Below are 57,671 nucleotides of genomic sequence, written 5' to 3'. Positions count from 1 at the left end.
TTTGCTTATCGCAAAGAATGAAAAGTATGCACGTATTATGTTTGATGCGATTGATAATGAAGCAGATCGAAATCTAAGAGATAATATTGATATACAAAAGTATCGTTTGGAATTCAATCGATTGTTTGGTGACGAAAAATCTAAGAAATTGATTTATAAAAATTTCTATGAAAATTATCGCCAACTTGTATCCGCAAGAAGTTTGTCTAAAATACAAACATTCGCAAATTTATTTCAAATTCAAAATGCGATGGATCATCACAAGAAAATTGAAAGTGATAATAATCAACTTGAAAGAGAAGTTCTAATAGATGAATTAAGTGGACTATTTAATCGTCGATATTTGGATGTGGTAAAAACACAATGCCAATATCTTGGCGCTGAACAAGATTTCGCAATCATCTTAATTGATATCGATTACTTTAAAGAATACAACGATAATTATGGTCATATAGAAGGTGATGAAGTAATACGTCAAGTTGCTAAATCACTCCTCAAGTATTCAACTAATGAAATAGTCGCATGTCGATATGGTGGTGATGAATTCTATGTTGTATGTTATGAGACGACAAAAGAAAAAGTTGAAAAGTATATTATAGATATCATGACTGATTTGATGTCGAAGAATATTTTGCATCAATATTCAAAATGCTCTGACCGAGTAACAATATCAATTGGTTATTATTTGGATAAGTTAAATAAGGATACTAATCTTCTTGAGTACATAGGCTATGCAGACCGCAGTATCTATATATCAAAGAGAAATGGTAGAAACACCTTCACGAAGTATGAAAAAGGAGGTGATCTTTAGTCATGGCAAAAACAACACAAGAAAAAATTGAATATATGATTAAAGATGTCAAAAGTAATCTTTTTACTGATTTGTATTTAATGAAAGAAAAATCAGAAGAATTATTAAAAATAGCGAATCAGCCAAATGATCATTATGGACAAGCTTATGCATTCTTATTCTTATCTTATTATTACATCTTCTCTGATTATGAAGAGTTATGTATTTATACGATGAAGAAAGCAAAAGATTTATCCAATAGTCCAGATTTAATTGCGGATTATCATTTCATACGTGGTTTGTATTATTATTCGGTTTGTAATAACTATGATGCATTAAAAGAATTTTTTGAATGCATGGAATATTATAGAACAAGTAATCAATATGTGAGTTTAGTTTATGCACATGTTTATTCAGCACGTATTGTATCAGATCTACAAGAATATAAAATGGAACACTCGATGTTAGAAGCAGCTGTTGAGGCAGCACTACAATGTGAAGAGCCATATCGTTCAAAATTATTAGTATTGTGTTATGTTGAAATCGCAAACAACGCATGCCAACGTGATAGAGATGAAGATGTTGATAACGCAATACGTGAAGCTGAAGCACTTCAAGGAAAAGATAATGCTTTATCGTTATCTGCGATAAAAATACACTATTTAGTGAAACAAAATCAATACAAAGAAGCAGGTATTCAAGGTAAACAATTTATTCAAAAATTCTTAATGAGTAATGAAGATAAATCATTCCAATTCACAAGTATTGAAAGAGTAACACGAGATATGATTGCGTCTGATAATTATGATGTCGCAAGAACTTGTATTAAAGTAATCGAAGGTATATTTGAAAAAATACACTTAAAGAATAAAGTTGCAATCACAACGATGAAAATTGCCTTTATTGAAAAATTCAATGTTGATCAATATTTGGATGTTTATGAAGAATACTATGAACAAGTAATCAAAGGAATTCAAGTTGATGATAAAATTCAATCAGAGAATATTAAGAATGAAATCTTATTATCTGAATTGAATGAAACGCATGAAAATATATTAAGAGAGAATGAAAAACTAAGATTGAGAGTTAACTTAGATGAATTAACACAGATTTACAATCGAACTTTTCATAATAAGTTGCTTACCAAATTAATTAATGATGAGCGAATCCAATCCGTTGGATATATTATGTTTGATGTGGATTACTTCAAACATTACAATGATAATTATGGACATTTATATGGTGATAAAGTATTAAGAGAAATAGGAGATACCTTAAATAAATTCTCTACTGAAAACATTATTAGTTGTCGGTATGGTGGTGATGAGTTTAATTGTTTCTGTATAAATCAAACAAAAGAAGAGATTGAAACATTTATTCAAAACGTAATTCAAGATATCAAGGCTAAAAATATGAAACATGCATATAGTCCAATTAGTAATCGTGTGACCTTATCAATCGGATATGATTTGCAAGTATTAAATGATAAACAAGTATTAGACCAAATCATACTAAACGCTGATAAAGCTTTATATGAGGTCAAAAATCAAGGTAGAAATGGTTGGAAACAATACATAGAGTAAGAACTTATTCTTTACTTAATGCGACTAACTCTATATAATATCGGTACAGGCAACGAATAGAAGAGTAACTTATTCTTGAAATAAAGAGAGTATGTGTTTGGTGGAAACATACATGATTGGATGAGTGAACATGGTCTAGGAGCTGTTCATTTGATAAGTAAAATGAAACGTATCTTCGCGTTAAGAGGTTGAGTGTATGCTGAAAAGCATAAATTAAGGTGGTACCGCGTGAATCACGTCCTTATTCGATAAGGGCGTTTTTATTTTATTAGGAGGAAAGTAAGATGGAAAACAAAGGAAAGTATTATATAACGACAGCGATTGCATATACTTCAGGTAAACCTCATATTGGAAATGTATATGAGATTGTTTTAGCTGATGCAATAGCTCGTTACAAACGTTTGGTGGGATTTGATGTTCGTTTCCAAACAGGAACAGATGAGCATGGACAAAAAATTGAAGATAAGGCAAAAGCAGCCAACAAAACTCCACAAGAATTTGTGGATGGAGTAGCAGATATAATTCGTGAACAATTTGATGGAATGAATGTGTCTTATGATAAATTCATGAGAACAACAGATCCATATCATGAAAAACAAGTGCAAAAAATATTCAAGAAACTCTATGAAAAAGGAGATATTTATAAGTCTGAATATGAAGGACTATATTGTAAAGAATGTGAATCTTTCTTTACTGAGTCTCAATTGGTAGATGGAAAATGTCCGGATTGTGGTAGAGCCGTTGAACCTGCTAAGGAAGAAGCATATTTCTTTAGAATGAGCAATTATGCAGATCGCTTAATGAAACATATTGAAGAAAATCCACATTTCATTCAACCGGAATCAAGAAAGAATGAAATGGTAAATAACTTTATTAAGCCGGGACTTCAAGACTTATGTGTTTCTCGTACATCATTTAAATGGGGAATTCCAGTCGACTTTGATCCTAAGCATGTTGTTTATGTTTGGATTGATGCACTCACAAACTATATTACTGGATTGGGATTTGATTTAGAGGGTAATCATGATCCACTATTTAATCATTACTGGCCAGCAGATGTCCATTTAATTGGTAAAGATATATTACGTTTCCATACAATTTATTGGCCAATCATGTTGATGGCATTGGATATTGAACTTCCAAAACAAGTCTTTGGTCACCCATGGCTACTTGTAGGAGAAGGTAAGATGAGTAAATCTAAAGGTAATGTCATTTACGCAGATGATTTATGTCGTTACTTTGGTGTTGATGCGGTTCGCTATATCATGTTACATGAAATGCCATTTGCACAAGATGGTACAGTAACTTACGAACTCATGATTGAACGCATTAATTCAGATCTTGCGAATATCTTTGGTAATTTAGTGAACAGAACTATATCCATGACAAATAAATACTTTGGTGGTTTAGTTGAAAATACAAACTGCAAAGGTGAATTTGATGATGAGTTAATTCAAATCGCAAAAGATGCAGTTATTAAAGTAGATAAGAAGATGGATGAATTAAAGGTTGCGGATGCAATTGATGAAATCATTACACTATTAAGAAGAAGTAATAAATACATTGATGAAACAACACCATGGGCATTGGGAAAAGATGAAGCGCAACATGAACGTTTAAAAACAGTACTATATAATTTATTAGAAAGTATTCGTTATGCTGCAATCTTATTAAAACCATTCTTACCAGAAACTGCAGAAAAAGTACTTGATCAATTGAATACACAAAAACGTGATTACGATTCAATTCAAGAATTTGGATTATTGGAAAGTGGTATTCATGTAACGGATAAACCAGAAATCTTATTTGCACGTCTAGATGAAAAAGAAACACTTGAAAAGATTGAAGCTGAAACTGTGAAACCACAAGTGAAAGTATCTAAATTACCAGAAATCACGATTGATGATTTCGCTAAAATTGAAATGGTAGTTGGGCAAGTAATTTCATGTGAAAAACATCCAAAGGCAGATAAACTTCTAGTATCTCAAATTGATATTGGTGGAGAAGTTAGACAAATTGTATCGGGAATTGCACTAAGTTATACACCTGAAACAATGGTAGGGAAAAAAGTAGTAGTTATTATTAACTTAAAACCTGCCAACTTACGTGGTGTAGAGTCACAAGGTATGATACTTGCGGGTGCTACAGATAAACAAATAGAGGTATTAAATATTCAAGATTTACCAATTGGAACACAAGTTAAATAAAGCCTGAGAAATCAGGCTTTTGTCTTTTCTAGAATTAGAATGCAATCGTTTGCTAAAAATAAATTGTATTCCATTTATATAATTTAAAAAGTTATTGTAACCAAATCAATACGAAAACGATTAAGCAATTGCGGATGCTATTTAAATTGGAAATATTGTAAGAAACTCAAATGGTGATTTAGTTGCCTATGAATTAAGAACTTCGGCGGTAGCAAATCCAGATAAAACAGATACTTCAAATTAATTAGTAAGTTCATCTGAAATATAAATGTTTTAGTTTTTTCTTTACATGTTTTTGTTGGGTGTTAGAATAAACAAAAGGGGACAACAATATGAAAAAATTAGAAACAAAAAGATTGATATTGCGTCCATGGAATTATTCGGACTTGGAGGATTTCTATGAGTACGCTTCAATGGAAAATGTGGGAATAAATGCAGGATGGTTGAGACATGAGTCAATTGAAGTCAGTAAAAAAATATTAGATATTTTTATTAAGGGTCATGAGGAGTATGCGATTGTATTAAAAGAAAACAATAAAGCAATCGGCTCAATAGGAATTAAATCTCAAATATTAGAAGAGTTTGTAGAACTAGATCAAAGAACAATTGGATATTGTTTAAATTCAGATTACTGGGGACAAGGTATCATGAGTGAAGCAGTGAATCGCATCCATGAATATTTGTTTGAAGATGTTGGAGTTGATTTAGTTTGGATTGAACATTTCAAAGAAAATGAGCGTTCACAACGAGTTATACTAAAAACAGGATATACGTATATAAAGGATGCGGTTTATGATGCTGTACAACTACAAAAACAAATTGATTGTAAACGATATATTTTATTAAAAGAAGATTACCAAAAGAATAAAGGGATTAAGAAAGAATTTCCAATACTTGAATTTGATGAAAACCAAGACGCATTTATTAATCCAAGTATTTTAAAACAAAGCTATTCAAAGTTTCCACCCAGGCTTGTTGTTTGTTTTTTTCATGATGTTATTGATCGACTTGTAGGTGAGGGAAAACTTGAAAGTTTTGAAGTTATTGAAGGTGAAAACAAAGTCTATGTCTATAAATTTGTAGATGATGATTGCTTGGTTGTAAAGGGTTATGTTGGTGGTGCAGGATGTGGTGGATCAGTGGAAGAGTGTATTGCTTTGGGCTCATCTCAAATCACATTTTGTGGGGGCGCAGGGTCGCTACACCCAGATATTACAGTAGGTAAAATTGTATTGATTGATTCTGCCATAAGGGATGAAGGATTCTCATATCATTATCTAAAACCAAGTAGAGAAGTTTATGCTGAACCAAGTTTATTGAAATTTACACAAAGTTACTTAGACGAATGCAATGTGAATTTTGTTACAGGTAAAGTATGGACAACAGATGCATTTTATCGTGAAACAAAAGAAAAAATTAAACTTAGAACTTCGGAAAATTGTTTGATGGTTGAAATGGAACAAGCTGGATTATTGGCATTAACTCAATTCAGAAATGTAAACTATGTGGCACTAATTTATGGTGGAGATGATCTTACAAAAACAGAGTGGGATAATCGAGATTGGAAATCAAGAAATGATGTAAGAGAAAATTTGTTGTATCTATGTAAGGATCTATCAAAAGAAATGGATATCAACTTTAAGAGGTAACCCAATGGCAATGTGGAATTTATGGCATGGATGTCACAAGAAAAGTGAGGGTTGTTTGAATTGCTACATGTTTCGTGGTGATTTTAAACGTGGAAACAATCCCGAAGATATCCACAAAACAAATTCTTTCTATGCACCCATTGCGAGAAATCGTAAGGGTGAGTATAAGATAAAGAAAGGCTCGATGATATGGACATGTTTCACCTCAGATTTCTTCTTAGAGGAAGCGGATGTATGGCGTGATGAGGCGTGGCAAATGATAAAAGAAAGAAGTGATTGCCAGTTCTTCTTCATTACAAAACGTCCAGAAAGAATTCAAGATCATCTACCTGTGGATTGGTTAGATGGGTATGATAATGTATGGATAGGTGTTACATGTGAGACGCAACGAATGGCAGATGAAAGATTACCTATCTTCAAAGCATTACCTATAAAGAAAAAGAATATCATTTGTGAACCAATGTTGGAAAAAGTAGATTTCAGTCAATATTTGGATGATGATATTTATCAACTAGTCTGTGGTGGGGAATCAGGAAGTAAAGCAAGACCATGTCATTATGATTGGATATTAGATTTAAAAAGACAATGCGAAGAAGCAGGTGTCAATTTCTGGTTTAAGCAAACAGGATATCGGTTTGTAAAAGACGGAAAGATGTATTTAATACCACGAAAACTACAACATCAACAAGCAAGAAAAGCGAATTTATAAGCCAACAGAGATGTTGGTTTTTCTTTTTATTTAAATATGACAAGAGTTGTCAGGATATGTGTATAATAATAGTAATAGAGGTAAGAATATGTCGGCAGAAAGATTGTTTAAAATACTAAATCGTTTGATTGATAAAAATACATGTACTGCACAAGAACTAGCTGAAGAGTTGGAAGTTTCGGTGCGTACAATTTATCGAGATATTGATACATTAACCTTATCGGGTATTCCTCTCATCACAACTCAAGGTAAGGGTGGTGGAATTATGTTGTTGGATAATCATATCTTAAATAAGACGATGTTAACATCGTTTGAACAGGATCAAATTATTACAGCACTTCAAGGGATGCAGGGTGCATCAACACATTCAAATGAATTAATACTAAAATTAAAGAATTTATTTCGTAAAGAAACAAGTGATTGGATTGAAGTAAATTTAAACGAATGGGGTATGACAGATAATTTCTTTGAAATATTCAAAGAAGCTATACTTTCTAAGCACATTGTGGAAATATCTTATTGGGGTACAAGTGGAGAAAATACGAAGCGTAAAATTAAGCCTGCAAAATTAGTATTTAAAGGTCGTGGGTGGTATGTTCAGGGTTATTGTTTATCGAAGAATGACTATCGTACATTTAAATTTATACGTATAGAAGATGTGAAGGTACTGGATGAGGTGTTTACTGAACAACTCAATCCACCAAGTATTGAAAATGTAGATTGTTCGAATAATAAGAAGGTTGTTTTGTGTTTTGACTACAAGGTAAAGAATCGTGTTGTTGAAGAATTTGATACACATCAAATACAATATTTGGAGAAAGAAATCATTGTAGAAACTTATTTGCCTGTAGATATGTGGTTGAAAGAGTATGTTCTATCTTTTGGTTCATCTATACAGGTGATTGAACCAGTTCAATTAAAAAATGAAGTTCAAGAAGAAATTAAAAAAATGATGAATTGTATGAATAACTGACAAAAGATGTCAAGTTTAAAGGTGGATAATAGAAGTATGAAAAGGAGATTTAGAAAATGAAAATATGTCAAAGCTGTGGTATGCCACTAAATGAAGATTTGTTTGGGAAGAATAGTGATGGTACAAATAATGAGGATTATTGTTTGTATTGTTACGAAGATGGAAGATTTACGGTTGATTGCACAATGGAAGAAATGATTGATTTCTGTGTTCCACACATGGAAGGAATGAATGAGGAAGAGGCAAGAAAGATGTTGAATGAAATGCTGCCTCAATTAAAGAGATGGCAAAAAGCGTAGATTATAAAAAATTAGAAAAAGAATATTATATTCCATCGACAACGCCTAGTATTATTACAATTCCAAAGATGAAATTTATTATGATTGATGGTGAGGGTAATCCCAATACATCACAAAGTTATAAGGATGCATTAGAAGTTCTTTATGGTTTATCCTATGCAATTAAAATGAGTAAAATGAGCGGGAATCAACCGGATGGATACTTTGATTATGTAGTACCTCCACTTGAAGGTTATTGGAGTATAGATGATGGGCAGTTTAATGGTATCAATGGTTTAAAAAAGGATAAATTTACTTGGACATCTTTTATTCGTCAGCCTGAATTTGTGAACCAAGACGTGTTTGAACAAGCCAAAGTGCAACTGAAAAAGAAAAAACCCAACCTGGATTTATCAAAGTGTTACTTTGGTGAAGTAGAAGAAGGTTTGTGTGCGCAAGTTATGCATATAGGTTCATATGACAATGAGCCCGAAACAATTCGTAAACTCGTTGAGTATGTTCAACAAGAGGGTTATGAGGAAGATTTCACGACACGAAGACACCATGAAATTTATTTGGGTGACCCAAGAAAAACGAAACCCGAGAAGTTGAAAACAGTAATACGTCATCCAGTTAAGAAGGTGTAGACAATGCGTATTGAACAGATTGATTTTGAACAGGTAATATCGGTTGTAGGGAATAAGAAAGCGAAAGTTTTTAAAGAATTAACGGATATCATCAACGATAAATATGATTTAGAAATTAGTTGGTATGATGGTGGTAAGAAATGGATTTATGAGTGCAAGTACAAAAAAGGTAGTAAAACAATTTGTTCATTTCTATTACGAGAAGCTACATTGGGATTCATGATCATCTTTGGAAAAGATGAAAGAGAAAAGGTTGAAACAATAAGACCAAATCTTTCAAAAGAAGTTTTGAAGGTATATGATGATACACCCATTTACCATGATGGAAAATGGGTGATGTTTGAATTAGATGATAGTTCGATGAATGATCAATTTTTACAATTACTTACAATAAAGAGAAAGCCAAAATGTTAGCTTTCTCTTTTTACATTATTGAATTGGGTAACAGATTTCTGTCACAAATTCTTCAGGGTTTTGTGTTTGACTATAACCAACATGATAAATTGAAAAGTCAGGACCAATGATTTCGTAATTGTGTTCTGAAATCCAGTTTGCAATATGGATACATACCTCGGTAATGTGCTCATAACCACCAGTGAATGTTATGGATGCAACTTTAACGGGTGGGATATTTTTGAACTTAATATTTTCTGTATCGTTGTATTCACCAACGACATCCATTCTGATTTCTACATCTACGTCTGTTTCTTTGTATCCATCATCAAAGAACACAGCCATTCCTTTTGAATCAGTTGGATATTGGATATCCATATTTAGTGAATGTAATTCTTCCATTAAACCTTTCCACAATAATCCTTCGTGTTGGTATGTAGGGATGATTCCTCTTTTACACATCATATTACGTGCGGGTAAATCTTTAACTTCAACTTTGTAACTCATCAACATTTCCTCCTGTTTGATTTTGTTTATTGTCTTGGTTAAAGAATCAATTTTTTCAATTAATGATGATTGTTCATCTTTCATTTCTTCTAATTGAGATTGTAGGTATTGAACAATGTCATTTCCATCAAGATATGTAGATAGAATGCGTCTTATTTTGGCAGTAGAAAAACCAAGGTAACTTAGATAATGAATGTGTAACGCTACCCGTAGTTGTGTTGATTCATAGTAACGGTATCCATTCTCTTTTACCACGCATGGTTTTAATAAATCTTGTTCATCATAAAAACGTAACATTCTTATACTGATTCTAGATAGTTTTGAAAAGTCTGATATCTTTAACATGGGAGGACCTCCTCTTGAGCTCATCTATAGTGTAAAGTATATCATCATGTTAGAGTCAACTATGTATTTAAATAAATAAAATTTGCCATGTAATTTGATATTTATCGGTAACCCATGCGCATTTTCTAAGTGAAATGGAATCAGTTGTGATAGGTTCAGGACCCATTAAAACATTTCCTTCTTTTGAGAGTGCAATAAACAATTGGTCAAATTCTTCTTCCGTATCTAATTCCAAGTAAAAAGAAGTTTGCCAAGATGGATCGGGGCAGTATTGTTTTTCCATGTCCATTGCCATAAAGGGCGTATTGCATAAAGTGAAACTAGCGTTTAGTACATCACCTTCAACACCACGATCATCTTTAGTGATATAAGTGATGGATTCGATTGATGAATTAGGAAATGTTTCTAGGTAAAACTGAAGAGCTTCTTTTGTTTGTCCACAAAAGGTAATAAAAGGAATAATTGAATTTGGCATATAACCTGATTTCTAATGAGATATTCTCATAATTCCATCATAAAATGAAAATAAAAAGAAAGCGAATAAAACGCTTTCTAATATTGGATTTGGTTGAGTATTTTTTCAGCATGTTCCTTACCTAAGCAATTCTCGATAATGCATGATGCAAATTCAATGGCAGCACCAAGACCTTTACCGGTGATGATATTTCCGTCTTGTACTACTTTTGTATCACTTATAAGGGCACCAGTACATTTGTCTTGAAATGTAGGGAAACAAGTAGCGTTTTTATTTTCTAATAATCCCAAGGAACCAAGAACACTAGGAGCAGCACAAATAGCGCAAAGTAGTTTGCCTTGTTTATTGTGATGAAGTAGAACTCTCTTAAGTCGTTCATCTTCTAGCAAGTGCGTAGTACCAGGCATACCTCCAGGTAAAATTAAAATATCATATTCGTTGAAATTACAATCAACAAAAGATTTATCTGCGATAATTGTCACTTGATGAGAACTCTTGACTTCTAATTCTTCATGCATGGAAATAATATCAATTTCTAGATTCGCTCTTCTTAATAGATCAACAACAATCAATGCTTCACATTCTTCGAAGCCATTTGCACAAAAAATTGCACTTTTCATTCTTCATTCCTCCTTGATTCAAAACAGCGTTGTATTTTAGTTCTTTTGTTAGGGACATAAGGAATATTGGCAGAGTTAAGTATACTTAAGAATTCATCAAAAGTATCTATTGATGGATCCTTTAACTCATATTCAACCTCATAATCGATTTGACCATTGTATTCATTATAATCAATACATAATTCGGCGTGCTCTAATTCAACCAAATGACGTCGCGTAAATAACGAACCCATAGGGAGTACATTCTCTATGTTGTATTTTCTTAATACATCCTGAATGATAGGTAATTCTATATCGTTTGTCGGGACATCAAATTCAATTTCTTCATGTCCTTTATCTTGTTTAACCTTAAGTGTAAAAATACATCGATCATGGATTGTACGTATTCGACAACCCATACCTCTAAGTTTAAGGGAGGGAGTCGTATCATAATAGGTATTGTTTTGCGATAATACTAAATGATGGGGATAGAGTTTAAGCAGTGTGTTAAACTGTTCATTTGTGATGAGTACTTTATATTCAATCTCTAATTTTGAGTGCATTTTATCACTTCCTTCTATGATATAATATCACATATAAGGAAGTGAGTTTATGAAGACTTTTGTAATCGTGAATCGACCAGATGAACAATCTGAGAATCTTGCCCAATATCTTAAAGAAGAATTAAGTAAGAAGTTAGAATGGAATGAAGATAAACCAGAGCTTTGTTTTACAATTGGTGGCGATGGAACTTTTATATATGCAGTACAAAAGTATTGTGATCAGTTGAGTGATGTAAGTTTTATTGGAATTCATAGTGGGACACTTGGATTCTTTACTGACTATTTAAATACAGAAATTGATGATTTGATTACAGATGTATTTAATAAAGAAGGTACAATTGTAGAATCACAATTATTAGAAGTGACAATAGATCAAAATGAAAAAGTATATGCATTAAATGAAATGCGTGTTGAAAATAGTAGTCGTACCCAAATATTAGATATTTATATCAATGATGAAAAATTAGAAACATATCGAGGTACAGGAATTTGTGTATGTACGCAGTTGGGCTCTACAGCATACAATCGCTCTGTACAAGGAGCAATTATACAAGAGGGATTACCTGTAATCCAAATCGCAGAAATTGCAGGTATCCATCATCGTGAATTTCAATCTTTAGGCTCACCCATTGTATTAAAAGAAGATAGTATTGTTCGTTTAGTTTCAGATAATTATGATGGTGCTTTGTTGTGTACTGATTCAAATAGTCGCAAGCTCGATGGTAAAGCAGAAGTTGTTTGTCAATTGAGTAAACGTAGTGTGAGGATGATGAGATATCGTCGTGTTTCATATTTAGAAAGATTGAAGTCATTGTTCTAATGAAGGGTATACAAGCGATAGAACAATATATTCCTCAAGATCATGAAGAGGAAAAAGCGAAGAATATAATACTTACTATGGCAAAACAACACAAGAATATATTTACGCGTGAATGCTTGGAAGGTCATATGACAAGTACGGGTTTTGTGGTCAATGAAAGTCATGATAAGGTACTGATGGCATTTCATAATATTTATCAATCCTACTCATGGACAGGTGGACACAATGATGGTGATGAGGATTGGTATCATGTAGCGGAAAAAGAAGTGTTAGAAGAAACGGGATTATCTTCTGTTAAATGTATTTCTCCCATTATATCGCTAGATGATTTGCCTGTTAATGCCCATATTAAAAGAGGATTACCTGTACAAGCGCATCGCCATTACAATGTAACTTATGTATTTGAAGCGAGTGAAGATGCACCTATTTGCATTAAAGAAGATGAGAATAGTGCATTAAAATGGATTCCTTTTGATGAAATAGAGCAGTGGGTAAGTGAAAAAGAAATGATTCAAGTATATAAGAAAATAATTGAAAGAGTGAAAAAACTATCACTTTCCCTACATTGAATCGATAGGGCAAAAATGATATGATAGACAGCGAGGTGGGCACATGAAGAGATGGCATACATTTTATGAAGTATTACAATTACCATTGAAAATGCTTTTTCTTGCGATTCTATTTTTAGGGATAGGCAATTTAATAACAAACTCAGTATTTAGTCCTTACTGGAGTATAGATAATCAATATGTAATATTATTTGCAGAAGCAATATCAAAAATAGGAAATTTTCTAGTTATTTATTTTCCATTTATCTTCTTTCTTCGTTTGGTTTCAAGAAAGAGTAATGGGATTACAACAATCCTTATTGGATTGATGGGGTACTTTACCTTTATTATCTTTACGATTTTCTTTGCAAGTTCAACATTACCTACAAATGCTTTCTCGTCGTTGTTTGGGATATCACTTCCATCATCACAATTAATAGCATTTGCGGGAAAAATACAATATCCAGTACAAACAGGTATGGTGGGAGTTATCATCATTACAATTAGTACACGTCTTGCGTATAAACAATCAAGGAATAAATCGTCATATGGTTTATTTGCCTTTGTTGATCGTGATATGTGGGCAATGGTAATAAACTTTATTTATGCAGTACTAGCGGCATTTGCGGTTTGTTTTGTATGGCAATATCTATTTCAAGGTATTGATCAAATGTCGAAGTTTATTGCTAGTGATATTTCAAACCCAATTAATATCTTCGTTTATGGGGTTTCGGATCGTTTGTTCTCTGTTTTCGGATTAGGTTCCTTTATAAGAGCACCATTCTGGTATGGTAGCTTAGGTGGTTCTTGGATTAATCTTGTGGGAGAAAGTATTGCGGGTGATGTGAGCATTTGGACAACAATGATTTCACAAAATCTTGTACCTGCTACAGCGGGACGCTTCATTACGCCTTATTATGTATTAAACTTGTTTGCGATTCCAGGTATGATTTGGGCATTCTATACAGTCTATACAGATAAGATTGAAAAGCGAAGAATTCGCTTATTCTTCGTACTTGCGACTTTATTATCTTTGTTTGCAGGTACTCTATTACCATTAGAAATACTACTAATTCTATTGTGTCCATTACTATTCATTTTCCATATTACTTATACAGGAATGTTGTTTGGGTTATTCCAAGCGTTGAAAGTAGCATTGGGCTTTAGTTTTACAGGTAATACCGCAATAGGGTTGCCAGGTAATATATTAGAATTCATGAATTTTGTAAGAAATCCAAATTACAATCATGCAGTTATCACAATTGCGATTGTAGGTGTTGTTAGTTTAATTGTATATTTCTTAGTTACAAAAATGTACTTCAAATACTTAGCGGTTGATTTATTCAACAGTGGTACAAGTCGTCGCGTTGTGGATAAAACAATTGAAGCAATGGGTGGAACAAGTAATATTAAGATGTTACAAGCATCAGTCAATCGTATAACAATCCAAGTTTTTGACCCAAGTATATTAAAATTATCGATTCTAGCTGATTTAGGGGCAACAAGAATAGTAGAAACTAGGGCAGGATATTCTATCGATTATGGTGCGGGTTCTACCATGATAAAACGAGGAATTGAAAAGCAATTAAGAGCTGTTCAAAAAGGCACATAAACCATCAGAAATGATGGTTTTTTTCCAAAATGTTGCATAAATTGTATCTTCAATGTAAACTAATAAAATGCAAAGAAAGGTCTATGAAACCATGAAAGATAAAAAAGGTGTGTTACCAATCGTTATAATTATACTAAGATACATGGGAACACTTGCATGTTTGGGAGTGGGTATCTTTATTAGTTTGGGGAATACAAATTCAATGGTAGGAGCAACAATGGCATTTATGTGTGCTATTATGATATGCCCATTACTAGATCTAGTATTAGAGAAAATGAATCTACATTACGATACATCATTTAAGGCATTAGTGGTTATCTTAAGTGTGATTGTGGATATTGTTTCATCAAAGAGTCAATATTGGTTATGGATTAACTTAGGGGTATCCCTTGTGTTAATTATTAGTTTTGGTTTTCTTTCAAATATTAGAAAACCGGATAAAAAAGAGAAGCCTCAGCGTATACCTTCGAAACGTAAAGTAGTAGAAGAAGATGAAGATGTTGATGAAGAGGAAGTAATTGCACCTAGTTATCATATGCCTGCAAACCACTATGAATATGAAGCAGAACCAAAACCAGTATTTAAACCAATCGAAGTGGATAAGAAACAACCAGAGAAGTCATTGTTAGAAAAATTCACAATTTTTGAAGAGGAAGAACCAGTTTCAAAACCTAAAAGAATTGAATCAATTGATACACCTGAAAAATGTTATGAATATATGTTGAATCATGGTTATGGACAAGGATTTGATGAAAAAATCATTAAAGAAAATGCTGAATTAATCTTAGCTGTATTAGCTCCAACAGAGAAAATCTTGTTTACATTCATGGGAAATCATCAATATATATCGGAGTTTGATCACAAAGGTGCCTATGCGTATGCCCTAACTAACCGCCGTTTAATCTTTGCGAAAAAAGGTATGAATGGGCAAAACATACAAGCAATGCCTTTAAGTAAAATGGAAAGTGTAACATTGAAAAAAGGATTAGTAGATAGTGTGATGACAGTTAAATCTAACAAGGTATCGATTTCAGTGGGAATGGATAATGATAGTTGTCGTAAAATAGCAGCAAGAATTCACCGCTTTATCGCAGAAATAGAACGTTTAAGAGCGGAACAAATGTCAAAAAAATAATCAAAAGTTGATTTTTGACAACCCCTCCCATTGTGGTATAATAATGGAGCGCGCAAAGGAGAAATAAATATGAAGAAATTCATTTTTATACTCTGTTTGTTGGTCTGTTTCCTTGGGTTAACTGGTTTTAAATCCGAAGAATTTACAATTGAGAATTTAGATCAATACAACAAAGAGTTTAAAACAGAAGAAATAGAAGTTTGTTCAACATCTTCAACAAAAACATATATGCCTTACACAGCTATAACAGCTACAGGGTCAAAACAATATAAATACATTCAAGAACATATGACAGTCGACGCAACAACAGGCATGTTATATGACGAAGATGGATTTATCGGTGCAGCTTTAGGATACAGTTTTTGTGAAATCGGTTCTCGATATTACTTCACACTAGATTCTGGAATTGTACTTCCAATTGTTAAAGTAGACGCAAAAGCATCTCAAGATGCTCCTAATGGTTGTTCACACGCTGCAGATGCAAGTGTTATCGAATTTGTTATTGATGCTGGTATCGCTACTGAATATTTCGGTGCAGGTCCTACAGGGCTTGTGAAACAAGGAAACTTCAATAACGATTCTCGTTTCAAAGGAAGCATTGAAAAAATAGAAAAAGTACTAAGTGATAAAATTGAAGAAGGTGTCTACTATGAAGAAGCAGTAGATACACAAGAAAGTGAAAAACACTTGATTGGTCAAGCTGATAAAGAACTTCAACTTGTCGGAGGTATTGCACAAAAATAGGACGAAAGTCCTATTTTTTTTTGGTTTTATTGGCGATTAAAACAATATCTAACCGGATTATAACCAAAAATTAGTAAAATTAACATTATTTATTTTAAGATATATACTTGGTTTTCGGGCCATTCTTATAGGGGGATTTCAAAGGATGAAAAAAATTAAGACACTGTTATTCAGTGGCTCTAAAAAAACACTTATATCACTAGGACTGTCATTACTATTTGGATTTTTTATTGTCTTGTTGATTGGAATGGATGTTTTTGATTCAACCGAAGCGAATGTAGTTATGGTCATTCTGATTGTTATTTGGATTTACTGGGCATTAATGTCTTTGATACTCGCTATTATTGGATTGATAAAATATATCACTGCCAAAGGAAGATTTAATAAATGGGCTAAAGCAGATGAATTATATGTTGAGGACGAAGAATTTGAAATGATACATAAGAATCTCTATGTATCAAAAAACTATATTTTATCCACAACACTTGCGATTCCTTTTGTATTACATAGAGCATGGATTGATGAATGTGTAGATAAAGAAATATTCAGAGGGAATATTTTAACTCCAGTTATAGAAATAAAAGCAAAAAATAAAACTTTCTTAATTCAATACACAATGAAGAAACAAGAAAATCGTGAGAATGCGATGAAAAAATTCAAAGAAATGTTGAATTTAGAATCAGAAGTAATTGAAAAACCAGTTGAAACAACACAAGATAATCCAACAGTAAGTCTTACTGAAAAACAAGGTAAATTGAATCTAATTACGTTTGGAATGATTGTGGTTGTTATGGTTCTCTTGTTTGGTTTTGGTTACAACTATGTAAGTGAAAGGGTGAACTATACAAGAAGTTCAAATTCACCAACAGCTACTACACAACAAACGTATCGTAATGTTGATTTCCAAGAAAATGGAGAAATTCAACTTACATATGATATAGAAAATGAAGAAACTACACTCTATTTCTTTAATGAATCACCCTATGTATTTAAAGCTAAATTAACAATCACTACAGATAGTTCAATGGAAAATATTGAAACTTATTGGATAAGACCTCAAGGCTATGACTCTATTACCTTAAAAAATAAAGGTGAGCCGGATCAATATCAATTTAATGTTGAATTATATCGTGAGTTATTATATCCAACATCAGTTGTATATAAAATGTATGCATCTTCATTAACAGAGGATTATGCCTATGATGTTGTCTTTGAGAATAATTGTACTTTAGAAGACGTAAGAGAAGTTGCGATTGATGAAGGAATTTACTCTGATATGGAAAATGTTCCTGAACTTATCTTGTTCTTCCATGATTTAGATATGGAGACATTTGAAAATGAATCACCACCTGAAGATTTAAGCTCATTACGTTATGTTGTTGAAATCGATACAATTACACAAGAAGCAGTGATTTATGAAGCAAATAAAGAGGAAAGAACAGAAGTAGAAAGATTCAATTATGAGGAGGCATATTATGAGAGATAGTTTATATATAGAAGCATATTCGTTACAAAAACACATGGTAAAAAGTTTTATATGGATGGCAATTGGTTTGATTATCACTGCAGCTGTAGCTTTTGTTATGTATGACACAGGGGCATATTTCCGTATTATGTATAGTTTGAGTCAATCTGGATTATCACTACTACTGTTATTACCAATGTTTGTGCAATTGGGCGTAGCTATTTATTTATCATCAAGATTATATAAGATGTCAACAGTCACATCGAAAGTATTATTTATATCCTATTCAGTTATTACTGGAATTACATTTTCGACACTACCATTAATTTATGGTATGGATCAAATCTTTACAGCATTTGCATTTTCATCAGTTCTATTTATTTGTTTAGCAATTATTGGAAATACAATAAAACTCGACTTAACAAAATACTCAGCATTAATTGTAGGTGCATTATTTACATTAATCATTACATCAGTGATTGGTATATTCTTAAGAATTCCATCATTAGATATGTTCATATGCTATGCGGGAATCTTATTATTCTTATTTATTACTGCTTATGATATTCAAAAGATGAAGAGAAATTATGAAATAGCTCGACAAGATGAAACGATGTTAGAAAAGTTAGCGATTTATGGAGCATTTGATTTATATTTAGACTTTATTAATATCTTTCTATATGTTCTTCGTTTACTTGGTAAAAGAAGATAAAGATATTTATAAAATAAAAGGAGAAAGAAAATGAAAAAATGTATGCTTAGTTTAATTGCGTTGTTCCTAATTGCTGGATGTAGTTCAACGCCAACACAAACACCAACTCCAGTTGCAACAGAAGAAGCAACACCAACACCAACAGCTGAAACAGCAGAAGTAACTGATTATGTGATTGGTACTTGGACAGACAACTTATACGAAAGTGAAACTATTGGTATTCGTTTTACTTTACAAGATGGATGGATTAGTCAAAGTGAAGAATATCAACAAGCAATATTAGATGCAGGGTCAGAAGCATTAGGACAAGAAGCAACACAAGAAACAATCCTAGAATTCTTAGTAACTACAAAAGATAATGGGGTAAATATTCAAGGAGTTTCAAATTATGTAGGACCTATTGTGAAATCACTTACACCAGAATTATTAATTGAAACAATGAAATCACAATTAACTGCAGTTGAAGAATTCAGTTATGAAGTACTAGAAGAAGGAACTGCAACAGTAGGGGGTAGTGAATTCAATTATTTATACTTACTTGAAACAAACTACAATCTTCACCAAAAAGTATACTTCAAAGTTGTTGGAGAATATTTAACAAGTATCACTGTAAGTTCAGATGAAGCAAATGTTGAAAAAGCAGAAGAATTTGTAAATAGTATTGAAGCTTATTAATAAATAAGTTTTTGGCACGGGAGCCTTGGGAGAATAGAATGAAGAAATTATTTGTAGCATTAATGGCGTTAGTTGTGTTAACGGGATGTGGTGCAAAACCTGTAACAAAGGTATTTGAACTAACAGAAGAAGAGCCAGGATATACATATTCATACAAACATACTTATACAGCAGAAGATGATTTTATTGTAAAAGGTGTAATTGAAACAACAATGACGATTGAAGAACCACTTGATGGTGAGATTGAAACATTTATTGAATACTTGCAAGTTGAAGAGGCATGTCCTTATGGTGTATTAGATGACGAAGGTAAACAAACTTTATATTGCAGTAAATATATTGATTTCGCTTGGAAACAAGAAGGTAATTCACTAACGACAATTGAAACAATCGACTTCAAAGGCGCAGACAAAAATAAAGAAGATATCTACGATGCTGCAGCTGGTGGAGAATATAACGAAGATGAATATTATTCAATGGAGTTATTCACAAGTGATTTACTTGCAGAAGGATTTACAGAAGTAAAATAATTTAAATAAGCAAGATGAAAGAAGGACATGTGGAGATGCCCTTCTTTTAAATCACAGATCTTAAATATATAGAAAGAGGATAGTATGAAAAAAATATTAGTTATTTGTTTAGTCATGTTAATGCTTGTGGGGTGTAGTAATGGCGGAGGTGGCAAACCGACAGTAATGAATCAAAAGTCAGACAAAGAAGCTTATGAGAATCTAATGGAAATGACAGTACTTGCGGATTCCATGAACAAGGATGGAGAAAAAGAGACTGAAAGTTTCCTATTCTACGTACCTAAATCAAAATATGCGGATGTATACAATAACAGTGCATTCTCTTCAGAAAATGGATTGTCCATTGATGTAAGTATCAATGATTACATGTATGAAGAAGGTGAATATGCGGATAACGTAATTGGCTATGTTCAAGAAGGATTAATGGAAAATTCAGGATTATTAAAAGTTGTGCGTGAATCAGAAATCGTAGTTGATGAAACAAGAGATAATGCATCTTATAATTCGTTAATTATTCAAGAAAGTTATGATAATCAAGGTGAAGTAGTATATAACTATGTAGCTGCGAAAGAAATAAGCCCGAAACAAAGAGTCTTAATACAAGTTACTATTTATGCATCTGAATACAATAAACTTACAGAAGCAATGATGAAAGAACTTAATGAATATTATGGTATTGAAATTGGATTCAATTTAGAGGAAGCAACCGAAGCATTAAAACAATTTAACTTAAATCCACCTACAACGAAGAAATATGATGCATATGATTTTTCTTTCGAAATTCCATTTAATTATGGATTGGATTATGAGTTATCTGATTACACAGAAGACGATTACATTTTTGGCCCTGATGGAGATGGATCATATTATGATTCCAACTTAGAAGTAATGGTAATTACTGATGAGGCACCTCAATATACTGCGGATGAATTAATTATTACAATAACTGAATTATTTACTGAATATGAAGGCGGATTAACGGAAGTATCAGTATCTGATTTTACATCAGAAGGTAAATCAAATATTCGTTGTAGAATCTATGGTGATGGTGAATATTTAGATGGTTATATAGTAAGTATGGAGAATTATTTGATTTATGTATCTGCCGTTACGGACAAGGAAGAACTTGATGCACAACAATTGGAAATCATTCAAAATGTAATTCATTCATTAGAACTTTCATACTAAAAGAAATGAAGATAACTACAAAAGTGAGTTTGTGAAATAATTACTTATGTGGTTCACCTTGACAATTAAAGGTACAGTCGATAAACTAAACATATAAAACTTAAATCTTGCCTGTTACTGATGGAATGTGAGCACACAATGTAACGGGATAACAAGTCATGTCGACCATCTGGGCAATTCATTTCTTTTGAGTTGCCTTTTGTTTTATACTATTGCATAGGAGGGTAATATTATGGAAAATGCATATCGCGGATTTAAAGGTAATCAATGGCAAGAAAGTATTGATGTAAGAGATTTTATACTTTCGAATTATACAGAATATACAGGAGATGATCAATTCCTTGTAGATGCAACAGATAACACGAATCAATTAATGGAACATGTGAATGATCTATTGAAAAAAGAACATGAAAATGAGGGTGTTTTAAGTGTGGATACAGAAGTTATTACTTCGTTGACAAACTATGCACCAGGATACATTAATAAAGAATTAGAATTGATTGTTGGGTTACAAACGGATGAACCATTAAAACGTGGTGTTAATCCTTTTGGTGGTATTCGTATGGCTAGAAGCGCAGTAGAGGCTTATGGCTACAAATTATCAGACACAATAGAAGAACAGTTCAAATATAAAACAACTCATAATGATGGGGTGTTTAGAGCATATACAGATGAAATGAGAGCAGCACGTAAAGTAGGATTAATTACAGGACTTCCAGATGCTTATGGTAGAGGAAGAATCATTGGTGATTATCGTCGTGTTGCATTATATGGTATTGACCGCTTAATTGAAGAAAAGAAAAAAGATAAGATTTTACTTGGACAACAAGGGCTTGGACAAGATGAAATTCGTCAATTGGAAGAATTATACCAACAAATTACTTTCTTAGGTAAATTAAAAGAAATGGCTGCAATGCATGGGTTTGATATTTCTAAACCAGCAGAAAACGCTAAAGAAGCAATCCAATGGACTTACTTTGGTTATTTAGGTGCAATTAAAGAACAAAATGGTGCTGCAATGTCTTTAGGTAGAGTTAGTACATTCTTTGATATCTATTTTGAACGAGATATACAAGAAGGAATTTTAACTGAAACTGAAGCACAAGAATTGATGGATCAATTTGTGATTAAATTACGTTTAGCTCGTCATTTAAGAACACCAGATTACAATGAATTATTTGGTGGCGATCCAATGTGGATTACTGAAGTATTAGGTGGTATGTCATTAAATGGTAAGAGTCTTGTAACTAAATCAAGTTTTAGAATGTTACATACTTTAATTAATTTAGGATCGGCACCAGAACCAAACTTAACAATTTTATGGTCACAACAATTACCAGAAGGTTTTAAAAACTTCTGTAGTAAAATATCGATTCTTACAGATTCAATTCAATATGAAAATGATGATGTTATGCGACCAATTTATGGTGATGATTATGCAATTGCATGTTGTGTATCAGCAATGAAGATTGGTAAGCAAATGCAATTCTTTGGTGCAAGATGTAACTTACCTAAGCTTCTTCTATTAGCGCTTAATGGTGGCGTAGAAGAGAAGAAGGGTGTTGAACTTGGTCCGAAGATGGATAGCATTGTTAATGGACAACCACTTAATTATGATGAAGTAGTTAAACGTTTAGATACATATATGACATGGCTTGCAGGGTTGTATGTAAATACAATGAATATTATTCATTATATGCATGATAAATATGCATATGAAAAAACACAAATGGCATTACATGATACAGAAGTAGAACGTTTTATGGCATTTGGAGTTGCAGGTATTTCTGTAATTGCAGATTCATTAAGTGCAATTAAGTATGCAAAAGTAACACCGATATTGGGTGAAAATGGAATCATTGAAGATTTTAATATTGAAGGTGATTTCCCTAAATATGGTAACGATGATGATCGCGTAGATTTCATCGCAAAAGAATTAGTAGAAAAATTCATTGGAGAACTAAGAAAGCATAAAACATATCGTAATGCGATTCATACACTATCAGTTCTTACAATTACATCAAATGTAGTATATGGTAAGAAAACAGGAGCTACACCTGACGGTAGAAATGCAGGAGATGCATTTGCGCCAGGGGCTAACCCAATGCATAATCGCGAAACAAACGGTGCTGTAGCTGCATTGAACAGTGTTGCGAAGATTCCATATGAAGCATGTCGTGATGGTATCTCAAATACATTCTCTATTGTTCCAAATTCTTTAGGTACAAATGAAGATGAAAGAATTCACAACTTAGTAAATTTACTTGATGGTTACTTTGTACAAAATGCACATCATTTAAATGTTAATGTATTAAACAAGGAACAATTAATTGATGCTTATGAAAATCCGGGTAAATATCCAAATTTAACAATTCGTGTTTCTGGATATGCGGTTAATTTCCATCGATTATCTCGTGAACAACAAAAAGAAGTTATCCAACGTACATTCCACACAACATTATGATTGGCAAAATAAATTCATTCCATTCATTTTCAACAAGTGATGGGCCAGGTATCCGTGCCGTATTGTTTATGCAAGGTTGTCCATTACGCTGTAAGTGTTGTCATAATCCTGAAACATGGGAATATGATAAAGGAATTGAAATGAGTGTAGAAGAAGTTGTAGAAAAAATAAAAAAAGGCATCACTTATTATAAGAATGGTGGAGTTACTTGTAGTGGTGGTGAAGCCATCATGCAAGCACCTTTTGTGACTAATCTATTTAAGGCTTGTCACAAATTGGGATTACATACTACTTTGGATACAAGCGGATGTTTATTGAACGAGGATGTTAAAGCGTTATTAAAAGAAACAGACTTAGTCTTGTTGGATATAAAAATGACAAGTGAGGACAAGTATGATGCATTTAGTAAAGGATCACTAAAGAAAACATTAAATTTTCTAGATTACCTTGAGGAAATGCATTGTAAGACTTGGATACGTCATGTAGTTATACCAACCATCAATGATACTCAAGAAGAAACTTTACAGTTAAAAAAATTACTTCAAAAATATACCTGTATTGAAAAAGTTGATTTTCTTCCCTATCGATCGCTTTGTGATTCAAAGTATGATGAGTTGGGTATAGAATATCCATACAAACATATTCAGGATGCAACAGATAAAGATATTGAAAGAATCAACAAATGGTATGACCAATAACCACTACAAACTTGTAGTGGTTTTCTTTTTATCTTGGGCTATAATAAGGTAGTGAATGGGTGGTGGAGGAAAAATATGGATATAAAAAAAGAGATAATTCATTGTATAGAAATCGAAGATAAAAAAAATCCTTTTACTGATGAAACCATTTCAGACAAGTTAGATTTATCTCGTGAGGTTATCACAAGAGTAAGAAAAGAACTTAAAATACCAGATTCAAGAGATAGAAGAAAAAACGAGCTAATTCGTGTTATTAATGATTTATTAGAAAAAAATGATCATATTTCAGACCGTGCATTAACTAAACAATTGAATGATGCACAATTTATTGTAGGGAAATATGTTGTATCAAAAATTAGGACTGAATTACAAAATAAGTATCCAAAGATGAATGAAAACCAAAATGCTTTTCATCATATAATTGGTGAAAAGGGATCGCTAAAGAATATTATTCAGCAAGCTATAGCGGCTGTCAGTTATCCACCTAATGGATTACATTGCTGCTTAATGGGTGGATTTGGTAGTGGTAGAAGTGTTTTGGTTTATGCTATGGCGGAGTATGCAAAGATATTGAACCAAGATAAAATTGTACCTGTATATGAGATAGATTGTATTGATTATTTAGAAAGACCATTAATTCTATTAGAGAATTTATTTGGAAAAGAAAACACAGCGGGATATATTGAGCAAGAAGAACTGGCTTTTATTTATGTAAAGAACATAGAGTTTTTTCCTCCGCAAGGATTAGAAGTATTATATCGTTATTTGGATAAAAGACAGTTTACTCGCTTAAATGATAATGCAACAATTCGAACAAGTAGGGCACTGATTATAAGTAGTATTCATATGAAGGCAACATCAACAGTAAGCAAAGAAATACTTCGCCATTTTGCGATGAAAATAGAAATGCCTAAATACATTAATCGTACTTTAACAGAAAGAATTGAGTATATAAAACAAGCTTTTATGTCAGAAAGTCAACAAATGAATTTAGATATAACAGTAAGAAGAAATGTATTGATCTCATTAGCAAGTACAGATTATGCTGAGAATATGAGACAACTATTTGCTGAAGTAAAGACAGCCTGTGCAAAAGCATTTGTTGAAAGTAAAGTTAACGAAAAGAAAGAATTAATTATTGAATCACGTTTCTTGAGTGATACTTTTGCAAACCTAAGAACGCAACAAGAAAAAGATGTGAATACATGGATAAGAGGGGATTTAGTTTTTATTGCTAAAGAAGAAAAGATATTCTCCCGAACAAAATTAAATGATAGTTGGGATAATTACAGTAAGTTAGAAAAAAGATTTACTGAATTAAAACAAGCAGGATTACCTAATGAAGAAGTAGAGAAAAAATTATCAGAAGAAATAGAACTAAGTTTACTTCAGCAAATACGGGATGTACAAAAAAATAAATTATCAAGAGAAGAAATTTCGATTATAGCAGGTGAGGATATTCTTAATCTTTCACAATCAATTTATGAAAGAGCAAGATTAGATCTGCCTTTCTTAAATGAGGCAATTGTCTTTCCATTAGCGGTACATTTAAAAATGTTGAAAGATAGACAAGCGACGAAACAACATTTATCAAGTGAACTAAAACAAATTAAGGATAGTTGTCCAAAAGAGTTTTTTGTGGCAAGAAACATCTTAGATAATTTATCTTCTAAAGTAAATATTCCGCATTTGAATGAAGAAGCAGGGTATCTTGCGATATATTTTCAAAAGTTTCAAAGCAATTATAATGTAGACTCAAAGCGAATTGCAGTTCTTGTAGTTTCACATGGTCATGTAGCGAGCGCAATGGCAGAAGCTGCTAATGTAATACTAGGTGAAAATCATGCGTATGGCTTAGATTTGGAGTATGAAGATACACCCAAAATGATGTGTGACAAAGTTATTTCAAAAGTTAAACAAATAGATGAGGGTAAAGGTACGATCATCCTTGCAGATATGGGGTCGTTATTACAAGTTCGAGCTAAAGTTGAAGAAGCATTAGGAATTCATGTTGGAGTATTGGGTAGAGCTGATACACTACTGGTGATAGAGTGTATGAGAAAAACACTTTGGACACAAGATAGTTTAGAAGAGATCTTAACTTCAATTGATGAAAAAGAAACGATGAATATTTATGAAAATCAAAATTCTCCTAAATCTAAAAAACCAGCAATACTAACTTGTTGTATTACGGGTGAAGGAGCTGCAATTCATTTGGAAAATTATATTAGACATCAATTTGAAACAGTGTTTAAGAAATTAGAATGGTTACACATTGGTTATATTGATGAGCAGGGTATTCAAAATAAAATTACCGCATTATCAAAAGAATATGAGATTATTGCGTGTGTTGGTACAATAAATCCAAATGTAATTGATCTACCTTTCTTTTCAGCAGAAGAAATACATCAACGAGAAGGATTGGAAAAACTTAAAAATTTAGTCATATCCAATACGAATTTCTATAATCCTTTAGAAGATGTATTGCATGAGGATTGTGTATATATTGAACATAATCGAGTAACAAAGGAAGAAATATTAGATAAGATCGTTACTAAACTAGCAAATGATGGTTATGTTACAGAATCATTTTTACTTAGTGTTTATAAAAGAGAGTCTTATTTACCAACGTATCTAAAAGGAAACATGGCAATTCCTCATGGAGAGACGCAATTTGTCACAAAACCAGTCATTCATATCACAAAATTGGACAAACCAATTTATTGGGATGGAGAGAATAAAGTTGATTTCATCTTCACAATAGCGATTGATGAAAACCATAGAACTGCCTTTGAAGAACTATATCAACACATAAAAGAACCTGAATTCATGGATATTTTAAAAACATGCAAAACAGAAAAAGAGATATTTAAAAAGTTTTTTGGATAATACAGTATTAGACAAAGAAAAGTCCCCCTTCGACATATACTAATAGCGAAGGGGGACTTTTCTATGACAGTGTTAACAAACTTCCCTAAGGTTACAGTAATTTTAAGAGGTTACAATTATGAAAGTGTACGTGCAGTTGTAAGGGCAATGCGGGGCACAAAATTACAATCTGTTGAAATTACAATGAACTCAGAAGGTGCTATAGATATTATTAAAAAAATTGTTAGTGAATTTGGGGATGAAATACAAGTAGGGGCAGGAACAGTATTAACTTTAGAACAGGCTAAAGCATGTATAGATGCTAATGTAAAATTTATCTTGTCACCAACAATGTTAAGCAGAGAAATATTAGATTATTGTACAAAACACAAGGTGGTTAGTGTACCAGGTGCATTATCCCCAACTGAAATCAAACAATCACTTGAAGATGGTGCAAACATAGTTAAAATATTTCCAGCGGCACGTTTGGGAGCAAAATATATCCAAGATATTAGTGCACCACTTGGTAAAATGCCTCTTATGGTTGTAGGAGGAATCAATGCAGAGAATGTTGAAGAATACTTTAAAGCCGGTGCTAGTTATGCAGGTATTGGATCAGGTATATTTGACAAACAAGATATCATTACCTGTAATGAAGAAGCATTGAAAAAACAAATTGAATACTTCGAAACAAAAATAAACTGGGGAGAATAAACGAATGACAAATTATGATGAATCTCAGATCATCGTCATCGATGGTGAGTTAACAAAAGAAGAAGCATTGGAGAAGATGGCAATGTTACTAGAAGAAAAAAAGTATGTTAAGAATACATATTTAAATGCAATTCTAGAGCGTGAAGAAACATACCCAACAGGTATTGATACTGAAGGAATTAATGTGGCGATACCTCATTGCGATATTGCGAATGTTAACGAAGCGGCACTATGTGTTGGGGTATTAAAACATCCAATAGAATTTGCAAAGATGGATGATCCAGATACAAATATCAAAGTTTCAATGATTATAATGATGGCTCTTACAGAGCCACATGGACATATTGAAATGCTTCGAAAAATTATTGCTTTGATTCAAGATCAAGAAGTGTTATCAGAGATTATCAAAACTGATAGTCCCAAGACAATCTATGACTTGACTAAAGATAAATTACTTTAAGTAAAAGAAGGAGAAGAAGATGAAAAGAATTTTAATTGCATGCGGGAATGGGGTAGCAACATCAACGGTAGTGGCTAGCAAAATCAAAGACAAATGTGCTGAAGAAGGAATCGATGTTTCAGTAGTACAATGTAAGCTTTTAGAAGTGGAGTCTAAAGCGTCTGAGTTTGATTTATTAGTTACAACAGGTAAATACTCTAATGATGATATTACGATTCCAGTAGTAGGTGCTATCGCACTATTAACAGGAATTAATGAGGAAGAAACATTAGACAACATCGTTAGTTATTTAAAATAAACAGAAAAGGGAGATAGAAAAAAATGAATGCAATATTAGATATAATTTATGCAGGGTTTCAGACAATACTAAACGCTGGTTCATTAGTAATGTTGCCGATTATTATTACATTAATTGGACTTGTGTTTGGTGTAAAGTTTTCAAAAGCATTTAAATCAGGGATAACAATCGCAATTGGTTTTGCAGGTATTAACTTAGTTGTAAACTTATTAAAAAGCAACATTGGACCTGCTGCACAAGCAATGGTTCAAAACTTTGGAATTAATTTAGATATCATTGATGTAGGATGGGGTGCTATAGCATCAGTAACTTGGGCATCGCCTATTATTGCGATTCTAGTATTCGAAATTCTATTTATCAATGTTGTAATGTTAACTCTTAAATTAACAGATACAATGGATGTTGATATTTGGAATTATCATCATATGGCAATTGTAGGTATCATGGTTTACTTTGCAACAAACAGTGTATTCCTTGCTATGGGAGCTTGTGCTGTGATGGCAGTTATCACATTTAAATTCTCAGATTGGACTCAACCGCTAGTAGAGAAATATTTTGGAATTCCAGATGTGTCATTACCAACTGTATCAGCAGTCTCATCAGTTATTATTGCAGCTCCAATGAACTGGTTAATTGATAGAATTCCAGTTATAAATAAAATTGATTTCTCAGTTTCAAGCGCAAAAAAATATTTAGGTTTCTTTGGTGAACCAATGATGCTAGGTATTATCCTAGGCGTTGGTATTGGATTATTAGCAAAATATGATCTTGCTCAATCATTTAACTTAGGTGTTAACATGGCAGCGGTAATGGTGTTAATTCCAAAGATGACTTCACTATTTATGGAAGGGTTAATGCCAATTTCAGAAGCAGCAAAAAAATTCTGTCAAAAGAGATTCAAAGGAAGAAAATTATTTATTGGTCTTGATGCAGCAGTAGTTGTAGGTAATGAAAACGTTATTACAACTTCATTAATCTTAACTCCACTTGTTATTGCATTAGCGGTAATTCTTCCTGGAAACCGTGTATTGCCATTTGCAGACTTAGCCGTATTAACATTCCGTGTTGCGCTAGTAGTTGCTATCTGTAAAGGGAATTTATTTAGAAGCATTATTATTGGATTAGTTACAATGGCAGCGGTTCTATTAGCTGGAACAATAACATCTCCAGTATTAACAGCATTAGCAACATCAGTTGGATTACAATTTGATGGTGGTATAGCGTCATTTGCGGCAACAGCACTAACAGAAAGTTTCTTGGTATTCGAAGCCTTTACTCGAAATCCAATGATTTCAGTACCAGTACTTCTAGTTGTATTCGGTAGTGTATGGTTCTTTATGAGTAAGAAAAAGAAAGCAGTACAAACAGAAGAAAACTAAAGAGGGTGAAAATCCTCTTTAACTTTATTCAAAGGAGAAATAGATGAAAAGAGCAATCGATAAATTAGAACCATTTCAAAAAGCAATCTCAAAAGCACACTTAGCATCTGCTGGAGTATCTATTGATGCATTGAATGAGAAACCATTAATAGCTATTGCGAATAGTTGGAATGAGATTTGTCCAGGACATGAGCCGTTAAGAAAACTAGCAGAAGAAGTTAAAAAAGGTATTCTTGAGGCAGGTGGAGAACCTATTGAATTTAATACAATTGCAATGTGTGATGGCATAGCTCAAGGACATTCTGGAATGAGATATTGTTTACCACACCGTGAGATTATTAGTGATTCATGTGAAGCGATGATTGTAGGTGAAGGAGTATTTGATGGCGTTGTATATTTAGCATCGTGCGATAAGATTGTTCCAGCAATGTTGAATGCAGCAGCAAGAATTAATTTACCGAGTATAATTGTGACCTCTGGTCCATGTTATGCAGAAATTAAACCTAATGAGTCGAAGGAATTAAGACAAAAATTTCTTCGTGGAGAGATTAGTGAGAGAGATGTTATTGAAGGCACACTAAAATATTATACTGGTCCAGGTATTTGTCCATTCTTAGGTACAGCAAATACAATGGGTTGTTTATGTGAAGCATTAGGAATGATGTTGCCACAAGGTGCTTTAATACCGAGTTCAACAAGTATGAGACGTTTTAGTGCGAGAGATAGTGGAGTAGCATTAATGCATCTTGTGAAGAATGACATTACCCCTTCCCAAATCATGACACAAGATGCATTAGACAATGCAGTTACAGTGTTAAGCGCAATAGGAGGATCATTGAATGCTTTGATCCATTTACCAGCACTAGCACATGAATTAGGACTTAAACTTGAGTGGAGTGATTTTGCGAATACTACAAGTGAAGTTCCAGTTATTTGTAATATTGTTCCTAATGGTAATTTGACCTGTGTGGATTTATATAAAGCAGGAGGAATTCCTGCGGTTATGAAATCAATCGAGAAGTTTTTAAATGTAGATTGTTTAACTGTAACAGGTAAGACAGTTAAGGAAGAATTGAATAAGAAAATTGACATCGATCGAAACGTAATTAGAACCATCGATGATGAAAAATCGGTTGCAAACGGAATTCAAGTTTTATATGGTAACTTAGCACCTGAAGGTGCATTAGTAAAAACTAGTGCTGTTCCAGTTGAATTACACCAGTTTGAAGGTATTGCGAGGGTATTTAATTCAGAAGAAGAATGTTTTGAAGCATTCAATAAAAAGTTAATACAACCAGGAGATGCACTAATTGTTCGATACGAAGGACCTAAAGGTGGACCAGGTATGAAGGAGCTACATAGGATTACAGAAGTTATGAAAGCTATTCCAAATACAGCTATTATTACCGATGGTAGATTTTCAGGAGCATCCGGAGGATTGAGTATAGGATATCTTTGTCCTGAAGCAGCAGAAGATGGTCCGATATCAATCGTTGAAGATGGGGACAAAATTCATGTTGATTTAGCGAATAATAAAATTTATGTTGATTTAACAGATGAAGAGATTCAAAATAGAATAAAGATGAAAAAGCCATTTAGCCATCAACAAGAAAAGGGTTTACTTGGACGATATGCAAAATTGGTAAATTCTGCAAAAGAGGGAGCAATACTTAAATAGCATGTTGAAGATGATTGTATCAGATTTAGATGGAACTTTTCTAACAGAAGATAAAAAGATATCTCAAGAAAATTATGAGTTACTAGAAAAGTGTCATCAATATAATATTTTATTCATACCTGCATCAGGAAGACTATTATCTGGAATGAATCAAGAAATCGTCGATCATCCAAGTGTTTTATATGCAATTTGTGGTAATGGTTCTTCTATCTATAGTATTAAGGATAGAAAAGAATTATTCTTTTGTGGACTTTCAAATAACTTGGTTATTGATTTATATAACAAACTAAAACATTTTGACATTACATTTGATATCTTTTCGAACAATGAAGTATATACACAAAAAAGCGTAATGGAGCGGTTGCATGAGTTTAACTTAGATAAAGGAATATATCATTATGTGATATCAAGTAGAAAAATTGTAGAGAATGATATGATTCAATTTATACGCTCATGTTCGCAAATTGATCGCTTGAATATCTTCTATAAAGATGATGATACAAAACGTAAGGTAATTGATATTACAAAGCAGTTCTCAGAACTAACTACATCATCATCACTGAAAACTAACATAGAAGTCATGAACAAAAAAGCATCAAAAGGTAATGCGTTAAAATGGCTGTGTGATAGACTCGATGTAAATTGTGAAGAAGTAGTTGCATTTGGAGATGCGAATAATGATGTAACGCTACTACAAAACGCAGGAATTAAAGTAGCTATGGGAAATGCATGTATCGAACTGAAATTAATTGCAGATACAATCACCACTTCAAATGAAGAGTCGGGTGTAGCAAATTATTGCTTCAAACATTTTGAAGAATTGAGTAAATAATTAATAATTTGAAAGAGAGATGTATAACGGTGTACATCTCTTTTGTATTCTTTAGAGTGAGATGATTAATAACAGAGTATAAAGTTACCATTAATTCATTTTCGAGTTATACTAAAATTATTAGAGGAGTTTAGTTTATATGAAAAAAATAGAAGGAAAATTAGTAAGACAATATATTGGGGTTGGATCATTAGGGTTTACAGCATTTCTCTATATTATATCTGGTGTGTCATTTTTAATTTGGAAAACAGAAATACCTAAAGTTGTACGCCTCATTATCTTTGGATATTCCATGGTTATGGGTGTTACAGGACTTTTAGGATGTTTAAATAACTTTAGTTTTTCAAAAGCTATAAGAGGTTTTATGCCCATTGTATTTGGGTTTACATTTCTTGCGTTTATCAATCAATTTTCAACACTATATGCATTATTTTTAGGGGTTTATATTTTAATTATTGCGATAGTGAAAACAATTGACTATGTTATTCAAAGGTCAAATAAAACACCTGGTAGAAGTATGGTCTTGCTTAGTGCAGTTGTGATTTACTTATTTGCATTACCACTATTATTTGCTCCAGGTATGAATCAGAGAAGAGCGTTTTTAATTACTGGAATATTCTGTATATTTTACGGGTTCTCTTTGTTAGGGGATTTTATTGTAGAAGTAGCACCAATTAAACAAACAAATCGATTCAAAAAACGAATTCGAGTAAATTTACCAGTATTCATGACAATGTTGATGCCTAAAAAAGCAATTAGTTATATTAATAAATTAGTTGCGATTGATGATGATGGAATAATTGAAGAAGATAGCTTTAAAGTAGATAAAATACCAGATATTGAAATCTTTGTGCATGTTACGGAAAAAGGATTTGGAACAATAGGGCATGCAGATTTGTACTTTGAAGGTAAAATATATTGTTATGGAAATTATGATTTTCAATCTTCAAAACTTTTTGGATCCATCGGTGATGGAGTCTTGTTTGTAACCAACAATCGTGATGAATATATTAAATTCTGTGCTAAGGCTACCGGAGATTCAATCTTTGCGTTTGGATTAAGTTTAACGGATAAACAAAAACAAGCGATTAGAGATCGCTTGGGTGAATTATTTACACATGTTTATCCTTGGGAAAGTTTGTATCAAAAATATGAAGAAGGTAAATATCAAAGTGAAACAGTTCCTAATGATTATGCGAGCGAATTGTATAAAGCAACACATGCATCAATGTATAAATTTAAGGATACAAGTTTCAAAACATATTTTGTCTTAACAACAAATTGTGTAAAACTATCTGACTATGTAATTCGTGCAACAGGAATTGCAGCTGCAAATCCAAATGGAATTATGTCACCAGGATCATATTATGACTATCTCAATGAACAATATCGTTTGAAGAATTCGATTGTTATATCGAAACAAACTTATCATCACAGTGTTACTATTGAACATGAAAAAAGTTGACGTTAGTCAACTTTTATTAATCATTATTACCACGACGACCGACAATTAATAATAGACGTAAAAATTGCATAACAGTTACTGATAATGCAGCGACATATGTTAGTGCAGCGGCGTTTAGTACTTTCTTAGAACCTTCAAGTTCGTCACTATCAAGAATACCACTTTGATCAAGCGCTAAGATGGCGCGACTACTAGCGTTGTATTCAGTTGGTAGTGTGACTAGTTGGAATACGACGCATAGACCAAATAAGGCAACACCAAAATAGGCAACATTAATCCATATTTGACCACTAGATGATAAGAAGATACCAAGAAGGATCAAAGGGAATGACAATCGAGAACCAATGTTTGTAACATTGACAATAGCAGCTCTAAATTTAATGGGTGCATAGTTTTGTGCGTATTGAATTGCGTGACCTGCTTCATGGCAGGCAACACCAATTGCAGCAGTTGAAGTATTGCCATATACAGAATCAGATAAACGGATAACATTTTGACGTGGATCATAATGATCAGTTAAGTGACCTTGTACATGTACAATTTGAACTCCGGTTAAACCATTTTCATCAAGGATTTTACGGCAAGCATCTTCTGCGGTAATTCCCTTTCTTGAATATTGGTTTGAAAAGCGTTTATAGGTGCTATTTACTCGTGAACTTGCCCATAATGAGAAAATAACAGCAGGGGTAACTAATAAAATATAATACCAATCGATATAGAAAAACATAATCATATCCTCCTCAACAAGTTTATCATATTTGTGAGAGACTATTGTATCAAATGATTATGTGAACATTATGGTATTCGTTGAGAAACACCAGGGTACGTGGTAGAATAAAAATGAGGTGAAAACCATGAATAAAAAAAGAGTGATTTTAGTAAGTGGGATGTCGGGTGCAGGTAAAACCAGTGCAACCAACATTCTAGAAGATATGGGATATCATTGCATTGATCAATTCCCAGTTCAAATTTTAACGAATCTTGTTGATGTTATAGAATCAAGTACAGATCCTCGTTTTTACTTTACTGCACTTGCAACTTCTGCGATGGATTTTCCAGAGTTTTTAAGAGCGTTTAAAGGAGCAGATATGGATGTAAGAGTACTCTTCTTAGATGCATCAGATGATGTGCTTCTACATCGATATAAATCAACACGAAGAACACATCCATTATTAATTAGTAATACAGTAAATACGCTAGAAGAAGCAATCAATGTGGAACGTCAAATGTTTATGAATTCAAAAGATAGTACATTTGTAACTATTGATACAACTTTCACAGATTTTAAGGTATTAAAGAGTAAGATTGAGAGTTACTTTAACTTAAGAGAAGGTCCAACATTTTCAATTAGTTTTGTTTCTTTTGGATACAAGAATGGTGTACCTATGGATGCAGATTTAATGTTGGATGTACGGTTTTTACCAAATCCATATTGGGTGCAAGAGTTAAGACCGTATTCTGGTGATGATAAAGCAGTCTATGATTATGTCATGGATAATGATCAAACAAAAGAATTCATTAAGCGTTTGGTATCATTTTTAGATTACGCATTTACAGAATATGTTAAAGAAGGTAAGAATCACTTTACGGTTGCGATTGGATGTACAGGTGGACAACACCGGTCTGTAGCAATTACAAATTATCTTTTTGATTTATACCATACTAAATACAATTGTTATAAAGATCACCGAGATAAAAAGGACTTTACTAATGAAAAATAAAAAAGTTGTGGTTATTGGTGGGGGTCATGGACAATCAACAATACTAAGAGGTATCAAACACATTGAGAACATCGATATTACTGCAATTGTAACAGTTGCGGACGATGGAGGATCAACAGGGCGTTTACGTCAATTTTTCAATATGCCTGCGATGGGAGATATACGAGGTGTATTAATCTCTTTAGCGGAAAGTGAATCATTACTTGGAACACTAATGGATTATCGTTTTGTATCTAGTGAATTAGAAGTGAATCCTGAACAAGATGTTTTAGGACATAACTTAGGTAATCTGATTTTAGTTGCATTAACACAATCATGCGGAAGTTTTGTGGAGAGTGTTGAAATTTTATCTAAAGTTTTAAATGTACGAGGTGATATTATTCCATCGACATCTCAAGTCATTACACTCTTTGCGATGATGGAAGATGGTACGATTGTGCGAGGAGAAACCAATATTCCTAAAATTAATAACCGTATTAAACGTGTGTTCTACCAAGATGATGTGCGTGCAAGTGAGAAAGCAATTGAAGCAATTCAAAATGCAGATCTCATTATTTATGGTATTGGTTCGGTTTATACAAGCATATTACCTAATATTATTATTCCAGAGATTAAAGATGCGCTTCAACAAGCCAAAGGACAAAAAATATATATTTGTAACGCAATGACACAACCGGGTGAAACGACAAACTATGATGTTGAAGATCATGTGGATGCGTTGATTGACCATGGAGCACCTGTAGAAAAAGTTGTGGTTGCGAATGATGTAATTCCAGAGTTTATTACTAAACGATATGAAGAAGAAAATAGTACACCGGTACGAATTGTAAGAGAAAGACATAGCTATAAAATTGTTGAGGAAAGTTTACTTGATTTTTCTAACAATTTAGTACGACATGATAGTATGAAAATAAAATCAGTCGTAGAAAGCTTATTGAAGGATGTGGAAGATACATGTCATTTACAACAGAAGTAAAACAAGAGATTGCATTAAATGAATTAAAAGATTGTTGCAAGAAAGCAGAATTATCTGCCTTAATACAACTGTGTTCAACATTATCAATATCAAATAAAGGATTAACTTTATTAATCAAAACAGAAAATGCAACAACTGCAAAAAGAACATGGAAAATGCTAAAAGAATGTTATGGTGTTGAAACAGATTTATCAGTAATGAAAAAAATGAATCTAAAGAAAAACAATATTTATTACATACGTGTATTAAACAAAGCAAAAGAAATATTAGAAGATTTAGGCTTATATTCAACAAGAGGATTACTATCTCGTCCTTTACAAAGCATTGTAACGAAAGAATGTTGTGCTAGAGCATATTTAGCTGGAGCTTTTATGGCTATGGGAAGTGTCAATGCACCACAACGATCAAGTTATCATTTGGAGATTGGTACGAGTAGTAGTGAGCATGCGGAATTTGTAGTGAAGGTTATGAATCGTTTTGAATTACCTGCAAAATCAATAACAAGAAGAAATCAAGTCGTTGTTTATATCAAAGCTGCAGATAAAATTGCCGACTTCTTACGACTTATTGGTGCTTTTGAATCCCTTATGAAATTTGAAGATATACGTATTCATCGAGATTTCAAAAATAGTTTAACGCGCTTAGACAATTGTGAAGTAGCAAATGAAGTTAAGAGTCAAAATGCTGCCAAGAAACAACTTGAAGATATAGAAGTTATTGAAAAGGCAGGTAAACTCGAGATGTTAGATGAGCGATTAGTTGAGATAGTGCAATTAAGAAAAGAGAATCCTGAATTAAGTCTAAATGAACTCAGTAAAGAGTATGAACGACAAAAAGGTGTCGTCATGAGCAAGTCAGGAATGAAACATCGTTTTACCAAAATCCAAGAACTTGCAGATAAAATTAAAATGCAAACTAGTGTACATTCTTAATTTGTACATTATAATGGAATGGAGGAAAATGATATGAGATTAATATATTTTTTACTAACAGTATTTACATTCGTAGTTTTATTTCAAATATTTTGGCCACTGATTTTAGTATTTGGTCTATTTATTGTGGGTATATTTGTGTACCTAAATCACAAGGCAAAACAGGCATTTAAAAATAGTGATGATACGACTTATTATGAATCGCAACAAGAACAACAAACAACATTTCAAAATCCACGTCAACAAGAGGATGACTCAAATATAGAAAAACCAATTAACACGGGGAATGTCATTGACGTAGAATACACGGAAAGAAGTCAGGATGATGACAGAAATTGAGATAGAAATGTATCATGATTTTTTGCCAGTCTCCTCTGAACAATGGAAAACCATTCAAGAGCATCTGGCGATAAATCATTACGAAGAGAGTAACCACAACTTAGTGAATATGATTTTATGGTTAGAATGGTATCCACTGTTTTGTGTTGAACATGCACACTATATGTTGTTGTTAGGGATTCACGAAGGTGAATTATTTCTTTATATGCCTTTATGTAAAGAAACATATTTTGATGAAGCAATTATCAAAGCGAAATCCATATTTGATCATTATGGAGTAAAGTTTGTCTTAAGTTGCTTCACTAAAGAGGCAATGGATAAAGTACTTAAAATTTATCCTGAGTACTGTGCTTGCCCTGCTAGAGAGAGTTATGATTATGTTTATCGTGTTGAAAAGTTGATGAGTTTTAGCGGTAAGAAATTACAGAAGAAAAGAAATCACTTAAACGCATTTTATAAAGATTATGAAAATCGTTTTGTCTATGAAACAATGAATCAAGAGAATGCGAAAGAGTGCAAAGCTTTCTTAGAAAATTGGAAAGCAGAAGATGGAGATGCATTTTTACAATCAGACCGCAAAGGTACAATGAGAATCTTAGATTTATTTGGAGTTGTAGATTATCGCGGTGGATGTATTCGTATTGATGGGGAAATCAAAGCTTTTGCGATTGGCTCGGTTCTATCGGATAGAATGTGTCAAGAAAACATAGAAAAAGCAGATCCAAATATTCGTGGGTTGTATCAAGCGATTATGAAAGAATTTTTGAGTCATGAGTTTAGTAATTATGAGTATGTTAATCGTGAAGATGACATGGGGTATGATAATCTAAGACAAGCAAAGATGGCGTATTATCCAGAATTTATGATTGAGAAATATCGATTATGCAGAGAGGGTGAAAACAGTGATTAAAAAAGTAGAATCAGGTCAAACCAATACAATTAAGAAAATGTGGTATCAATGTTTTCCTCAAGAAGAAGAAAAGTACATTGAATACTATTTTGATGAAATATACAAACCAGAAAATACAGTTATTTTAATTGAAAATGGAATTGTACAATCATCATTGCAACGTATCCCTCATGAGATGATGTTTAATAACCGTGTAATTCGTACATCAATGATTGTTGGAGTTGCGACATTACCACAATATCAAAAACAAGGTAATATGAAAAAATTAATGCAAGTTGCAATTGATGAAATTGAACATCAAGAACTAATAACATGCATACAAGCTTATAATCCAGCATTGTATGAACCATATGGTTTTAAGATGGTTTATAATCACAAAGAGACAACTTTCACTCGTAATCATGTTCAAAAGATTAGTAATGAAGGGTGCAGCTACAATGTAAGTAGTGAAGATATGCTTCAACTTTATGCAACCTTTGTAAAACGTTTTAATGGATACTACATCCGTGATGTAAAAAACTTCAATCAAATGAAGAAAGAAAGTGCTGCACAGGGTGGAAAGATATTGGGTTACTACAATGAAAAAGGACATCTTCAAGCTTATGCAGTTTGTCTATTCACAAACAAAGAAGTAGTCATGGAAGAATGTATTTACTTAAACAGTCTTGCTTTAACTAAACTAATTAACCTAGCGCTTCAAATTAGAGGTATTGTGAAAGTACATACGAGTGAAGTGGAAGATTTGAGAATTTTATATCCAGGTGTTGAAGTAAAAGATTATGGATTTACAATGGCAAGAGTGAATGACTTTGATTTATTTAATCGATTGTATCAAGTTAATGCAACAACGATTGATGAAGTCTTTGCATCAAGTGGTAGACCACTTTATATGAATGAATTTTATTAGAACTCCTTTGATGGAGTTTTAATTTGGTTTTGGTGTATGATATTAAATATAAAGTGAGGCAAAACGATGAAATATGATTTTAATACAGTTGTGAATCGAACAGGAACAGGTTCACTGAAATGGAAAAATGCAGAAAAGATATTAAATAAACCTTGCACAATTCCACCATTATCAACTGCCGATATGGAATTTGTGGCATGCCCAAGTGTTGTGAGTCAAATTGAAGAAGCAATGCATCATCAAGGTGTATTTGGGTATACATCATGTCCTGATGGTTATACAAAGACTGTCGTGAATTGGTTAAAAGAGGAACATCAATTTGATTGTGGTGAAGCATGGATACTACAAACCTTTGGTGTAATTCAAGCGATTCATCATATCGTGAATTGTTTTACGTCAGTTGGGGATGATATCATCATTCAAACACCGGTATATCACCAATTTAAAAAAATCATCAATCATACTCAACGCAACTGTGTAGAAAATGCATTAAGGATTGTGGGTGGTCGATATGAAATGGATTTTGATGATCTTGAACAAAAAGCAAAATCAGCAAAGATGTTGATTTTATGTAGCCCACATAATCCAATAGGTAGAGTATGGACAATTGAAGAATTGAAGCGTGTGCAAGAAATAGCAGAAAAAAATAATTTACTTGTTGTGGCAGATGAAATTCATTTTGATTTTATATTAGATGGAAAACATACAGTATTTGCAAACTTAATGAAAGATAATGTGATTTTATGTACATCACCAAGTAAAACATTTAATCTAGCAGGTCTTAACTTAGCGAATATTATCATTCCAAATCAAGGCATTAAAAAGAAACTTGAAGAACACCTAGAGAATGAAGATGTGCACTATCAAACATACTTTGGTTATCATGCATGTATGGGTGCTTATTCTAATGAAGGACGTGTATGGAAGAATGAGTTAACTCAAGTCATTCAAAATAATTTTGATGTATTTAAGAAATTTATAGAAGAATCGTTACCAACATGTACTCTTTTTCATCTTGAGGGTACTTATTTGGCATGGCTAGATTGTAATGGGTTGGGATATAGTGAAGATATATTGATTGAAATGCTTAATAAAGAAGAAATCTTTGTGGATCGTGGATCAACTTTTGGTCATAATGGAACTGGGTTTATTCGCATCAATTTGGCTTGCCCAACAAGTGTTATATTTGAGGTAATTGAAAGATTCAAGAAGTGTTTTGTGAATAAAATATAGGAATTAAAAAGGGATAAAAAAAAGATAAAAAAATTAATTCAAATATGTAAGCGCTTTATTGCTTTAAACAGCGCATTTATAGGCTTTTTTGGGTTAATAATTAGTTTTTTCACAATTGACAATTGGGGTTAAAAAAGACTATAATTTTATTGCATCATAGAGGAGGTCAATTAAAATGGCAGATGTTAGAGTAGCAATTAATGGTTTCGGTCGTATTGGACGTTTAGCGTTCAGACAAATGTTTGGAGCAGCAGGGTATGAAGTTGTAGCAATCAACGACTTAACAGATCCAAAAATGCTTGCACACTTATTAAAATATGATTCAGCACAAGGTCGTTACGATGGCCACACAGTTGTAGCTGGTGAAGCATCAATTACAGTTGATGGTAAAGAAATTAAGATTTTCAAAGAAGCAGACGCTTCTAAACTTCCTTGGGGAGATTTAGGTGTTGATGTAGTTCTTGAATGTACAGGATTCTACTTATCAAAAGCAAAAGCAGAAGCTCATATCACTGCTGGTGCTAAAAAAGTTGTTATCTCAGCTCCTGCTGGAAATGATTTACCAACAGTAGTATTTGGAGTAAACGAAGGTATTCTTACTGCTGAAGATACAATTATCTCAGCTGCATCTTGTACTACAAACTGCTTAGCTCCTATGGCTAACACATTAAACAAATTTGCACCTATTCAAAGTGGTATCATGACTACAGTTCATGCTTACACAGGTGACCAAATGGTTCTTGATGGACCTCACCGTAAAGGTGACTTACGTCGTGCTCGTGCTGCAGCTTGCAACATCGTTCCTAACTCAACAGGAGCAGCTAAAGCTATCGGTCTTGTAATTCCTGAATTAAACGGAAAACTTATCGGTTCTGCACAACGTGTTCCAGTTCCTACAGGTTCAACTACTATTTTAGTAGCTGTAGTTAAAGGAACAGACGTAACTAAAGAAGGAATCAACGCTGCAATGAAAGCTGCTGCAAATGATTCATTCGGTTATACTGAAGAAGAATTAGTATCAAGCGATATCATTGGTGAATCACATGGTTCATTATTCGATGCTACACAAACAATGGTAACTAAAGTAAATGACGATACATTCCAAGTACAAGTAGTTTCTTGGTATGATAACGAAAATAGTTACACTAGCCAAATGGTTAGAACAATCAAATACTTCGCAAACATTAAATAATAAATGTAGGAAGATGAAACCGGTAGAGAAATCTATCGGTTTTTATTTTATTCATAACTTGATTTAAAGCGTTAAAACCTTTTACTTGAGGGTAAAAGTGAACTAAAGATTTGCTAAAAGGGTAAAAAGCAAGTAAAATAAAAGTGGTCTTAGGACGAAGAAATTTAAGGAGTGACATACATGGTAAATAAATTACCCGAAAAACTATTATTGTTAAGAAAACACTTCGGTTTTTCACAACAAGAAATAGCAGATAAAATGGGTGTAAATGTTGTTGAATATATGGGCTGGGAAAATGGACGTGCAATCTGTAACCTTGCTCAATTTAAACGTTTAGCAAGCATCTTCCAAGTTTCGTTAGATGATATGCTTAAGAATTCAACTGATATTGCATTGCCTAATTTATCATTGGAAGATAGTATACAAATTCCGTTTATGAAAGATAGTGAACCAAGTGAAATAGATATTCCACTTATGGTTAATCCGCAAAAAGCAGCACATGTTGTAAATGAAACAACTGCGCAAATTAAACGCGTAAGTGAAGTAAAACAAAAACCACAAGAAGTACAACAAAAACCAGTGACTCCAATTCACCGTGTAGACATGAATCAAAAAACTACAAAGAAGAGTCCAAAAAATAATAAAAAATTATTTATGATTATTGGTGGTGTAATTGGTGCGGTTGTCTTAATCGGATTAGTTTTCTTTCTTTTAAATATGAATAAGGGTACAGATGGTTTGAATCTAAAACTATCTCAAGCAGATCGTTTAAGCACAACTGAAAAATTTACAGTTTATATTCGTGATGATCATAACGTAGCGACATATGGACAAGGGATACAAATGACAGACTTTAACAACTTAGTAAAAATTGATAGTTATAAAGATACTGTAGTAGGTCTTAAAGCTGACGGTACTGTAGTAGGTGCTGGATCTAATACAAATGGACAATTGGATGTAAGTAAGATTGAAAAAGCAGTGGATGTAGCAATTGGTGCTAAACACACTGTAGCTGCCCTTGATGATGGAAAGGTAGTTTGTGTTGGGGACACTGCACAAGGCGCTTGTGATGTTGATCAATGGGAAAATATAGTAGATGTTGAAGCTGGGAATGGATTTACAATTGGAATTGATTCTGCGGGAAATGTTAAGGTAGCAGGAACAGTAACAAATTCTGCTTCAATGGAATCGAATAAAAATGTAAAGAGTGTTTCGATTGGTACAAATGAAGTTGCATTCCTTAGTTCATCACAAACAGTTACAACTGTTTCATACAGTGGTGCTGTAGCAACAAATGTATCAACACTTAAAAATATTACACAAGTAGCAGTGGGTAATGGGTTTATCGCAGGACTCGGTAGTGATGGTAAAGTGCAAATCGCTACAAATAATGAAGACTTAAAGAAAGCTGTTGAACAATGGAGTAGCATTGGTGTTATTTCGGCTTACAACAACACTTTAGTTGGATTTACAACATCAGGTAAGATGGTAGGAACTGGTGATAACCAATACAACCAATATACGAATGAAGCAGAAACGACGACAACTGAACAACTTGAAAAAGTTAAAAACTTACAAGTGAGTTATGATAAAACAAAAATTAAAATAACATGGGATAAAGTAGAGGGCGCTGATTATTATGAAGTGTCAATTGATACAAATCCAGTATATACGGCTAAGGCTGTGGAAAACTCATTAACAATTGATCAATCAAAATTAACAGATGGTCAAAAGTATGTCATTACGATTATTGCTTCTTCAAATACAGATAAGAACTTAAATTCTGAAGCATTTACTGTGGATTTCAATTATACAGCTCCAACACCAGAACCAACAGTAACGCCATCATTTACCCTTACGATTAAATATGTATATGATGATGATGTTAACTCAAAGATTTATCAAGATTATGTTATGACATATAACACAGGGGATACTTATCGTGTAGAAAGTCCTAAGATTGATGGATATGAAGCGTTGAGAACTGTTGTAGAAGGTACAATGGGATCTAAGAATGAAGAGATTACAGTACGTTATAAAGCAAAAGTAGCGCCAACACCAACTCCAACACCAACAGCGACTCCTTTCCCTGATACGGATGGTTGTGCTACGAGTGGAGGTACATTTGATTCGGTGACAGGAAAATGCACATGTCCTCAAGGGACTCAACTTGCACCAGATAAAAATGCATGTGTAGCAATAGGAGGCTAAGAAAATGGATAAAATATGGTATGTACGTAGTACAAAACGTAAAGGTGGACCTTTCACTGAAGAAGAACTTATTCGTTTAATTCGCCAAGAAATTGTGAATGAAGAATATGAAATATGGAATCCCGAAATGAAGGGATGGATGAGACTTGTAGATAGTGTTTACAGTTTCTATATTCCAGAAAAAGATATTGAAGAGTGAGAAATCACTCTTTTATTATGTATAGATATACTTGTATAATTAAAAACTACAAGGTAAAATATATCACAGGTGAAAAAGATGAAAAAATTAAAAGAAATCAATTGGGAAAAAGTTTTATTTATATTTGTTATGGCAAGTTTAGTGATTTCAACTATCTTCATTGGATTTAAGATGGTTGTGTCACCAGTCTCACTAGAAACAGGTATGCAATTCACACGTGTGAAGTCAGATTACACGCTGATGTTTTTCCAATGTTTATTGGGAATTATAGCAATGGTATTACCAAGTATATTTGAAAAGAAATTTAAAGTAATCATTCCGAGTTACATGTTGATTTTATATGTTATATTCTTGTATTGTGCTATTTTCTTGGGTGAGGTTAGAAGTTATTACTATACAGTAAATCATTGGGATACAATATTACATACATTTAGTGGGGGAATGCTAGGAGCTCTTGGGTTCTCGTTTGTTTCTTTGCTCAATCAAAATGATAAAGTACCTATGAATTTATCTCCCTTATTTGTCGCAATCTTTGCGTTTTGTTTTGCGGTAACTTTAGGGGTTGTGTGGGAAATTTATGAATTCACGTTTGATGGTATCTTGCATTTGAATATGCAAAAGTTCATGTTAGAAAATGGAACTGAATTAGTAGGTAGAGCAGCATTAATGGATACAATGAAAGATTTAATGGTAGATGCAGCGGGAGCTTTAGTTGTATCTGTTGTGGGGTATATTTCGATGAAGACACAAAAGGATTGGTTACAAAAAATTCAATTTAAACGTGCCCATACAAAATAGCCTTGTTTGTAAAATTAAAGTAAGTTATACTTATAGAAACTGATGATTAGAAGAGTAAAACTAAATCAATCAATAGAGATAACTGGGTTGGTGGAACAGTTAGTGCGGTGAAGTTTGAAATGCATCTATGAGGGTTTGTCCGATATGTAGGATAAAACGTTTCTCGCGTTAAGAGTTTGAGAAGTAAGAAAAGTGGAACCACGCAATGGCGTCTTTTTATAGGATGCCATTTTTATATTGCAAGGAGGAAAAGCATATGCGATTATACAACACAAGAACATTAAAGATTGAAGAGTTTAAACCATTGATTGATGGAGAGGTAAGTATGTATGTTTGTGGACCAACAGTTTACAACCACATTCATATTGGTAATGCGAGACCGATTATTGTCTTTGATACACTAAGACGTGTTTTTGAAGCAGAAGGATACAAAGTTAAATACGTATCAAACTACACAGATGTGGATGATAAAATTATTAAGAAAGCAAATGAAGAACACAAACATGAAGCTGAAATAACGGAAGAATATATCCAAGCTTATAATGATGTACGTCATAAATTAAACGCTCATGATTTATATAAGACACCACGAGTAACAGAAACAATGGATGAGATTATCAAATTCATTGAAGAGTTAATCGAAACAGGACATGCATATGAAGCTGATGGAGATGTTTTCTTTAGAGTAAATAGTGTGGACTCATATGGGGAAATATCACATCAAAATATTGATGATTTACAAGTTGGCGCAAGAATTGAAGAAAATGATAAAAAAGAATCACCACTTGATTTTGCGTTGTGGAAAAAAACCGACATGGGTATAAAATGGAATACCAAATGGGGAGAAGGAAGACCTGGTTGGCACACTGAGTGTGTTGTTATGATTAATAAGGAATTTGGTAAAGACTTAATTGATATTCATGGTGGAGGAATGGATTTACGTTTTCCACATCATGAAAATGAAGTTGCACAATGCCGTGCACTACACAATACAACACTTGCGAATTTCTGGTTACACAATGGAATGATCAATATTGATGGTGTTAAGATGAGTAAATCACTTGGGAATTTTACTTTGGCAAAAGATGTATTGAATCAATTTAGTCCGCAACTTGTACGTTGGTTGATGTTGTCAGTGCATTACCGTATGGAATTAAATTTTAGTGATGAAGTATTTGAAACAGCGCAAAAAGAATTGGACAAAGTGCTAAATCCACTTAAACAAGCAACTGTAAAAATTGCGCTTGCAAATGAAGAAATTAAGAATGAAATGGATCAAGAACTTTATCAACAATTCTTAGATGCTATGGATGATGATTTGAATACACCGAATGCTTATGCGGTTATCTTTGAAACAGTTAAGAAGTTAAATCAAGTTTTACGTGTTAAAGATGTTGATGCAAATGAAGTAAGTAAATATATTGTGACGATTGAAAAAATGTTAGATGTATTGGGGATTGAGTATCTTCGTCTTACACTTACTGAGGATGATAAAGAATTATTTAACAAATGGAATCTTGCGAAACAAGAAAAGAATTTTGATGAAGCAGATAAATTAAGAAGTCAATTGATTGAAAGAGGATTACTATAATGAAGACGAATCAAATCTCTGGAAGTACCTTAGCGTATTTGGGGGATGCTGTTTGGTCATTGTATGTAAGAGAATATTTAGTAGAAAAAGGATATAATAGGGCAAATGATTTACAAACAAAAAGCGTTCGTTTTGTAAGCGCAAAAGCACAATCCAGTTTTTACCATAAGTTACTTGAAGAGGATTTTTTCACTGAAGATGAATTAGATATTTTTAAACGTGGAAGAAACTACAAGAGTGATAGCGTACCTAAGAATACGGATGTAACAACCTATCGTACATCAACTGGATTTGAAGCGGTATTAGGGTATTGGTATGTAGAAAAGAAAAAAGATAGATTAGATGCATGTTGGGACAAAGTCAGGACTTTTGTGGAGGTATAATATGGCACAATATATATATGGGAAAAATATGGTTCAACAATTACTAAAAGACAATAAGAAGATTGATGTCCTCTATGTTCTAGATAATCAAAAAGATATTGAGCAAGCAGGACGAAAAAAAGGAATTCGTATTGAAAGAGTAGATCGTAAACATTTGGATAAATTAGCTGAAGGTGGTAATCACCAAGGAGTCATCGCAAAAGTCGAAGAATACAAGACAGTTTCAATTGACCAAATTCTTTCAACGATTCCAGAAGATAAACTTGGATTCTTAGTAATGTTGGATGAATTAGAAGATCCACATAATTTAGGTGCAATATTACGAACAGCTGATGCAGTGGGTGTTGATGGAATTATCATTAAGAAAAACAATGCAGTTGGATTAACATCGACTGTTGCGAAAGTATCAGCTGGAGCAATTGAGACAGTACCTGTCGCAGATGTAACGAATTTGACACAAACATTAAAACAATTAAAAGATAAAGGGTATTGGGTTGTTGGGACGGATATGAAAAATGCACAAGATTATCGTCAACCTAAATATGATACACCGATTGTTTTAGTCATCGGAAATGAGGGCAAAGGAATTTCTCGACTTGTTAAAGAGGAATGTGATTTCTTAGTAAAACTTCCTATGGTAGGAGAAATATCATCTCTAAATGCATCTGTAGCATGTGGAATTCTAATGTATGAGGTTTATAACAAACGTTTCCCTTTGTAGAGGAGAAGAAACATGTGGCTTTGTTATCAAAATGATTTTGAATTGTTGTATTACTGTATGCAAAAAGATGAATGGGCATTAAATGCTTTAATCAACAAGTACACACCATACTCTAGAAAAATAGTGAAAGAAAGTTTAAATGGTAACTTGTTGTTGGAAATGTATCGCGATGATTTTGTTTTAGAAGCACTAGTAGCAATTACAGATTCAATACATTGCTTCCACATTCAAAATAAGTGTAAGTTTGGTACATTTGTTTATTATTGTGCGCAACGCAGAGTAAAAACACTGTTGAGGCATCACTTAAGGATGTCAGACAATCACAATCTTTACTCGATATCATTAGATACAATTAGAGTAGATGAAGAGAATCCATTTTCTACTAAAGTAAGATCATTTGAAGGATGCAGTAATCCAGTGTATTATTTGGAATATAAAGATGCTTCCTTACGTGTCAGAGAAGTAATACAAAATTTATCAAGCTTGGATAAACAAGTGTTAGATTTATACTTAGTTGATTGTCCATATGTTAAAGCATCAAAGATCATTGGACAAAATGAAAAAAATTATGATAACCGAGTACAAAAAGTAAAAAAACTAATAAAAGCCAGTATTTATCAGGATAAAGACATCACAAAACGGTGATGTTTTTATTAAAATAATTAAAATAGATTGAGAATGACTTTATTGACTGGGAATAACCTTTATGGTAGAGTTAATTAGCGTAGAAACTGAAAGGAGTTGTTTTAATCGTGGCAAAAGAAGATAAAGTAATTCTTACGTGTACGGTGTGCTTGTCGCGTAACTATACAACTCATCGTAATAAGAAAAGTTCTAACGAACGACTTGAATTAAAGAAGTTCTGTAAGAAATGTGGAGAACACACCCTTCACAAAGAAACAAAGTAGGAGGATAATACAATGTTGAAATGGTTTAGTATTAGTGGAGTAACAAAAGAGGCAAAACGTGTTCGTTGGCCAAAGGGTAAAGATTTAATGTCAAGTACTGGTGAAGTATTAATCTTTATTATATTTTTTGGAGCATTCTTTGTTGGGTGTGAATTCTTAATCACATTCTTCTTAAAGTTGATTGGAATAGGTGCATAGTATGACAGAAGCAATGAAACCGTATATCGATGAAACTGAAAAAAGATGGTATGTAGTAAATACATATGCAGGACATGAAAACCGTGTTAAAGAAAACCTTGAACGTCGTGTTGAATCAATGGGTATTACTGACTATTTATTTAGAATATTAGTTGCAGAAGAAACTGAAATTGAATATAAGAATGGAAAAGAAGTTACAAAGATGAGAAATCTTTTCCCTGGTTACTTATTTGTAGAAATGATCATGACTGATGATGCTTGGTATGTTGTACGTAATACACCAGGGGTTACAGGATTTATCGGATCATCTGGGGGAGGAGCAAAACCATTCCCAGTATCTCCTGATGAAATTGATTCTATCTTAAGAAGAATTGGTATCGGAGACACTGTTGTTAATGTTGACTTCACAGTTGGGGATACAGTTAAAATCTTATCTGGCCCTTTCACTGGCATGGAAGGTAAAGTAAATGCAATGAATGATCAAACTAAGATTGCATCTGTACTTACGATTCTATTTGGACGTGAAACACCTACGGATATTTCTTACTCGGATTTAATTAAAGCTGATTATTAATAAAACAGAGGTCATTGACTTCTGTTTTTCTTTTGGTTGGGCATATATATTGCCTTGGCAATAATAGTTGAGTAACCTATAGTTAGATGAAAAGCGAGGTTTATATATGAATAAAATTGGAAGTGATTCAAATTATCAAGTAAAAGAAGGGGTACAAGTCATTTATTTGGCTGGTGGCTGTTTTTGGGGTCTTGAGAAGCTTGTACAAAGCATACCTGGTGTACTTGATGGGACTTCTGGATATGCCAATGGAAATCTCACTAAACCAACATACCAACAGGTATGTAATGGTGATACAGAATTTAGAGAAACGGTGCGCGTAGAATATGATCCAAAAATAGTAAGTCTAGAGACAATACTGTATGCTTATTTCTCGGTAATTGATCCAACGATAGAAAATCGTCAAGGAAATGATAGAGGTAGCCAATATCAAACAGGAGTATATTATTCGGATGAAGAGAGTAAGGTTATTGTTGAAAGAGTGGTTGCCATTGAAAAGGAACGAGTATCGCATTTTGTGGTAGAAGTGAAACCATTGGAAAACTTCTATGAAGCAGAGGAATATCATCAAAACTACTTGGATAAGAATCCAACTGGATATTGTCATATTTCAAAGTTTGAATTTGATAAAGTAAAGAATATCGTTGTGGATGCATCGAAATATAAGAAACCTGAAAAGGATGAAATCAGTAAGAATTTATCCGATATTGAATACAATGTTACGCAAAAAGCAGCTACTGAAAAACCATACTCACATGAATATGATGAGTTATTTGAGGAAGGTATTTATGTAGATATCGTTACAGGTGAACCATTATTTTCTTCGAAAGACAAATATGATAGTGGGTGTGGATGGCCAGCATTTGATAAAACGATTGATGAAAATACAATTGTTGAAAAGAAAGATAACTCCTTCGGTATGATTCGTACGGAAGTTGTAAGTCGTGTAGGTAACTCTCATTTAGGACATAAATTTGAGAATGATCCAGTATCACCTAATGGAATTCGATATTGTATAAATGGATCATCCTTACGCTTTATTCCTAAAGTTAACATGGAAAAAGAGGGATATGGTTACTTGTTAGGTATTTTCTCATAAAAACTAGCGAAATATCCTTTATTTATTAGGTTATAGTTGACTATCTACCTAGTTTGAGGTATTATTTTTAATGCACATGTGTGCATTCTTTGCGTGGGAGGACTGCAACTAGTCCATTGTACCACTGCACTGACAATCAAATATAGGAGGTATGTCAAGTGAGTAAAAAAGTTGCAAAAGTCTGCAAGCTACAATTTCCAGCTGGCGGAGCAAAACCAGGACCAGCATTAGCTTCAGCTGGTATCAACATGCCACAATTCTGTTCAGCATTTAACGATGCTACTAAGGAACGTGGAGGAGACATCGTACCAGTAATCATTACTGCGTATGAAGATAAGTCTTTCGAATTCGTATTAAAAACAACACCTGCTGCAGTATTATTAAAGAAAGCAGCAAAAGTTGCAAAAGCATCAGGAAGCCCTAAGGCAGTTAAAGCAGGAAAGATCACATTGGACCAATGTAGAGAAATCGCTGAATACAAATTGCCAGATTTAAATGCTAATGATGTTGAATCAGCAATGCGTATTATTGCAGGAACTGCACGTAATATGGGAATTGTTGTAGAAGGCATGGAGGACTAATTTGATGGCTGGTAAAAAATATTTAGAAGCTGCAAAATTAATCGACAGCAGCAAAACATATAGCTACACAGAAGCTGTAGAACTTGCAAAGAAAACAAGTACTACTAAATTCGATTCTTCTGTTGAAGCTTGCTTCAATTTAAATGTTGATCCTCGTCACGCTGATCAACAAATCCGTGGAGCTATCGTGCTTCCAAACGGAACAGGTAGAACTCAAAAGGTTTTAGTTGTAACTCAAGGTGCTAAAGAACAAGAAGCTAAAGATGCTGGCGCAGATTTCGTTGGTGGAAAAGAAATTCTTGAAGATATTAAAAAAGGTTGGTTTGAATTTGATATTATCGTAGCTACTCCAGATATGATGGGTGAGTTAGGTAAATTAGGTAAGATTTTAGGACCTAAAGGTTTAATGCCAAATCCTAAAACAGGAACAGTTACTATGGATGTAACTAAAGCTGTTAGTGAAATCAAAAAAGGTAAAATTGAATACCGTGTTGATAAAGAAGGAAACATCAATGTTGCAATTGGTAAAGTATCATTTACTGCTGAACAACTTGCTGAAAACTTCAAATCTCTATACGATGTAATCGCAAAAGCAAGACCTGCTGCAGTAAAAGGTATCTATATGACATCTGTTACTCTTGCAACAACAATGGGTCCTGGAATTAAAGTTACAGTTGAATAGTTAAATTAGAATGTCGCTAGACATTCTTTTTTGTTGCATATTATGAAATAAAGAGATGAAGTATTTGTATATAGATAAATCCTTGGTATAATTTGAAAGAGGTAAATACGATGAAAAAAATAAATATTTCAGATTTAAATAATAATGTGTTTGAATTAATTTCTAAAGATTGGGGCGTTGTAACAGTTCAAAGTAATAATAAAGTAAATGGAATGACTGCTAGTTGGATACAAATGGGGCATTTATGGAATAAAAATATTGTGACTGTATATGTTCGACCACAACGTTATACATATTCATTTATGAATGATAAAGATACATTCTCAGTTGCATTTTTTGATGAAAAATATAGAAAAGAATTGGGATATCTAGGAACAAAGTCAGGAAGAGAATTTGATAAAATAAGTGAATGTGGAATGACGACAAGTCTTGTAGATGACACTCCGATTATCAATGAAGCTAAGCTTGTTTTTGTTTGTAAAAAACTATACGTACATGACTTAAAAGATGAAGAGTTTGTAAGTGATGAAGTAAAAAATGAATCATATCCTGCTAAGGATTTTCATCGCGTATTTATAGGAGAGATAACAAGCGTATTAGTAAAAGATTAGGAGGACAGGAATGCGTAAAATAGTATTGTGTTTAAGTATTCTAGTGCTTCTAGGTGGTTGCACGAAAGCAACATCACAATTTGTTGAACCAGAAGGTACTGCAAGACCCAGTATTGTTCCACTAACTCCAGATACATCATTCGCAAGTGAAGAATGGTATGACCGCTATGATATTTTTGAAATTAATCGTGAATTAGCGCATGCTAGTTTTACACCCTACTCATCCAAAGAAGAAGCACTGCTTGCAGAGATGAGTAGTTTAGATAATGTGGATTTTAGTTCGTCACCCTATGTTCAATCATTAAATGGAACATGGCGTTTTTACTATGCATCCAAACCCGCAGAACGATTAAAAAATATTGCAGGATATGATGCATTTACATATTGGGAAGATTGGGATGATACGAAGTTTGAAGACATAACAATACCATCCAATATTCAAACACAACGCAATGAAGATGGTACATTCAAATATGAGAAACCAATTTATATTAATCAAATTTATCCGTGGCTAAACTATGAAGAGATTCAATATGGTTGGCAAGGGGAACCACTTGCACCTACGGCGATGAATAGCGTAGGACATTATAAACGTGAGTTTGAACTGAATGATACAATGAAAGATAGAAATATATTCCTGAGTTTTAAAGGAGTAGAATCAGCGTTCTATGTGTATATTAACGGTGAACGTATTGGATATAGTGAAGATAGCTATACAACGGCTGAATTCAATATTACTCCCTACTTAAAAGAAGGAACAAATACAATAGCGGTAGAAGTTTATCGTTGGTCAACAGGTAGTTATTTTGAGAATCAAGATTTCATTAGACTAAGTGGGATTTTTAGAGATGTTTTACTATATTCAAAAGATGAAGTAGAGATACGTGATTTCTTTGTGAGAACACAATGCAACGATGATTATACACAAGCAGAATTAAATGTTGATACTGTAGTAAGAAATTTATCATCAGAAATAAAAAATAACTATACGCTTTCTTTTGATGTGATTGATCAGGTAAAAGATGAATCAGTTTTAAAGGAGCCAATCATACAAAAAGTAGAATCATTAGCGTCATATCAAAACGTAAAAGATGAAGGAGTAACAATCAATCAAATAATTCAAATAGATTCACCAAAATTATGGAGTAGTGAAAAGCCGAATCTATATCGTTTACTTATCCAACTGATTGATGATCAAGGAAATGCGATTGAAACAATTTGTACACGTATCGGAATAAGAGAAGTTGAAATTAATCAAGTAGATGGTCTATCACAAATATTATTAAATGGAAGCCCAATCATGTTGAAGGGTGTTAATCGTCATGAAACAAGTTTAGTAAATGGACGTGCTATTACAAAAGATGAAATAATCCAAGACTTAGAATTAATGAAATCTTATAATATCAATGCATTTAGAACGTCGCATTATCCAAATCAAGAAATAACTTATGATATAGCCGATGAGTTAGGTTTATATGTTGTGGATGAAGCGAATATCGAAACACATATCGGAGAAAAAGAATTAGGAGTACCAGGTAATAATCCGATTTATACTCCACTTATTTTAGATCGTACAAAGAGTATGGTGGAACGTGATAAAAACCATGCCAGTATTTTATTTTGGTCATTGGGCAATGAATCAACTTACAAAGAATATCCAATGGATGAGAATTATCCGTTTTATGTTTCTTCAATGTGGGTTCTACAACGTGATCCAAGTAGATTAAGGGTATATGAACGAGATAATCGAATTGGAAATACACGAGAAGAATCGATGGTAGATGTTGTGAGTAGTCAATATTGGACACTTGATCAAATTAACCAATACGGTAAGAAAGAGAAGAATGCTTTCTTCCAATCAGAATATGGACATGGTATGGGAAATGCGATGGGTAATTTTAAAGAATACTTTGATGCTTATCGAAAATATAAAAATACTCAAGGTGGATTTATTTGGGATTTTATTGATCAATCTATTTATACGGTTGATGATGGAAATGAATACTTTGGATATGGAAGTGATTGGGGAACATTGCTACATGATGGTGCTTTCTGCGGGAATGGATTGATTAGCGCTAATCGTGTGCCGCAAGCAGAGATTGAAGAAGTAAAGAAGGTTCAACAAAATTTTCAATTTGAGTATAAAAACGAAGTGTTAAAAGTAACGAATGAAAATATTGCGACAAACTTAAATGAATATCAAGTAGATATACAGATATTACATAACGGAATTGAACTATACAAAAAAACACTAAATAAAGAAGAAATTAATGTTGCTCCATTAGAAACAAAAGAGATTCAATTATCGTTGCCTAATTTAAAAACAGTTGATGGTGAGCTATTATTCAATGTGAATGTTCGTTATACAACAGATCAGTTATGGAACAATATTTACGGTGGTAATCAAGGTGATATTTGTTCGAGTGAACAGTTTATACTACAAGATTATTTGTATGATGTAGAGATAGAAAAAAATCAGAATATTAATCTTGATGAAAATGATCAAGAAATTATAATAAGTGGTCATAACTTTGAAATTACGTTTGATAAAAAGTTGGGATTATTTTCTAAATATTTACTGAATGGTGAATTAGTTTTAGAGAATGGTCCACGTGTTAGTTTTTATCGAGCTCCTGTATCCAATGATATTGGATTTAGTGATGAAGTTAAACACGCTGAGACATCATTTGTCTTGGAAAGTATAAACATAAATCATAAAGATCAACTAGTAACTATACAAACTAAAGGATTGATTGAATCGGTGAATTCGAATGTTATGACAACATATACGATTGATGGAGAAGGAAAAATAAAAATAGATACATCCGTGGATGTACCTTCAGTTAAATCAGTAGGTGAAATTGCAAGAATTGGAATAGTGTTTGATGTAAATAACATAAATACATCAGAGTGGTATGGAAGAGGTCCATTTGAAAATTATGTAGATCGTAATACTGCGACCTTTGTGGGTATCTATCAATCAACCCTGAATGAATGGTTTAATGATACATATCTAAAACCACAAGATAGTGGCAATAAGACCGATGTTCGTTGGCTCAAACTAATTGGAGATGACAACGCATTGATGATTAATTCAAATCAAAGTTTTGGTGTAAATATCTTACCTTACTCAGATGAAGAAATAGGCAATGCGCAACATATTGTTGAACTCGAACATAATGGAAAATACGTACTTCATTTGGATGCGTATCAACGTGGTTTAGGCAATGGTAGTTGGGGTGCAGAACCACTTGAACAGTACAAAATAAAACAAGGAAAGACAATACAGTTTTCGTTTGTTCTTCAACCAAGTAAATAAAAATGCGATTGAATTCAATCACATTTTTTGTTTTTGGGAAGAGGATATTATTTTAATAGGTTTTGTAGGTAAGTAGCTATTTCTTCATCTTGGCAATTAGCGAAGAATAAATCTTTGAATTCAGGATAATCAATTGTATCTTTTAAGAATTGTTGGTCCATCTCTTTTAGAATTTTGATCATTGGTTGGTGAGTTACAAGTTTAACTTGATCTAAGATTTTTTTATTTGCTTGTTCAGGGATAACGCGTTCTTTTGGATAACCACCACCGAATTGTTCAGAGAATAGTTTTTCAAATGTGTAGCGAAGATTTAATTCTCCACCCCAACCAAATCCTTGTGCAAATGGCATAGCGATACAGTTACCATCATTTACTTGTCCAAATAGATAAGCATCTAATGAATCTGTAATGTGCCCACATAATACGTTTGGAAATGAATTACACGCAAGCATTGCACCTTGCCCTGTACCACAACCTGTAACTACAAAGTCTACTGCTTTTGAGTTAAGTAAGATTGCTGCTAATAAACCATTCTTTACATAAGTTAATTGGTGAGTATCTTCTGCAGAATACATACCGTAGTTATGTACAGTGTGATTAAAACTTGATGCAACAGTATTTAATTCGTTATAGACGATACTGTTTTTTGCTGCTTGTGAGTTTTCGTTAATTAATGCGATTTTCATTTTAATTTCTCCCTTTTTCTTTAGTTTGGTTGTTTTCCAATATAAGCTAAGATACCACCATCTACATATAAGATATGTCCATTTACAAAGTTGCTTGCATCACTTGCAAGGAATACTGCAGGTCCCATTAGATCTTCTGCAACACCCCAACGTGCAGCTGGTGTTCTTGAAACGATAAATTGGTCAAATGGGTGACGGCTTCCATCGGGTTGTCTTTCACGTAATGGAGCAGTTTGTACAGTTTCGATATATCCAGGTCCAATACCATTACATTGAATATTACTTTCGCCATATTCTGATGCGATGTTTTTTGTAAGCATTTTTAATCCGCCTTTAGCGGCTGCATATGCACTTACTGTTTCTCTTCCTAATTCTGACATCATTGAACAGATATTAATAATTTTACCATGTCCTTTTTTAATCATTGAAGGAATACAAGCTTTTGCCATAATAAATGGAGCGTTCAAATCAACATCAATAACTTTTCTAAAATCAGCAACACTCATTTCGTGCATTGGAACGCGTTTGATAATACCTGCGTTATTTACGAGGATATCAACGACGCCTACTTCAGTTTCAATTTGTTGAATCATTGCTTGAACTTGTTCTTCATTGGTTACATCACACACATAACCATGAGCTTTGATACCTGCTTCTTCATAAGCTGCTAAACCTTTGTTAACTAAGTCTTGATTGATATCGTTAAAGACAATTGTTGCACCTGCTTGTGCTAATCCTGATGCAAGTGAGAATCCAATACCATAAGATCCCCCAGTTACTAATGCTACTTTGCCATCTAATGAGAAGGCATTCATATTAAATTGTGTCATTTTATTTTCTCCTATCTTTGTACTCGACCTGAAGCATCCCCTTGACATAGGGCTTCAACTTCAGCTT

At 33.1% G+C, this 57,671-nt stretch carries 59 protein-coding genes and 2 other annotated features (1 of these 61 running past the window's edge); of the genes, 52 read left to right on the top strand and 7 right to left on the bottom strand.

The features are described 5' to 3' along the window. The 9 genes from RR643_RS02410 to RR643_RS02370 form a co-directional block, all read left to right on the top strand. Positions 1–811 carry the 3' portion of a GGDEF domain-containing protein gene (locus RR643_RS02410; RefSeq protein ID WP_332482210.1) on the top strand. Its footprint begins 794 nt before the window's first position, so the window shows 811 of its 1,605 coding nt (coding positions 795–1,605); the start codon falls outside the window, past its left edge; the stop codon is at positions 809–811. 2 nt (positions 812–813) lie between these two features. Continuing rightward, positions 814–2,373: a GGDEF domain-containing protein gene (locus RR643_RS02405; RefSeq protein ID WP_332482209.1), complete on the top strand. Its 1,560-nt coding sequence runs from the start codon at positions 814–816 to the stop codon at positions 2,371–2,373. Between the two features lie 43 nt (positions 2,374–2,416). After that, positions 2,417–2,619: a binding site (T-box leader), on the top strand. Between the two features lie 38 nt (positions 2,620–2,657). After that, entirely contained in the window at positions 2,658–4,580 is a 1,923-nt protein-coding gene (metG, locus tag RR643_RS02400) for a methionine--tRNA ligase (RefSeq protein ID WP_332482208.1), read from the top strand. A 332-nt stretch (positions 4,581–4,912) separates the two neighbouring features. Beyond that, positions 4,913–6,229: a GNAT family N-acetyltransferase gene (locus RR643_RS02395; RefSeq protein WP_332482207.1), complete on the top strand. Its 1,317-nt coding sequence runs from the start codon at positions 4,913–4,915 to the stop codon at positions 6,227–6,229. Between the two features lie 4 nt (positions 6,230–6,233). Next, a complete protein-coding gene (locus RR643_RS02390; RefSeq protein ID WP_332482206.1) occupies positions 6,234–6,938 on the top strand; it encodes a DUF5131 family protein in 705 nt (234 codons plus the stop codon). A gap of 88 nt (positions 6,939–7,026) precedes the next feature. Further along, on the top strand, positions 7,027–7,911 hold the full coding sequence (locus RR643_RS02385) for a helix-turn-helix transcriptional regulator (protein ID WP_332482205.1): 885 nt from the start codon (positions 7,027–7,029) through the stop codon (positions 7,909–7,911). A 56-nt stretch (positions 7,912–7,967) separates the two neighbouring features. Further along, positions 7,968–8,210 (top strand): zinc ribbon domain-containing protein, encoded by a 243-nt coding sequence (locus RR643_RS02380; RefSeq protein ID WP_332482204.1) that lies wholly within the window; start codon positions 7,968–7,970, stop codon positions 8,208–8,210. Then, on the top strand, positions 8,195–8,836 hold the full coding sequence (locus RR643_RS02375) for a GyrI-like domain-containing protein (RefSeq protein WP_332482203.1): 642 nt from the start codon (positions 8,195–8,197) through the stop codon (positions 8,834–8,836). The genes RR643_RS02380 and RR643_RS02375 overlap by 16 nt, the downstream gene beginning before the upstream one ends. Positions 8,837–8,839: 3 nt before the next feature. Beyond that, positions 8,840–9,250: a DUF3788 domain-containing protein gene (locus tag RR643_RS02370; RefSeq protein WP_332482202.1), complete on the top strand. Its 411-nt coding sequence runs from the start codon at positions 8,840–8,842 to the stop codon at positions 9,248–9,250. Positions 9,251–9,265: 15 nt separating this feature from the next. Here RR643_RS02370 and RR643_RS02365 read toward each other — a convergent pair whose 3' ends face one another. The 4 genes from RR643_RS02365 to RR643_RS02350 all read right to left on the bottom strand — a co-directional run bounded on the left by RR643_RS02365 (position 9,266) and on the right by RR643_RS02350 (position 11,718). Beyond that, the gene (locus RR643_RS02365; protein WP_332482201.1) at positions 9,266–10,081 is read right to left on the bottom strand and encodes a MerR family transcriptional regulator; all 816 of its coding nucleotides are present in this window, start codon (positions 10,079–10,081) and stop codon (positions 9,266–9,268) included. Positions 10,082–10,148: 67 nt separating this feature from the next. Continuing rightward, the gene (locus RR643_RS02360; protein ID WP_332469587.1) at positions 10,149–10,556 is read right to left on the bottom strand and encodes a VOC family protein; all 408 of its coding nucleotides are present in this window, start codon (positions 10,554–10,556) and stop codon (positions 10,149–10,151) included. Between the two features lie 77 nt (positions 10,557–10,633). Next, on the bottom strand, positions 10,634–11,176 hold the full coding sequence (locus RR643_RS02355; protein WP_332482200.1) for a DJ-1 family glyoxalase III: 543 nt from the start codon (positions 11,174–11,176) through the stop codon (positions 10,634–10,636). Then, positions 11,173–11,718: a CYTH domain-containing protein gene (locus RR643_RS02350; protein WP_332482199.1), complete on the bottom strand. Its 546-nt coding sequence runs from the start codon at positions 11,716–11,718 to the stop codon at positions 11,173–11,175. Before RR643_RS02350 ends, RR643_RS02355 begins: the two co-directional genes overlap by 4 nt. 49 nt (positions 11,719–11,767) lie before the next feature. On the opposite strand from RR643_RS02350, the gene RR643_RS02345 reads away from it, so the two are divergent. The 20 genes from RR643_RS02345 to RR643_RS02250 all read left to right on the top strand — a co-directional run bounded on the left by RR643_RS02345 (position 11,768) and on the right by RR643_RS02250 (position 34,003). Further along, on the top strand, positions 11,768–12,538 hold the full coding sequence (locus RR643_RS02345; RefSeq protein WP_332482198.1) for an NAD kinase: 771 nt from the start codon (positions 11,768–11,770) through the stop codon (positions 12,536–12,538). Continuing rightward, positions 12,538–13,107 carry an NUDIX hydrolase gene (locus RR643_RS02340; RefSeq protein WP_332482197.1) on the top strand — a complete coding sequence of 190 codons (570 nt, stop codon included), beginning with the start codon at positions 12,538–12,540 and terminating at the stop codon, positions 13,105–13,107. The genes RR643_RS02345 and RR643_RS02340 overlap by 1 nt, the downstream gene beginning before the upstream one ends. Positions 13,108–13,150: 43 nt before the next feature. After that, positions 13,151–14,698 carry a hypothetical protein gene (locus RR643_RS02335; protein ID WP_332482196.1) on the top strand — a complete coding sequence of 516 codons (1,548 nt, stop codon included), beginning with the start codon at positions 13,151–13,153 and terminating at the stop codon, positions 14,696–14,698. A gap of 91 nt (positions 14,699–14,789) precedes the next feature. Further along, entirely contained in the window at positions 14,790–15,833 is a 1,044-nt protein-coding gene (locus RR643_RS02330) for a PH domain-containing protein (RefSeq protein WP_332482195.1), read from the top strand. A gap of 69 nt (positions 15,834–15,902) precedes the next feature. Continuing rightward, the gene (locus RR643_RS02325) at positions 15,903–16,577 is read left to right on the top strand and encodes a hypothetical protein (protein ID WP_332482194.1); all 675 of its coding nucleotides are present in this window, start codon (positions 15,903–15,905) and stop codon (positions 16,575–16,577) included. Between the two features lie 145 nt (positions 16,578–16,722). Further along, positions 16,723–18,063, top strand: a complete 1,341-nt coding sequence (locus RR643_RS02320; protein WP_332482193.1) for a hypothetical protein — start codon at positions 16,723–16,725, stop codon at positions 18,061–18,063. Beyond that, complete coding sequence (locus RR643_RS02315; protein ID WP_332482192.1) at positions 18,053–18,754, top strand: Bax inhibitor-1/YccA family protein; 702 nt, start codon at positions 18,053–18,055, stop codon at positions 18,752–18,754. The genes RR643_RS02320 and RR643_RS02315 overlap by 11 nt, the downstream gene beginning before the upstream one ends. Before the next feature lie 30 nt (positions 18,755–18,784). Continuing rightward, positions 18,785–19,429: a hypothetical protein gene (locus RR643_RS02310; RefSeq protein ID WP_332482191.1), complete on the top strand. Its 645-nt coding sequence runs from the start codon at positions 18,785–18,787 to the stop codon at positions 19,427–19,429. A gap of 38 nt (positions 19,430–19,467) precedes the next feature. Further along, positions 19,468–19,959 (top strand): hypothetical protein, encoded by a 492-nt coding sequence (locus RR643_RS02305; protein ID WP_332482190.1) that lies wholly within the window; start codon positions 19,468–19,470, stop codon positions 19,957–19,959. An 84-nt stretch (positions 19,960–20,043) separates the two neighbouring features. After that, positions 20,044–21,147, top strand: a complete 1,104-nt coding sequence (locus RR643_RS02300) for a hypothetical protein (protein WP_332469599.1) — start codon at positions 20,044–20,046, stop codon at positions 21,145–21,147. Positions 21,148–21,379: 232 nt separating this feature from the next. Next, positions 21,380–23,611 (top strand): formate C-acetyltransferase, encoded by a 2,232-nt coding sequence (pflB, locus tag RR643_RS02295; protein ID WP_332482189.1) that lies wholly within the window; start codon positions 21,380–21,382, stop codon positions 23,609–23,611. After that, on the top strand, positions 23,608–24,309 hold the full coding sequence (gene pflA / locus RR643_RS02290) for a pyruvate formate-lyase-activating protein (protein ID WP_332482188.1): 702 nt from the start codon (positions 23,608–23,610) through the stop codon (positions 24,307–24,309). Before pflB ends, pflA begins: the two co-directional genes overlap by 4 nt. A 75-nt stretch (positions 24,310–24,384) precedes the next feature. Continuing rightward, positions 24,385–27,198, top strand: a complete 2,814-nt coding sequence (locus RR643_RS02285) for a PTS sugar transporter subunit IIA (protein WP_332482187.1) — start codon at positions 24,385–24,387, stop codon at positions 27,196–27,198. 63 nt (positions 27,199–27,261) lie between these two features. After that, entirely contained in the window at positions 27,262–27,891 is a 630-nt protein-coding gene (locus tag RR643_RS02280; RefSeq protein WP_332482186.1) for a bifunctional 4-hydroxy-2-oxoglutarate aldolase/2-dehydro-3-deoxy-phosphogluconate aldolase, read from the top strand. A 4-nt stretch (positions 27,892–27,895) separates the two neighbouring features. Continuing rightward, complete coding sequence (locus RR643_RS02275) at positions 27,896–28,351, top strand: PTS sugar transporter subunit IIA (protein ID WP_332469604.1); 456 nt, start codon at positions 27,896–27,898, stop codon at positions 28,349–28,351. Positions 28,352–28,370: 19 nt separating this feature from the next. After that, the gene (locus tag RR643_RS02270; protein ID WP_332469605.1) at positions 28,371–28,649 is read left to right on the top strand and encodes a PTS sugar transporter subunit IIB; all 279 of its coding nucleotides are present in this window, start codon (positions 28,371–28,373) and stop codon (positions 28,647–28,649) included. 23 nt (positions 28,650–28,672) lie between these two features. Beyond that, complete coding sequence (locus RR643_RS02265) at positions 28,673–30,028, top strand: PTS galactitol transporter subunit IIC (protein WP_332469606.1); 1,356 nt, start codon at positions 28,673–28,675, stop codon at positions 30,026–30,028. Positions 30,029–30,071: 43 nt separating this feature from the next. Then, positions 30,072–31,706, top strand: a complete 1,635-nt coding sequence (gene ilvD / locus RR643_RS02260; RefSeq protein ID WP_332469607.1) for a dihydroxy-acid dehydratase — start codon at positions 30,072–30,074, stop codon at positions 31,704–31,706. A gap of 1 nt (position 31,707) precedes the next feature. Beyond that, positions 31,708–32,538 carry an HAD family hydrolase gene (locus RR643_RS02255; RefSeq protein WP_332482185.1) on the top strand — a complete coding sequence of 277 codons (831 nt, stop codon included), beginning with the start codon at positions 31,708–31,710 and terminating at the stop codon, positions 32,536–32,538. 139 nt (positions 32,539–32,677) lie between these two features. Next, positions 32,678–34,003 (top strand): DUF308 domain-containing protein, encoded by a 1,326-nt coding sequence (locus RR643_RS02250; protein ID WP_332482184.1) that lies wholly within the window; start codon positions 32,678–32,680, stop codon positions 34,001–34,003. A gap of 16 nt (positions 34,004–34,019) precedes the next feature. On the opposite strand, the gene RR643_RS02245 is transcribed toward RR643_RS02250, so the two are convergent. Next, positions 34,020–34,730, bottom strand: coding sequence for a zinc metallopeptidase (locus RR643_RS02245; RefSeq protein ID WP_332470088.1), 711 nt, complete (start codon positions 34,728–34,730; stop codon positions 34,020–34,022). A 127-nt stretch (positions 34,731–34,857) separates the two neighbouring features. On the opposite strand from RR643_RS02245, the gene rapZ reads away from it, so the two are divergent. The 23 genes from rapZ (at position 34,858) to RR643_RS02130 (ending at position 56,088) form a co-directional block, all read left to right on the top strand. Next, positions 34,858–35,724 carry an RNase adapter RapZ gene (gene rapZ / locus RR643_RS02240; RefSeq protein WP_332470089.1) on the top strand — a complete coding sequence of 289 codons (867 nt, stop codon included), beginning with the start codon at positions 34,858–34,860 and terminating at the stop codon, positions 35,722–35,724. After that, positions 35,714–36,700 (top strand): gluconeogenesis factor YvcK family protein, encoded by a 987-nt coding sequence (locus RR643_RS02235; protein ID WP_332470090.1) that lies wholly within the window; start codon positions 35,714–35,716, stop codon positions 36,698–36,700. Before rapZ ends, RR643_RS02235 begins: the two co-directional genes overlap by 11 nt. Next, positions 36,679–37,632, top strand: coding sequence for a DNA-binding protein WhiA (gene whiA / locus RR643_RS02230; protein WP_332470091.1), 954 nt, complete (start codon positions 36,679–36,681; stop codon positions 37,630–37,632). Before RR643_RS02235 ends, whiA begins: the two co-directional genes overlap by 22 nt. Before the next feature lie 33 nt (positions 37,633–37,665). After that, a complete protein-coding gene (locus RR643_RS02225) occupies positions 37,666–37,971 on the top strand; it encodes a hypothetical protein (RefSeq protein WP_332470092.1) in 306 nt (101 codons plus the stop codon). Beyond that, entirely contained in the window at positions 37,958–38,881 is a 924-nt protein-coding gene (locus RR643_RS02220; protein ID WP_332470093.1) for a DUF2156 domain-containing protein, read from the top strand. The genes RR643_RS02225 and RR643_RS02220 overlap by 14 nt, the downstream gene beginning before the upstream one ends. After that, on the top strand, positions 38,874–39,788 hold the full coding sequence (locus RR643_RS02215; protein WP_332482183.1) for a GNAT family N-acetyltransferase: 915 nt from the start codon (positions 38,874–38,876) through the stop codon (positions 39,786–39,788). The genes RR643_RS02220 and RR643_RS02215 overlap by 8 nt, the downstream gene beginning before the upstream one ends. Before the next feature lie 66 nt (positions 39,789–39,854). Beyond that, positions 39,855–41,021 carry a MalY/PatB family protein gene (locus RR643_RS02210; RefSeq protein ID WP_332482182.1) on the top strand — a complete coding sequence of 389 codons (1,167 nt, stop codon included), beginning with the start codon at positions 39,855–39,857 and terminating at the stop codon, positions 41,019–41,021. Between the two features lie 175 nt (positions 41,022–41,196). Further along, positions 41,197–42,213, top strand: coding sequence for a type I glyceraldehyde-3-phosphate dehydrogenase (gene gap, locus RR643_RS02205; RefSeq protein ID WP_332482181.1), 1,017 nt, complete (start codon positions 41,197–41,199; stop codon positions 42,211–42,213). Between the two features lie 180 nt (positions 42,214–42,393). Further along, positions 42,394–44,424, top strand: coding sequence for a helix-turn-helix domain-containing protein (locus tag RR643_RS02200; protein WP_332470138.1), 2,031 nt, complete (start codon positions 42,394–42,396; stop codon positions 44,422–44,424). 4 nt (positions 44,425–44,428) lie between these two features. Beyond that, positions 44,429–44,623 (top strand): GYF domain-containing protein, encoded by a 195-nt coding sequence (locus RR643_RS02195; RefSeq protein WP_332470139.1) that lies wholly within the window; start codon positions 44,429–44,431, stop codon positions 44,621–44,623. A 78-nt stretch (positions 44,624–44,701) separates the two neighbouring features. Then, positions 44,702–45,421 (top strand): hypothetical protein, encoded by a 720-nt coding sequence (locus tag RR643_RS02190; protein WP_332482180.1) that lies wholly within the window; start codon positions 44,702–44,704, stop codon positions 45,419–45,421. Positions 45,422–45,454: 33 nt separating this feature from the next. Continuing rightward, positions 45,455–45,640 (top strand) — a binding site (T-box leader). Between the two features lie 37 nt (positions 45,641–45,677). Next, entirely contained in the window at positions 45,678–47,012 is a 1,335-nt protein-coding gene (gene cysS / locus RR643_RS02185) for a cysteine--tRNA ligase (RefSeq protein ID WP_332482179.1), read from the top strand. Further along, a complete protein-coding gene (locus RR643_RS02180; RefSeq protein WP_332472671.1) occupies positions 47,012–47,395 on the top strand; it encodes a Mini-ribonuclease 3 in 384 nt (127 codons plus the stop codon). Before cysS ends, RR643_RS02180 begins: the two co-directional genes overlap by 1 nt. A 1-nt stretch (position 47,396) precedes the next feature. After that, entirely contained in the window at positions 47,397–48,116 is a 720-nt protein-coding gene (rlmB, locus tag RR643_RS02175; protein ID WP_332470143.1) for a 23S rRNA (guanosine(2251)-2'-O)-methyltransferase RlmB, read from the top strand. Positions 48,117–48,128: 12 nt separating this feature from the next. Further along, positions 48,129–48,761, top strand: a complete 633-nt coding sequence (locus tag RR643_RS02170; protein ID WP_332470144.1) for a hypothetical protein — start codon at positions 48,129–48,131, stop codon at positions 48,759–48,761. A gap of 107 nt (positions 48,762–48,868) precedes the next feature. Beyond that, positions 48,869–49,024: a 50S ribosomal protein L33 gene (gene rpmG, locus RR643_RS02165; RefSeq protein ID WP_078710981.1), complete on the top strand. Its 156-nt coding sequence runs from the start codon at positions 48,869–48,871 to the stop codon at positions 49,022–49,024. 12 nt (positions 49,025–49,036) lie between these two features. Continuing rightward, positions 49,037–49,222, top strand: coding sequence for a preprotein translocase subunit SecE (gene secE / locus RR643_RS02160; protein ID WP_332470145.1), 186 nt, complete (start codon positions 49,037–49,039; stop codon positions 49,220–49,222). A 1-nt stretch (position 49,223) separates the two neighbouring features. Then, the gene (gene nusG, locus RR643_RS02155) at positions 49,224–49,796 is read left to right on the top strand and encodes a transcription termination/antitermination protein NusG (protein ID WP_332470146.1); all 573 of its coding nucleotides are present in this window, start codon (positions 49,224–49,226) and stop codon (positions 49,794–49,796) included. Positions 49,797–49,902: 106 nt separating this feature from the next. After that, positions 49,903–50,895, top strand: coding sequence for a peptide-methionine (R)-S-oxide reductase MsrB (gene msrB, locus RR643_RS02150; RefSeq protein WP_332470131.1), 993 nt, complete (start codon positions 49,903–49,905; stop codon positions 50,893–50,895). A gap of 158 nt (positions 50,896–51,053) precedes the next feature. Further along, positions 51,054–51,476 (top strand): 50S ribosomal protein L11, encoded by a 423-nt coding sequence (rplK, locus tag RR643_RS02145; protein ID WP_332470132.1) that lies wholly within the window; start codon positions 51,054–51,056, stop codon positions 51,474–51,476. 4 nt (positions 51,477–51,480) lie between these two features. Further along, the gene (rplA, locus tag RR643_RS02140) at positions 51,481–52,158 is read left to right on the top strand and encodes a 50S ribosomal protein L1 (protein ID WP_332470133.1); all 678 of its coding nucleotides are present in this window, start codon (positions 51,481–51,483) and stop codon (positions 52,156–52,158) included. A gap of 110 nt (positions 52,159–52,268) precedes the next feature. Further along, positions 52,269–52,769, top strand: a complete 501-nt coding sequence (locus tag RR643_RS02135; RefSeq protein ID WP_332470134.1) for a flavin reductase family protein — start codon at positions 52,269–52,271, stop codon at positions 52,767–52,769. Positions 52,770–52,779: 10 nt separating this feature from the next. Next, on the top strand, positions 52,780–56,088 hold the full coding sequence (locus RR643_RS02130) for a glycoside hydrolase family 2 TIM barrel-domain containing protein (RefSeq protein ID WP_332482178.1): 3,309 nt from the start codon (positions 52,780–52,782) through the stop codon (positions 56,086–56,088). 47 nt (positions 56,089–56,135) lie between these two features. Here the strand turns inward: RR643_RS02130 and RR643_RS02125 are convergent, their stop codons facing one another. Beyond that, positions 56,136–56,774, bottom strand: coding sequence for an RpiB/LacA/LacB family sugar-phosphate isomerase (locus tag RR643_RS02125; RefSeq protein WP_332470136.1), 639 nt, complete (start codon positions 56,772–56,774; stop codon positions 56,136–56,138). A gap of 20 nt (positions 56,775–56,794) precedes the next feature. Continuing rightward, positions 56,795–57,604 carry a gluconate 5-dehydrogenase gene (locus RR643_RS02120; protein WP_332482177.1) on the bottom strand — a complete coding sequence of 270 codons (810 nt, stop codon included), beginning with the start codon at positions 57,602–57,604 and terminating at the stop codon, positions 56,795–56,797. Positions 57,605–57,671: the final 67 nt, after the last annotated feature.

Source organism: Anaerorhabdus sp. (assembly GCF_036637135.1).
Lineage (GTDB): Bacteria > Bacillota_I > Bacilli_A > Erysipelotrichales > Erysipelotrichaceae > Anaerorhabdus.
The sequence above is the reverse complement of the archived record's forward strand: the minus strand, read 5'-3'. Positions and strand labels throughout refer to the sequence as shown.

Excerpts from the sequence above, each read along its gene's own strand:
- rlmB (WP_332470143.1), top strand. The coding sequence starts at position 47,397 with ATGGCACAATATATATATGGGAAAAATATGGTTCAACAATTACTAAAA.
- RR643_RS02220 (WP_332470093.1), top strand. The coding sequence starts at position 37,958 with ATGACAGAAATTGAGATAGAAATGTATCATGATTTTTTGCCAGTCTCC.
- msrB (WP_332470131.1), top strand. The coding sequence starts at position 49,903 with ATGAATAAAATTGGAAGTGATTCAAATTATCAAGTAAAAGAAGGGGTA.
- whiA (WP_332470091.1), top strand. The coding sequence starts at position 36,679 with ATGTCATTTACAACAGAAGTAAAACAAGAGATTGCATTAAATGAATTA.
- RR643_RS02325 (WP_332482194.1), top strand. The coding sequence starts at position 15,903 with ATGAAGAAATTCATTTTTATACTCTGTTTGTTGGTCTGTTTCCTTGGG.
- RR643_RS02365 (WP_332482201.1), bottom strand. The coding sequence starts at position 10,081 with ATGTTAAAGATATCAGACTTTTCAAAACTATCTAGAATCAGTATAAGA.
- RR643_RS02340 (WP_332482197.1), top strand. The coding sequence starts at position 12,538 with ATGAAGGGTATACAAGCGATAGAACAATATATTCCTCAAGATCATGAA.
- RR643_RS02385 (WP_332482205.1), top strand. The coding sequence starts at position 7,027 with ATGTCGGCAGAAAGATTGTTTAAAATACTAAATCGTTTGATTGATAAA.
- RR643_RS02195 (WP_332470139.1), top strand. The coding sequence starts at position 44,429 with ATGGATAAAATATGGTATGTACGTAGTACAAAACGTAAAGGTGGACCT.
- cysS (WP_332482179.1), top strand. The coding sequence starts at position 45,678 with ATGCGATTATACAACACAAGAACATTAAAGATTGAAGAGTTTAAACCA.
- pflB (WP_332482189.1), top strand. The coding sequence starts at position 21,380 with ATGGAAAATGCATATCGCGGATTTAAAGGTAATCAATGGCAAGAAAGT.
- ilvD (WP_332469607.1), top strand. The coding sequence starts at position 30,072 with ATGAAAAGAGCAATCGATAAATTAGAACCATTTCAAAAAGCAATCTCA.
- RR643_RS02190 (WP_332482180.1), top strand. The coding sequence starts at position 44,702 with ATGAAAAAATTAAAAGAAATCAATTGGGAAAAAGTTTTATTTATATTT.
- RR643_RS02355 (WP_332482200.1), bottom strand. The coding sequence starts at position 11,176 with ATGAAAAGTGCAATTTTTTGTGCAAATGGCTTCGAAGAATGTGAAGCA.
- RR643_RS02375 (WP_332482203.1), top strand. The coding sequence starts at position 8,195 with ATGGCAAAAAGCGTAGATTATAAAAAATTAGAAAAAGAATATTATATT.
- RR643_RS02330 (WP_332482195.1), top strand. The coding sequence starts at position 14,790 with ATGAAAGATAAAAAAGGTGTGTTACCAATCGTTATAATTATACTAAGA.
- RR643_RS02210 (WP_332482182.1), top strand. The coding sequence starts at position 39,855 with ATGAAATATGATTTTAATACAGTTGTGAATCGAACAGGAACAGGTTCA.
- RR643_RS02360 (WP_332469587.1), bottom strand. The coding sequence starts at position 10,556 with ATGCCAAATTCAATTATTCCTTTTATTACCTTTTGTGGACAAACAAAA.
- rapZ (WP_332470089.1), top strand. The coding sequence starts at position 34,858 with ATGAATAAAAAAAGAGTGATTTTAGTAAGTGGGATGTCGGGTGCAGGT.
- RR643_RS02170 (WP_332470144.1), top strand. The coding sequence starts at position 48,129 with ATGTGGCTTTGTTATCAAAATGATTTTGAATTGTTGTATTACTGTATG.
- secE (WP_332470145.1), top strand. The coding sequence starts at position 49,037 with ATGTTGAAATGGTTTAGTATTAGTGGAGTAACAAAAGAGGCAAAACGT.
- RR643_RS02335 (WP_332482196.1), top strand. The coding sequence starts at position 13,151 with ATGAAGAGATGGCATACATTTTATGAAGTATTACAATTACCATTGAAA.
- RR643_RS02320 (WP_332482193.1), top strand. The coding sequence starts at position 16,723 with ATGAAAAAAATTAAGACACTGTTATTCAGTGGCTCTAAAAAAACACTT.
- RR643_RS02395 (WP_332482207.1), top strand. The coding sequence starts at position 4,913 with ATGAAAAAATTAGAAACAAAAAGATTGATATTGCGTCCATGGAATTAT.
- RR643_RS02350 (WP_332482199.1), bottom strand. The coding sequence starts at position 11,718 with ATGCACTCAAAATTAGAGATTGAATATAAAGTACTCATCACAAATGAA.
- pflA (WP_332482188.1), top strand. The coding sequence starts at position 23,608 with ATGATTGGCAAAATAAATTCATTCCATTCATTTTCAACAAGTGATGGG.
- RR643_RS02310 (WP_332482191.1), top strand. The coding sequence starts at position 18,785 with ATGAAAAAATGTATGCTTAGTTTAATTGCGTTGTTCCTAATTGCTGGA.
- RR643_RS02245 (WP_332470088.1), bottom strand. The coding sequence starts at position 34,730 with ATGTTTTTCTATATCGATTGGTATTATATTTTATTAGTTACCCCTGCT.
- RR643_RS02180 (WP_332472671.1), top strand. The coding sequence starts at position 47,012 with ATGAAGACGAATCAAATCTCTGGAAGTACCTTAGCGTATTTGGGGGAT.
- RR643_RS02405 (WP_332482209.1), top strand. The coding sequence starts at position 814 with ATGGCAAAAACAACACAAGAAAAAATTGAATATATGATTAAAGATGTC.
- RR643_RS02390 (WP_332482206.1), top strand. The coding sequence starts at position 6,234 with ATGGCAATGTGGAATTTATGGCATGGATGTCACAAGAAAAGTGAGGGT.
- nusG (WP_332470146.1), top strand. The coding sequence starts at position 49,224 with ATGACAGAAGCAATGAAACCGTATATCGATGAAACTGAAAAAAGATGG.
- rplA (WP_332470133.1), top strand. The coding sequence starts at position 51,481 with ATGGCTGGTAAAAAATATTTAGAAGCTGCAAAATTAATCGACAGCAGC.
- RR643_RS02135 (WP_332470134.1), top strand. The coding sequence starts at position 52,269 with ATGAAAAAAATAAATATTTCAGATTTAAATAATAATGTGTTTGAATTA.
- RR643_RS02270 (WP_332469605.1), top strand. The coding sequence starts at position 28,371 with ATGAAAAGAATTTTAATTGCATGCGGGAATGGGGTAGCAACATCAACG.
- RR643_RS02120 (WP_332482177.1), bottom strand. The coding sequence starts at position 57,604 with ATGACACAATTTAATATGAATGCCTTCTCATTAGATGGCAAAGTAGCA.
- RR643_RS02380 (WP_332482204.1), top strand. The coding sequence starts at position 7,968 with ATGAAAATATGTCAAAGCTGTGGTATGCCACTAAATGAAGATTTGTTT.
- RR643_RS02285 (WP_332482187.1), top strand. The coding sequence starts at position 24,385 with ATGGATATAAAAAAAGAGATAATTCATTGTATAGAAATCGAAGATAAA.
- metG (WP_332482208.1), top strand. The coding sequence starts at position 2,658 with ATGGAAAACAAAGGAAAGTATTATATAACGACAGCGATTGCATATACT.
- gap (WP_332482181.1), top strand. The coding sequence starts at position 41,197 with ATGGCAGATGTTAGAGTAGCAATTAATGGTTTCGGTCGTATTGGACGT.
- RR643_RS02265 (WP_332469606.1), top strand. The coding sequence starts at position 28,673 with ATGAATGCAATATTAGATATAATTTATGCAGGGTTTCAGACAATACTA.
- RR643_RS02225 (WP_332470092.1), top strand. The coding sequence starts at position 37,666 with ATGAGATTAATATATTTTTTACTAACAGTATTTACATTCGTAGTTTTA.
- RR643_RS02345 (WP_332482198.1), top strand. The coding sequence starts at position 11,768 with ATGAAGACTTTTGTAATCGTGAATCGACCAGATGAACAATCTGAGAAT.
- RR643_RS02130 (WP_332482178.1), top strand. The coding sequence starts at position 52,780 with ATGCGTAAAATAGTATTGTGTTTAAGTATTCTAGTGCTTCTAGGTGGT.
- RR643_RS02125 (WP_332470136.1), bottom strand. The coding sequence starts at position 56,774 with ATGAAAATCGCATTAATTAACGAAAACTCACAAGCAGCAAAAAACAGT.
- RR643_RS02235 (WP_332470090.1), top strand. The coding sequence starts at position 35,714 with ATGAAAAATAAAAAAGTTGTGGTTATTGGTGGGGGTCATGGACAATCA.
- RR643_RS02300 (WP_332469599.1), top strand. The coding sequence starts at position 20,044 with ATGAAAAAAATATTAGTTATTTGTTTAGTCATGTTAATGCTTGTGGGG.
- RR643_RS02315 (WP_332482192.1), top strand. The coding sequence starts at position 18,053 with ATGAGAGATAGTTTATATATAGAAGCATATTCGTTACAAAAACACATG.
- RR643_RS02305 (WP_332482190.1), top strand. The coding sequence starts at position 19,468 with ATGAAGAAATTATTTGTAGCATTAATGGCGTTAGTTGTGTTAACGGGA.
- RR643_RS02255 (WP_332482185.1), top strand. The coding sequence starts at position 31,708 with ATGTTGAAGATGATTGTATCAGATTTAGATGGAACTTTTCTAACAGAA.
- RR643_RS02370 (WP_332482202.1), top strand. The coding sequence starts at position 8,840 with ATGCGTATTGAACAGATTGATTTTGAACAGGTAATATCGGTTGTAGGG.
- RR643_RS02280 (WP_332482186.1), top strand. The coding sequence starts at position 27,262 with ATGACAGTGTTAACAAACTTCCCTAAGGTTACAGTAATTTTAAGAGGT.
- RR643_RS02250 (WP_332482184.1), top strand. The coding sequence starts at position 32,678 with ATGAAAAAAATAGAAGGAAAATTAGTAAGACAATATATTGGGGTTGGA.
- RR643_RS02200 (WP_332470138.1), top strand. The coding sequence starts at position 42,394 with ATGGTAAATAAATTACCCGAAAAACTATTATTGTTAAGAAAACACTTC.
- RR643_RS02275 (WP_332469604.1), top strand. The coding sequence starts at position 27,896 with ATGACAAATTATGATGAATCTCAGATCATCGTCATCGATGGTGAGTTA.